The 57,671-nt window shown below is 37.9% G+C and carries 50 protein-coding genes (1 of these 50 running past the window's edge); 8 read left to right on the top strand and 42 right to left on the bottom strand.

Annotation, left to right across the window (positions count from 1 at the left end; all coding sequences use genetic code 11):
- On the top strand, positions 1 to 485 hold the final stretch of the coding sequence (locus AC13EX_RS04985; RefSeq protein WP_482891793.1) for a PhoH family protein. It extends 877 nt beyond the left edge of the window; the window shows 485 of its 1,362 coding nt (coding positions 878–1,362); its start codon lies beyond the left edge, outside the window; its stop codon occupies positions 483 to 485.
- Between the two features lie 5 nt (positions 486 to 490).
- Here AC13EX_RS04985 and AC13EX_RS04980 read toward each other — a convergent pair whose 3' ends face one another.
- The 8 genes from AC13EX_RS04980 to AC13EX_RS04945 all read right to left on the bottom strand — a co-directional run bounded on the left by AC13EX_RS04980 (position 491) and on the right by AC13EX_RS04945 (position 9,022).
- Positions 491 to 1,246, bottom strand: coding sequence for a LytR/AlgR family response regulator transcription factor (locus tag AC13EX_RS04980; protein WP_048641374.1), 756 nt, complete (start codon positions 1,244 to 1,246; stop codon positions 491 to 493).
- A gap of 127 nt (positions 1,247 to 1,373) precedes the next feature.
- Complete coding sequence (locus AC13EX_RS04975; protein WP_482891792.1) at positions 1,374 to 2,108, bottom strand: LytR/AlgR family response regulator transcription factor; 735 nt, start codon at positions 2,106 to 2,108, stop codon at positions 1,374 to 1,376.
- Positions 2,109 to 2,131: 23 nt separating this feature from the next.
- Complete coding sequence (locus tag AC13EX_RS04970; protein WP_048641372.1) at positions 2,132 to 3,172, bottom strand: sensor histidine kinase; 1,041 nt, start codon at positions 3,170 to 3,172, stop codon at positions 2,132 to 2,134.
- A gap of 31 nt (positions 3,173 to 3,203) precedes the next feature.
- Positions 3,204 to 4,175: an AAA family ATPase gene (locus AC13EX_RS04965; protein WP_339713367.1), complete on the bottom strand. Its 972-nt coding sequence runs from the start codon at positions 4,173 to 4,175 to the stop codon at positions 3,204 to 3,206.
- A gap of 76 nt (positions 4,176 to 4,251) precedes the next feature.
- Positions 4,252 to 4,908 (bottom strand): pseudouridine synthase, encoded by a 657-nt coding sequence (locus tag AC13EX_RS04960; RefSeq protein ID WP_048641370.1) that lies wholly within the window; start codon positions 4,906 to 4,908, stop codon positions 4,252 to 4,254.
- Between the two features lie 8 nt (positions 4,909 to 4,916).
- Positions 4,917 to 5,753 carry an OmpA/MotB family protein gene (locus tag AC13EX_RS04955; protein ID WP_048641369.1) on the bottom strand — a complete coding sequence of 279 codons (837 nt, stop codon included), beginning with the start codon at positions 5,751 to 5,753 and terminating at the stop codon, positions 4,917 to 4,919.
- A gap of 86 nt (positions 5,754 to 5,839) precedes the next feature.
- Complete coding sequence (gene recG / locus AC13EX_RS04950) at positions 5,840 to 7,933, bottom strand: ATP-dependent DNA helicase RecG (protein ID WP_482891791.1); 2,094 nt, start codon at positions 7,931 to 7,933, stop codon at positions 5,840 to 5,842.
- 18 nt (positions 7,934 to 7,951) lie between these two features.
- A complete protein-coding gene (locus AC13EX_RS04945) occupies positions 7,952 to 9,022 on the bottom strand; it encodes a phosphotransferase enzyme family protein (protein WP_482891790.1) in 1,071 nt (356 codons plus the stop codon).
- 298 nt (positions 9,023 to 9,320) lie between these two features.
- Here AC13EX_RS04945 and AC13EX_RS04940 point away from each other — a divergent pair, with 298 nt between their 5' ends.
- Together AC13EX_RS04940 and AC13EX_RS04935 are read left to right on the top strand one after the other, a co-directional pair.
- Positions 9,321 to 11,096 (top strand): sodium:solute symporter family protein, encoded by a 1,776-nt coding sequence (locus AC13EX_RS04940; protein ID WP_048641366.1) that lies wholly within the window; start codon positions 9,321 to 9,323, stop codon positions 11,094 to 11,096.
- 109 nt (positions 11,097 to 11,205) lie between these two features.
- The gene (locus AC13EX_RS04935; protein WP_048641365.1) at positions 11,206 to 11,625 is read left to right on the top strand and encodes a Fur family transcriptional regulator; all 420 of its coding nucleotides are present in this window, start codon (positions 11,206 to 11,208) and stop codon (positions 11,623 to 11,625) included.
- A 2-nt stretch (positions 11,626 to 11,627) separates the two neighbouring features.
- On the opposite strand, the gene AC13EX_RS04930 is transcribed toward AC13EX_RS04935, so the two are convergent.
- Positions 11,628 to 11,849 (bottom strand): hypothetical protein, encoded by a 222-nt coding sequence (locus AC13EX_RS04930; protein WP_048641364.1) that lies wholly within the window; start codon positions 11,847 to 11,849, stop codon positions 11,628 to 11,630.
- Between the two features lie 155 nt (positions 11,850 to 12,004).
- Here AC13EX_RS04930 and AC13EX_RS04925 point away from each other — a divergent pair, with 155 nt between their 5' ends.
- Together AC13EX_RS04925 and AC13EX_RS04920 are read left to right on the top strand one after the other, a co-directional pair.
- Complete coding sequence (locus AC13EX_RS04925) at positions 12,005 to 12,127, top strand: hypothetical protein (protein WP_482891789.1); 123 nt, start codon at positions 12,005 to 12,007, stop codon at positions 12,125 to 12,127.
- Between the two features lie 120 nt (positions 12,128 to 12,247).
- Positions 12,248 to 12,721, top strand: coding sequence for a YcxB family protein (locus AC13EX_RS04920; protein WP_048641363.1), 474 nt, complete (start codon positions 12,248 to 12,250; stop codon positions 12,719 to 12,721).
- Positions 12,722 to 12,798: 77 nt separating this feature from the next.
- Here the strand turns inward: AC13EX_RS04920 and AC13EX_RS04915 are convergent, their stop codons facing one another.
- The 8 genes from AC13EX_RS04915 to AC13EX_RS04880 all read right to left on the bottom strand — a co-directional run bounded on the left by AC13EX_RS04915 (position 12,799) and on the right by AC13EX_RS04880 (position 25,753).
- Positions 12,799 to 13,719 carry a TIM barrel protein gene (locus tag AC13EX_RS04915; RefSeq protein WP_482891788.1) on the bottom strand — a complete coding sequence of 307 codons (921 nt, stop codon included), beginning with the start codon at positions 13,717 to 13,719 and terminating at the stop codon, positions 12,799 to 12,801.
- Between the two features lie 4 nt (positions 13,720 to 13,723).
- Positions 13,724 to 15,043 carry a Gfo/Idh/MocA family protein gene (locus AC13EX_RS04910; RefSeq protein ID WP_048641361.1) on the bottom strand — a complete coding sequence of 440 codons (1,320 nt, stop codon included), beginning with the start codon at positions 15,041 to 15,043 and terminating at the stop codon, positions 13,724 to 13,726.
- Between the two features lie 18 nt (positions 15,044 to 15,061).
- The gene (locus AC13EX_RS04905; protein ID WP_482891787.1) at positions 15,062 to 16,042 is read right to left on the bottom strand and encodes a formylglycine-generating enzyme family protein; all 981 of its coding nucleotides are present in this window, start codon (positions 16,040 to 16,042) and stop codon (positions 15,062 to 15,064) included.
- 322 nt (positions 16,043 to 16,364) lie between these two features.
- Positions 16,365 to 17,297 carry a hypothetical protein gene (locus AC13EX_RS04900; RefSeq protein WP_482891786.1) on the bottom strand — a complete coding sequence of 311 codons (933 nt, stop codon included), beginning with the start codon at positions 17,295 to 17,297 and terminating at the stop codon, positions 16,365 to 16,367.
- A gap of 5 nt (positions 17,298 to 17,302) precedes the next feature.
- Positions 17,303 to 18,763: an MBOAT family O-acyltransferase gene (locus tag AC13EX_RS04895; protein ID WP_482891785.1), complete on the bottom strand. Its 1,461-nt coding sequence runs from the start codon at positions 18,761 to 18,763 to the stop codon at positions 17,303 to 17,305.
- A 166-nt stretch (positions 18,764 to 18,929) separates the two neighbouring features.
- Positions 18,930 to 21,749 carry an excinuclease ABC subunit UvrA gene (gene uvrA, locus AC13EX_RS04890; protein WP_482891784.1) on the bottom strand — a complete coding sequence of 940 codons (2,820 nt, stop codon included), beginning with the start codon at positions 21,747 to 21,749 and terminating at the stop codon, positions 18,930 to 18,932.
- Between the two features lie 146 nt (positions 21,750 to 21,895).
- A complete protein-coding gene (locus AC13EX_RS04885; RefSeq protein WP_482891783.1) occupies positions 21,896 to 24,043 on the bottom strand; it encodes a PA14 domain-containing protein in 2,148 nt (715 codons plus the stop codon).
- A gap of 132 nt (positions 24,044 to 24,175) precedes the next feature.
- Complete coding sequence (locus AC13EX_RS04880; protein WP_482891782.1) at positions 24,176 to 25,753, bottom strand: ATP-dependent DNA helicase; 1,578 nt, start codon at positions 25,751 to 25,753, stop codon at positions 24,176 to 24,178.
- Between the two features lie 123 nt (positions 25,754 to 25,876).
- Between AC13EX_RS04880 and AC13EX_RS04875 the strand changes: the two genes are divergently transcribed.
- The gene (locus tag AC13EX_RS04875) at positions 25,877 to 26,956 is read left to right on the top strand and encodes an endonuclease/exonuclease/phosphatase family protein (protein ID WP_482891781.1); all 1,080 of its coding nucleotides are present in this window, start codon (positions 25,877 to 25,879) and stop codon (positions 26,954 to 26,956) included.
- A gap of 168 nt (positions 26,957 to 27,124) precedes the next feature.
- On the opposite strand, the gene AC13EX_RS04870 is transcribed toward AC13EX_RS04875, so the two are convergent.
- The 3 genes from AC13EX_RS04870 to AC13EX_RS04860 are packed head-to-tail and all read right to left on the bottom strand — an operon-like array spanning position 27,125 to position 29,740.
- Positions 27,125 to 28,054, bottom strand: coding sequence for a sugar phosphate isomerase/epimerase family protein (locus AC13EX_RS04870; RefSeq protein WP_482891780.1), 930 nt, complete (start codon positions 28,052 to 28,054; stop codon positions 27,125 to 27,127).
- Between the two features lie 15 nt (positions 28,055 to 28,069).
- Positions 28,070 to 29,224 (bottom strand): methionine aminotransferase, encoded by a 1,155-nt coding sequence (locus AC13EX_RS04865; protein WP_482891779.1) that lies wholly within the window; start codon positions 29,222 to 29,224, stop codon positions 28,070 to 28,072.
- A 48-nt stretch (positions 29,225 to 29,272) separates the two neighbouring features.
- Positions 29,273 to 29,740: a GlcG/HbpS family heme-binding protein gene (locus tag AC13EX_RS04860; protein ID WP_048641351.1), complete on the bottom strand. Its 468-nt coding sequence runs from the start codon at positions 29,738 to 29,740 to the stop codon at positions 29,273 to 29,275.
- Between the two features lie 104 nt (positions 29,741 to 29,844).
- On the opposite strand from AC13EX_RS04860, the gene AC13EX_RS04855 reads away from it, so the two are divergent.
- Positions 29,845 to 30,267, top strand: a complete 423-nt coding sequence (locus AC13EX_RS04855; protein WP_048641350.1) for a secondary thiamine-phosphate synthase enzyme YjbQ — start codon at positions 29,845 to 29,847, stop codon at positions 30,265 to 30,267.
- 86 nt (positions 30,268 to 30,353) lie between these two features.
- Here the strand turns inward: AC13EX_RS04855 and AC13EX_RS04850 are convergent, their stop codons facing one another.
- From AC13EX_RS04850 to AC13EX_RS04755, 20 genes are all read right to left on the bottom strand, one after another.
- The gene (locus AC13EX_RS04850; RefSeq protein WP_482891778.1) at positions 30,354 to 31,661 is read right to left on the bottom strand and encodes a glycoside hydrolase family 140 protein; all 1,308 of its coding nucleotides are present in this window, start codon (positions 31,659 to 31,661) and stop codon (positions 30,354 to 30,356) included.
- Positions 31,658 to 32,542 (bottom strand): alpha/beta hydrolase, encoded by an 885-nt coding sequence (locus tag AC13EX_RS04845; protein WP_482891777.1) that lies wholly within the window; start codon positions 32,540 to 32,542, stop codon positions 31,658 to 31,660. Before AC13EX_RS04845 ends, AC13EX_RS04850 begins: the two co-directional genes overlap by 4 nt.
- A 58-nt stretch (positions 32,543 to 32,600) precedes the next feature.
- Positions 32,601 to 33,932 (bottom strand): FGGY-family carbohydrate kinase, encoded by a 1,332-nt coding sequence (locus AC13EX_RS04840; RefSeq protein ID WP_482891776.1) that lies wholly within the window; start codon positions 33,930 to 33,932, stop codon positions 32,601 to 32,603.
- Positions 33,933 to 33,968: 36 nt separating this feature from the next.
- Entirely contained in the window at positions 33,969 to 35,252 is a 1,284-nt protein-coding gene (locus AC13EX_RS04835; protein ID WP_482891775.1) for a sugar isomerase, read from the bottom strand.
- Between the two features lie 9 nt (positions 35,253 to 35,261).
- Positions 35,262 to 37,370 (bottom strand): bifunctional aldolase/short-chain dehydrogenase, encoded by a 2,109-nt coding sequence (locus AC13EX_RS04830; protein ID WP_482891774.1) that lies wholly within the window; start codon positions 37,368 to 37,370, stop codon positions 35,262 to 35,264.
- A 555-nt stretch (positions 37,371 to 37,925) separates the two neighbouring features.
- The gene (locus AC13EX_RS04825; protein WP_482891773.1) at positions 37,926 to 38,801 is read right to left on the bottom strand and encodes an alpha/beta hydrolase; all 876 of its coding nucleotides are present in this window, start codon (positions 38,799 to 38,801) and stop codon (positions 37,926 to 37,928) included.
- A 427-nt stretch (positions 38,802 to 39,228) separates the two neighbouring features.
- Positions 39,229 to 40,317: a restriction endonuclease subunit S gene (locus tag AC13EX_RS04820; RefSeq protein ID WP_482891772.1), complete on the bottom strand. Its 1,089-nt coding sequence runs from the start codon at positions 40,315 to 40,317 to the stop codon at positions 39,229 to 39,231.
- Positions 40,298 to 40,882: a hypothetical protein gene (locus AC13EX_RS04815; RefSeq protein ID WP_084011692.1), complete on the bottom strand. Its 585-nt coding sequence runs from the start codon at positions 40,880 to 40,882 to the stop codon at positions 40,298 to 40,300. The genes AC13EX_RS04820 and AC13EX_RS04815 overlap by 20 nt, the downstream gene beginning before the upstream one ends.
- Before the next feature lie 43 nt (positions 40,883 to 40,925).
- The gene (locus AC13EX_RS04810) at positions 40,926 to 42,344 is read right to left on the bottom strand and encodes a phytoene desaturase family protein (protein WP_482891771.1); all 1,419 of its coding nucleotides are present in this window, start codon (positions 42,342 to 42,344) and stop codon (positions 40,926 to 40,928) included.
- A 661-nt stretch (positions 42,345 to 43,005) separates the two neighbouring features.
- Positions 43,006 to 44,334: a hypothetical protein gene (locus tag AC13EX_RS04805; RefSeq protein ID WP_482891770.1), complete on the bottom strand. Its 1,329-nt coding sequence runs from the start codon at positions 44,332 to 44,334 to the stop codon at positions 43,006 to 43,008.
- Positions 44,335 to 44,369: 35 nt separating this feature from the next.
- Positions 44,370 to 45,086, bottom strand: a complete 717-nt coding sequence (locus tag AC13EX_RS04800; protein ID WP_482891769.1) for a hypothetical protein — start codon at positions 45,084 to 45,086, stop codon at positions 44,370 to 44,372.
- Positions 45,087 to 45,297: 211 nt separating this feature from the next.
- Complete coding sequence (locus tag AC13EX_RS04795) at positions 45,298 to 45,804, bottom strand: GNAT family N-acetyltransferase (protein WP_482891768.1); 507 nt, start codon at positions 45,802 to 45,804, stop codon at positions 45,298 to 45,300.
- Between the two features lie 16 nt (positions 45,805 to 45,820).
- Positions 45,821 to 47,353 carry a sulfatase gene (locus tag AC13EX_RS04790; RefSeq protein ID WP_482891767.1) on the bottom strand — a complete coding sequence of 511 codons (1,533 nt, stop codon included), beginning with the start codon at positions 47,351 to 47,353 and terminating at the stop codon, positions 45,821 to 45,823.
- Between the two features lie 470 nt (positions 47,354 to 47,823).
- Positions 47,824 to 48,840 (bottom strand): NAD-dependent epimerase/dehydratase family protein, encoded by a 1,017-nt coding sequence (locus tag AC13EX_RS04785; RefSeq protein ID WP_482891766.1) that lies wholly within the window; start codon positions 48,838 to 48,840, stop codon positions 47,824 to 47,826.
- A 61-nt stretch (positions 48,841 to 48,901) separates the two neighbouring features.
- A complete protein-coding gene (locus tag AC13EX_RS04780) occupies positions 48,902 to 49,471 on the bottom strand; it encodes a Crp/Fnr family transcriptional regulator (RefSeq protein WP_482891765.1) in 570 nt (189 codons plus the stop codon).
- Positions 49,472 to 49,554: 83 nt separating this feature from the next.
- Positions 49,555 to 50,688, bottom strand: a complete 1,134-nt coding sequence (locus tag AC13EX_RS04775; protein ID WP_482891764.1) for an FAD-dependent monooxygenase — start codon at positions 50,686 to 50,688, stop codon at positions 49,555 to 49,557.
- Positions 50,689 to 52,008 carry a tetratricopeptide repeat protein gene (locus tag AC13EX_RS04770; protein ID WP_482891763.1) on the bottom strand — a complete coding sequence of 440 codons (1,320 nt, stop codon included), beginning with the start codon at positions 52,006 to 52,008 and terminating at the stop codon, positions 50,689 to 50,691. It lies immediately after the preceding gene.
- Positions 52,009 to 52,461: 453 nt separating this feature from the next.
- A complete protein-coding gene (locus AC13EX_RS04765) occupies positions 52,462 to 52,887 on the bottom strand; it encodes a hypothetical protein (protein ID WP_339713455.1) in 426 nt (141 codons plus the stop codon).
- A 66-nt stretch (positions 52,888 to 52,953) separates the two neighbouring features.
- The gene (locus AC13EX_RS04760) at positions 52,954 to 53,235 is read right to left on the bottom strand and encodes an addiction module antidote protein (protein ID WP_482891762.1); all 282 of its coding nucleotides are present in this window, start codon (positions 53,233 to 53,235) and stop codon (positions 52,954 to 52,956) included.
- Between the two features lie 244 nt (positions 53,236 to 53,479).
- Positions 53,480 to 53,710 carry a type II toxin-antitoxin system RelE/ParE family toxin gene (locus AC13EX_RS04755; RefSeq protein ID WP_482891761.1) on the bottom strand — a complete coding sequence of 77 codons (231 nt, stop codon included), beginning with the start codon at positions 53,708 to 53,710 and terminating at the stop codon, positions 53,480 to 53,482.
- Between the two features lie 16 nt (positions 53,711 to 53,726).
- Here AC13EX_RS04755 and AC13EX_RS04750 point away from each other — a divergent pair, with 16 nt between their 5' ends.
- Entirely contained in the window at positions 53,727 to 53,867 is a 141-nt protein-coding gene (locus tag AC13EX_RS04750) for a hypothetical protein (RefSeq protein WP_339717214.1), read from the top strand.
- A 392-nt stretch (positions 53,868 to 54,259) separates the two neighbouring features.
- On the opposite strand, the gene AC13EX_RS04745 is transcribed toward AC13EX_RS04750, so the two are convergent.
- Together AC13EX_RS04745 and AC13EX_RS04740 are read right to left on the bottom strand one after the other, a co-directional pair.
- Positions 54,260 to 56,029 (bottom strand): DUF4209 domain-containing protein, encoded by a 1,770-nt coding sequence (locus AC13EX_RS04745; protein ID WP_482891760.1) that lies wholly within the window; start codon positions 56,027 to 56,029, stop codon positions 54,260 to 54,262.
- Between the two features lie 428 nt (positions 56,030 to 56,457).
- Positions 56,458 to 57,156 (bottom strand): hypothetical protein, encoded by a 699-nt coding sequence (locus AC13EX_RS04740; protein WP_482891759.1) that lies wholly within the window; start codon positions 57,154 to 57,156, stop codon positions 56,458 to 56,460.
- Positions 57,157 to 57,671 lie beyond the last annotated feature (515 nt).

Below are 57,671 nucleotides of genomic sequence, written 5' to 3'. Positions count from 1 at the left end.
TTTTGGCAAGACCAATTGTTCCTTTGAGCAATAAGGATATAGGCTATTTACCTGGAGATATCAAGTCGAAGTTAAATCCCTATATGGAACCGCTTTGGGACAATTTAAAATTTATCCAAAATCAATACCAAGAAAGTGATAAAGAGTACCAGCGAATTACGGACATGATCAACCAGGAAAAGCTGGTGATCCAGCCTTTGGCCTATATTAGAGGCCGTTCTTTATCGAATATTTTCTTTATTGTAGATGAAGCGCAGAACCTGACGCCCCATGAGGTGAAGACAATTATCACCAGAGCCGGTGAAAATACGAAGATTATTTTCACCGGTGATGTTTTTCAAATCGATACGCCTTATTTAGATAGTCAAAGTAATGGATTGTCCTACCTGATAGACAGGGCAAGAAACCATTCACTTTATGCGCACATTAAGTTGGAAAAAGGAGAAAGGTCTGAATTGGCCAATCTTGCCAATGAATTGCTTTGAGAAATTTAACTTTCAGTAATGGTGTTTAGTTTGGCCAAGAAGCTATTGTAATATTGGCGACCTACCTGCACCACATCTCCTGTTTTTAGGTTTATTTCCTTGGTGTTGAAACTTTCTATTTGTGCCAGTTGGACGATGTATGACTTTTGAACCCGTAAGAAAAGGTTGGAAGGCAATTTTTCCTCCATGTCCTTCATTGATTTACGAATTGTGAAGTTTCTGTTTTTTGAAAATATAGTTACCATGTTTCCATTGGCTTCTACATAATATATGTCACTGTAATCCACCCTTTCAAAACTATTGTCAGCTTTGATATAAACAGCATCAACTACTAAGTAAGGGCTTTCTGCAGCTTTAGAGGAGGATCCTTCGGAAAGGGTAGGTCTTGTTCTTTGGTTGTATAGAACAATTTCTACCATGGCATGGATATCGTTGCTATTGAAAGGCTTTACAATAAAACCTGCAGGGTGTGTTCTTTTTGCTCTTTCGATAATAGCAGGGTCACTATAAGAAGTAACATAGACAATAGGTGCGTCTACCATTTGTTGAATGATTTCGCCCAATTCAATTCCATCTTTATCGCCTTTAAGCTTGATGTCCATGAAAACCATGTCAGGACGATATTTTTTCACCACCTTAATGGCTTGATTTGCAGAATTGGCTATGTCAATATTCACATATCCTAAAAGTTGTAAAATTTCTTCGATGTTTTCAGAAATATTTACATCATCCTCAACGATCAGTATCCGTTCTTCTTTCATTTCTAAACTGTTTTAATTGAAAAATATAATTAATGATGCTGATACGAAATTTACAAATTAAAATGCAAATAAAAGCACGGAAGAATCAATTTACTGACCATTTAATTAAACTAATTGCTTTTTATGGTTATAAACTCATCAAATCTTTGAACCTTGCTGCTTGTCTTCTGCTGACTTCTATTCGTTCTCCACCCTTAAGAGTGACAACCAAACCACCATTAAACCAAGGTTCTATGGTCTCCACCCAGCTCAAGTTGATAATGTGTTTCCTACTTGCTCTAAAGAACGATTTTTCATCGAGTCTTTCGTCAAGCGCATTCAGCGACTTGTGAATCATTGGCTTGTTTTTTTCGAAATAGACTTTGATATAATTGCCATCAGACTCAAACAAGCGGACATTTGCTAATTTTACAAACCAACATTTATCCCCATCCTTTACAAAAACCTGGTCATTTAAAGCAAGCTTGTCTTTGGGAAGATCCGCAACTGAAGTCTCTTCTTTTTTTAACTCTTCGAGCTTTTTTTCTAATTTCTTTAAGGTTTCGGTTAGTCTTTCTGGTTCTATTGGTTTCAACAAATAGTCCAGGGCATTTACCTGAAATGCCTGTAAGGCAAATTCATCGTAGGCAGTAATAAATACTACCAAAGGAACATAATCAAGCTCTTCAAGAAGATCAAAGCCTGTCTTTTCAGGCATTTGGATATCTAAAAACACTACATCAGGTTGTAGGGATTCAATCTTCTCTTTGGCCTCATCTACATTTGGTGCCTCTCCTAAAATTTCTATGTTGTCATTTTGGCTTAGTAAGCTGATAAGCTCTTTCCTGGCCAACCTTTCGTCATCTACTACTAATACGCGCATAATATCTATATTTTCCTCTAAATTTAACCTTTTTGTTTCGGTATTTTTATTTCTGTCACCACAAATTCATTTCCGTAATTGAATATCTTGAATGAGGCCTTGTTCCCAAAAATCAGTTTTAGCCGTTGAACGGTATTGGCAATGCCATGTCCTTCCCCTTTTTTTCTGGGGGTTCCGGCAGGTTTTAACTGACCGCTATTCCTTACCCAGATGTATAAATCATCCAACAAGCCTACGGTACATTTAATCTCAATTAGGCCACCTTTCATCAAATTTGAAATCCCATGTTTGATGGCATTTTCTACGATGGTTTGTAGCATCATGGGTGGAATCCTATACTGATTTGTCTTAGGCTCAACTTCATAGATTACCTTCAATCTCTCCTCAAACCGTATGGACTCGAGGTTTAAATAATCTTTAACTGTTTTCATTTCATCCGATAAGGAGATGGTCTTGTGCTTATCTACCACTAGGGAATACCTCAATATATTGGACAATTGAGTAATGGCTGATTTTGCTTTTATAGGGTCTTCATCTACCAAAGCCCGAACACTATTTAGGGCATTGAAAATAAAATGTGGGTTTAATTGATTGCGAAGGTGAATAAGTTTGATTTCATTGATCCTTGCCTGGTACTGCAGACTGGAGTTGTAATTGTCTAGAAAATAGAATAGGAAATATAACAAGGACCACAGAGAATAAAAAAGAAAGCTGGTAAACAGGTTGACCATCAATACCAAAGGCCTAAAATCTTGAGGGTAATGTAAGGTGCCAAAAATCCAATTGATTAGGATTTGTGATAGGGTATTCACCAAGCTCAAAATCAAAACAGCTGTCAATACGTGGCTAATTAGCTTGGTGGTTGGGAATTCAAGCCAACTATTGTGTTTAATTTGATATCTAAAAAAATGTGTGGAGACGAAATAGACAATGGCCAAAGAAAAGTAAGCACCTATTTGAATGGGTGTTATACCTCGAGCCATGGATACAAAAAACAGGTTGACCAAAGCAAAGCTCAGCCAACCAAAAATTTGTAACAACCAATATAGCTTGTTTTTATTCATTCAAATCCCTACTTCCTCCGGCAAAATTATGCTACTGTATAGTAGCCGATTTGTTCAAAGGTATTTTATCGAGAATTTTATTAATCAAATCACGGGTACTTACACCGTCTGCCTCTGCCTCATAATTTAAAATTATCCTGTGGTTAAGCACGTCTTCAGCAATTTCTTTGATATCCTCTGGCAAAACATAATCCCTTCCCTGCATAAAAGCATTGGCTTTGGCCGCAAGATTAAGGTTGATAGATGCTCTTGGAGAAGCACCGAATTGAATGTATTTGGCCTCTTCGTGCATGCCGTATTTTTCAGGGAATCTGGTAGAAAAGACCATTTCTATGATATAATTTTCCAAAGCCTCTGCTATCTGTACCTCATTAATGGCACTTCTTATGGCAAAAATATCTTCCTTGTTCAGTATTGGATTTACTTCTGAAATAAATTTGGAGTTGGTCATTCTTCTCATGACTTCCAACTCATCTGATTTGGAAGGGTACTCTATATTTACCTTCATCATGAATCGATCGACCTGCGCTTCCGGTAAAGGATAAGTTCCCTCCTGATCTACAGGGTTTTGAGTAGCCAAAACCAAAAATGGCTTGTCTAACATAAATGTAGTTTCACCGATGGTCACTTGTTTTTCCTGCATGGCCTCAAGCAAGGCTGACTGTACTTTAGCTGGAGACCTATTGATCTCATCTGCTAAAATGATATTGGAAAAGATAGGCCCTTTTTTTACCTCAAAATTTGCATTCAATTGATTGTAAATCATTGTACCAATCAGATCAGCTGGCAATAAATCGGGGGTAAACTGTATCCGCTTAAAGTCAAGGTGAAGTACCTTTGATAAGGTGTTAACGGTTAGTGTTTTAGCTAGTCCGGGTACCCCCTCTAATAAAATATGTCCGTTGGTAAATAACCCAATTAAGAGTCTGTTGACCATTTTTTCCTGACCAACTACAACTTTTTTTACTTCATTAATGACTTCCTGTATCTTCTCCTGATGCATAATGGATATTTGAAATTTCTATTGATATTTTGCCTATAAGAAGCCTAAATTAGAACAATTCATTCTTTATCACAATTTAGTGCCTTTTCTTCTTTTTCGTTTTTTGATTTTTGGTGGTTTTAAAGCCCTGCTCGGTTTGTGCTTTACTCGAAATACCTAAAGTGGAATAAAGAGTGTCACCATCTAGGAGTCTAACTTCACCAGCCTCAAAACCATCTATGGTTAATTTCTCTACGGACCACCTGACCAAACGTAGCGTAGGAAAACCTACAGCCGCAGTCATTTTTCTTACCTGCCTGTTCTTACCTTCTTTCAGGGTTATAGCTATCCAAGAATCGGGAACATTTTTTCTATACCGGATAGGTGGATTTCTTTCAGGTAATAATTTTTCTACATCCTCTAGTAAAACGGCTTTTGCCTTTAAGGTATTGTGAATTTTTTTATTGACTGAAATTTTTACCCCTGATTCCAGTTCTTTCAAAGCGCTATCAGTTATTTGTCCTTCTACCTGAACCCAGTAGGTTCGCTCATGGGAATAGTTTGGATCAAGTAACAAATGATTCAGTCGCTTGTCATTGGTCAACAACAATAAACCTTCACTGTCTTTGTCCAATCTGCCCACAGGGTAAACGTCCGAAGGGAAATCACTAAGCATGCCTAACGTATCCCCTTCGCCACTGAATTGACTCAGAACACCAAAAGGCTTATAAATCATATAATATTCCAATGCCATATTATCAACTACCGCAACAATTGAAACAATTCATTTAATTGAGGGGTAAGAATAATTTCAGTCCTCCTGTTTTTTGCTCTTCCTTCAGCCGTTTCATTGGAGGCCTTGGGATAGTAGAAACTCCTTCCAGCAGCAGTTACCCGCTCTGGTACAACATCATAGGAATTGGTAAGAATTCGTACAATGGCTGTTGCTCTAGCTGTACTTAATGCCCAGTTGTCCTCAAATTTGCCACGGATAGGCACATTGTCAGTATGACCTTCTACTAGTATTTGGATTTCAGGACTATTGTTTATCACCACTGCTAATTTACTAAGTGCTTCTTTACCATCCTTATTAACTGTGGCGCTTCCTGAGGGAAACAATAACTTGTCCTGTAAGGAGACATATAACTTTCCATCCTGCTCATACACCTGCAATTCATCTGACCGGTATTGAACCAAAGCTTTGTCAATGGTGGTCTTGAGCCCTTCCATCACTGCTTTTTGTTCATCGAGTAGGTTTTGCAAGAGATCCAAACGCTCCTGTTGCTCTATCATTCGTTGCTCCTTGGCAGAAAGCTCCTGCTGTACTGAGGATGAAGCGGCAATGGCTCTTTCAAGTTTGGTTTCCAAAGCGTTGTTCTTTCTTTTGAAATCAGCTAACTCTTCTTCAAGCTGGCTCGCTTTTTTCCTAAATTGCTCCAAGCTGTTACTAGCACTGTCAAGGTTACCTTCCGTTTCCCTGAGTGAACGCATCATTTCTGCATTCCTTATATTTACTTCGTTGTATTTCTTTTGCGGCACACATGAATACCATAAAGGTATTAGCAATACCATACTTCGAAAAATTATCTTGTTCCACATAATTGTCTAGTTTTAAGAAACCTGTAACGAAAAACATACCAATTTAGGTGGTTCTGCCCAAAATCTGGCTTTTTTGGATAAATAGTTCAAGAAATCCGGCTCCAATTCATTTCATTCTTTTTTAGTCGTGACAACTGATCTGCTATCGGTTTATTTTCAATACTGTTAAGATGTGGATCTTTTTCCAAAATAGTTTGGGCTGAAGCGCGAGCCTGAACAAGTATTTCACTGTCTTTACCAATATCCGCGATTTTTAAATCTGTTATCCCCGACTGCTGTGTGCCTGCCAAATCACCAGGTCCTCTCAACTTGAGGTCAACATCTGCAATCTCAAAACCGTCATTTGTTCTAACCATTGTATCTAATCGTACCCTGCTGTCTTTGCTTAGTTCATATTTGCTCATTAGTATGCAGTAGGATTGGTCTGATCCTCTACCTACCCGTCCTCTAAGCTGGTGTAGCTGGGAGAGACCAAATCTTTCGGCATTTTCGATCACCATCACTGAGGCATTAGGGACATTTACCCCTACTTCAATAACGGTTGTGGCTACCATAATTTTGGTTTCATTTTTAACAAATCGATTCATCTCAAAATCCTTATCTGCAGGTTTCATATTGCCATGCAATATGCCTATAGGCAAATCTGGGAAGGCCCTACAAATACTTTCGTATCCATCCATAAGGCTTTTTAGGTCACTTTTTTCAGACTCTTCGATTAAGGGGTAAACTATATAAACCTGTCGGCCTTTTTGGAGTTCTTTTTTCAAAAAGCCAAATACTCTTAATCGGTCTTTGTCATACCTATGAACAGTTTGTATAGCTTTTCTTCCTGCCGGTAATTCATCTATCACAGAGATATCCAGGTCACCATATACGGTCATCGCAAGAGTTCTGGGAATGGGTGTTGCGGTCATTACCAGTACATGAGGGTAAAAGTCGCTGTTCTTCCCCCATAGCTTAGCCCTTTGTGCTACTCCAAATCGATGTTGCTCATCGATAATCGCAAGACCTAATTGTTTAAAGACCACCACATCTTCCAGTAGGGCATGTGTTCCTACCAGCAAATTCAATTCCCCTGACTTTAAGGCTTCATGAATAATTGCTCGTTTTTTTTTGCTGGTAGATCCTGTAAGCAATGCGATGTTGAGTCCCATCTTAGCGGAAAAATCTTTTAGCCCTTCGTAATGCTGAGTGGCAAGGATTTCAGTTGGAGCCATAAGGCAGGTCTGAAAGCCCGAATCAACGGCCACTAAAAGACATATGAAAGCGACAATGGTTTTTCCTGAACCCACATCTCCCTGTACCAGCCGATTCATTTGTAAGCCGGATTTCAGGTTATTGTATATTTCCCTGATTACCCTTTTTTGGGCATTGGTAAGGTCAAAAGGTAAAAATTCCTTGTAAAATTTTGTCAATAGACCTGTCTTGTCCAATACCTTTCCTCTATACTGTTCAGTTCTGGTAAGGTTCATTTTTAACAACCGAAGTTGTAAGAAGAAGAATTCCTCAAATTTCAGTCTATAGAGGGCCTTTTTTAAGGTTTGGTGACCAGAGGGAAAGTGAATCTCTTTTAATGCTATAGGTTTAGGTTCTAGTTTTAATGCTTGGCAGAGAGTTAAGGGCAGGGTTTCAGGAACCTTGGGAAGGACCAAAGGGAGCAAGGTCTCCAGTATTTTGGAGATGCCTTTACTGTCGAGGTACCTGCTTCGTAACTTTTCAGTAGTAGGATAGACCGGATGAAAACTAACCTCTTTTTGCTGCTTGTTGGTAAGAGGTTCTAGTTCTGGGTGGGCAATACTGATTTTTCTTCCATACTGCTGTGGTTTACCAAAGACCACCATTGGAGCGCCTTTTACTAGTCTTTTTGCAACCCATTGTATGCCTTTGAACCAGGTTAGTTCAATCCCACCGGTTTCATCTCTAAATTGGGCTACCAACCGTTTCTTTCTACCATCTCCGATAGTCTCAAATGAATAGATCGAGCCGACCAATTGCACTTGTTGCATATCTGATCGGATGTCGCTAATCTTATAGAATTTTGTCCTGTCCTCATACCTGAAAGGATAATGTTGCAACATTTCACCGAAGGTAAAAATATCCAACTCCTTATTAATCAGAGCGGCTTTCTGAGGTCCTACTCCTTTTAGGTATTCAATTTTAGTATCAAAGAATCCGGACAAATCTTCCAATTTAAAGCTTCACAGAAATTTTTTCTTGAGATCGGCTTCAAGCGCGTTGATTTCCTGTCTTTTTGCCATAAAAGCTGTCAGTAATTCCGCCTGATTTTTTGCTCGATGAAGATTCTGTTCAGGATATTCTACCTGGTAATAAATGTTTCCATTGAGGTGGTCTGTTAAAAACCGAAGTCCCATAATAAGGGTCATCATTTCTGCCCCAAATGGAAGGGAACTTAACTCCTGATCAGTAATATTGCCAGCCAATACCGAATAGAAGCCTTCGAGTAGGCCTTCATATTTAACCAAATCTATATTTATATTTCCCCAGTCCAAGGAAGACTCATCTCTTGTACAAGCTACCGTTCGGGCTAGGTCACCAAAATCATAAAATACGAAACCGGCCATAATGGTATCGAGATCTATTACCGCATTGACTTTCTTTAGGTCTTCACTGAAAATCAAATTGTTTATTTTGGTGTCATTGTGCGTTGCTCGAAGTGGTAACTGCTTGCGGTAAATGCCATATTGCTCAAGCAAATCCTTTCGCAATTCATAATAGGCAATCATCTCCCTGGTTTCGTCATTTATTTCAATGGCGGGGTTTTTAAGTGCCTCATCAAATTGACTGTAACGCCATTCTAGGTGATGAAAGTCCTGTATGGTGTCCTGAAGTTTACTTGAGTCAGTATTTGAAAATACTTTTACGAAGTAAGCGAAGGCTTCAGCAGCTTTGCTGGCTTGCTCTTTATGGTCTATATCATCTCGGGTTATTCCATTGACAAATGGAAAAAGCCTGTAAAGTCCACCATCCAACTCAGTAAAAAGTTCGCCTTGTTTATTAGGAATAGGTAATGGCAAGACAAAATGTAGGTCGGTTGGGTCAAAATTATCAAGAAGGTAGCCGAGATTATTTGAAATCCTTTCAGGATGCTTAAAAACAGCATCATTGAATTCTTGTAAGATGTAGGACTGCGTGCTGCTGTCCACCTTATATGTCTTATGGATGTGTCCTGAACCAAATCGATTGGCAACCAAGTCGTCTGCATCTAAGGTATAGGCAGCTTTAAGCGCGTCCAATATTGTGTCTTTCATAGTAATAAATCCAAATACCTAATTGGCTAAAGAAATTAATTTGTCACTTTTAACATTTCCAATTGGTAAATTTACAATACTTTTAAATATATATTATTGAAAGGGTTTATATTTACCTTTGTAGTCTATTGAAACACTTTGGAGGGGTAAATGCATCCCGTCCCGCAAATATTTAAAGGAATTATTTAAAATAATTGAAAAAGTTTTATTTATTTAGAAAAATTTTCTTCTTTCTCAAGGAGTAAAACGATCAACGCTTAACCATTATTCGAAAAAATTATACTATAAATACGTCATCATGAATATTTCAATCCTTGATTGGGCAATAATCATTTCATTTTTTGTTATTTCCATGTTAATAGGGGTTTATGCCTCTAAATCAGCGGGTAAAAACGCTAAAGAATTCTTCCTTTCCGGAAGAAATATGCCCTGGTGGTTATTGGGGGTGAGTATGGTAGCCACTACATTCTCCGCAGATACACCAAACCTAGTAACTGACATTGTAAGGAAAAATGGAGTTTCAGGAAACTGGGTATGGTGGGCATTTTTACTAACAGGTATGCTGACCGTATTTGTTTATGCAAAACTATGGAGAAGGTCTGAAGTCACCACCGATTTGGAATTTTATGAATTGAGGTACGGTGGAAAAGGGGCTGCTTTTTTAAGGGCCTTTAGAGCATTGTATTTAGGGGTGTTTTTCAACGTGGTTATTATGGCCACTGTTTCCCTAGCCGCAATTAAGATATTTGGTGTGATGCTTGGGCTTAGTTCTTGGGAGACGCTTTTGATTGTTTCTGTTGTCACAGTGTTTTATAGTTCTTTGGGAGGTCTTAAAGGGGTTTTGCTTACTGACTTTTTCCAATTTTTCATCGCCATGGCTGGAGCATTCGGTGCAGCTATCTATATAGTTACCTTGCCTGAAATCGGTAGTCTTGATGCCTTGTTGACACACCCTAATGTTGTAGGTAAACTTAATATAATACCAGATTTTACTGATTGGAACTTACTTATACCTTTGTTTATTATGCCTTTGGCCATTCAGTGGTGGGCCACTTGGTACCCTGGAGCAGAGCCAGGTGGAGGAGGGTACATCGCCCAAAGAATGTTGTCAGCTAAAGATGAGAAAAATGCCATTGGTGCAACATTGTTGTTTAATATTACTCATTATGCTATTCGTCCTTGGCCTTGGATCATAATTGCTTTGTCTTCCTTAATTCTATTTCCGCAGTTAAGTGACATGCAAGAGGCTTTCCCAAATATAGAAGCCAGCAAACTAGGAGATGATTTGGCTTATTCTGCCATGCTTACTTTTCTTCCAAAAGGTCTGATTGGGATTGTGCTAGCCTCTTTGATAGCAGCTGTAATGTCAACCTTGTCAACTCACCTTAACTGGGGTTCATCTTATGTAGTTAATGATTTTTACTCTAGATTTATTAAGCCTGAGGCAACTGACAAAGAATTGGTAGCTGTTGGAAGAATCTCTACGGTTGGTCTTATGGTGCTTGCAGCCTTACTGGCAACGGTACTTTCCAATGCCTTGGAAGCTTTCAATATATTGTTACAAATAGGAGCAGGTACTGGTTTAATCTTTATTTTACGTTGGTTCTGGTGGAGGATTAATGCTTATACAGAAATCTCTGCTATGATCGTTTCCTTTATTGTGGCAATCTATTTTGAATCAATTCACAATAAATTGGGTTTCTTACCTATACCGGAAGAAATGAGTTACCTGAAATTGCTTTTCGGTGTTTCTATCACTACCATAACTTGGGTAACTGTTACATTATTGACCAAACCTGAAGATGATAAAGTGTTGCTTGCCTTCTATAAAAAAGTAAGACCGGCATCTCATGGCTGGAAAAAATTATTGGCAAAATACCCTGAGGTGAAAGAAGAGACAGGTCAACTTCCAATGGAAATTGGTTTGATGTTGATCGCTTCTATAATGGTTTATGCAGCTTTATTTGGGGTGGGATTTTGGATTTATGGGCAAATTTTGCCAGCGACCATTGCTACCATTATTTCATTGGCAGGAGGAATAATTGTTTTTAGGGCATGGAAGAAAATGAGATAATCTATTAGGATAGATTTCTTTGATAGGGACAAAAACTAGCTGTTAGGTTTTCTTCTAATTTGAGGAAAACCTAACAGCTAATTAATAATGTCGTACAAACGGAAAAATTATGGCTAATAAAACGGCTGAAATATTAAAAGACAATAACCTAAGAGTAACCAGTTGTAGGAGAGAAGTGCTTATTACCTTTCTAAATAGAAAGATAGCACTATCTCATTCTGACCTTGAAGATGCGTTGAAAGAAAATTTTGATAGGGTTACTATATATAGAACCCTAAAAACATTTTTGGAGAATGACCTTGTTCATAAGGTGCTTGACGATACTGGGGCTGCCAAATATGCCTTGTGTAATCATGGTTCCGCTGAAACCCGACATGATCACGAACATGTACATTTCAAATGTGAGAAGTGCGGAAATACCAGATGTTTGGAGGAAATTTCACTCCCTAAGGTTTCACTTCCTAAAGGATATGAACTAAGGGAAATGAGTTTATTGATTCAGGGGGTTTGTAATAAGTGCAAAAAGTGAAATTAAAAGGCAATTGGGTTTTTGTCCTTTTCATCTGAAGGCCAAACTATACCTGGCGGTAAATCGATTACTGGTGGTGTATTGTCTTCTACGCCTCCATCACCATCTTCGTCATTGTTCTTCCGGTTTCTTTTGATTTTAGACTTAGTAAGTGTGGCTACAAAATAAATTAATACCACGTAGGCTACACCACATAAAATCAAATCTATCACCAGGCTATTCATCATATCGAATCTTTAACCAATAAGTTACAATAATAATTTGAATAAATCAACTTGTTGGTCTCAGGATTACCTGTAAGTATTTTATTTTCTTACAGGTAAATGCATGTCTGTAAAGAACTTATGTTTTTTGGTTCAGGAGCAAAATCCAAGCTAATATGAAAACATATTTAGTTTTTATACCCCTTGTTGATTTTAATTTTGAAGAGCTGAATGGAAGGAAATCAAGGAAGGCTTACTTACAAATTAGTATTCCTACCATGAGGGAAAAAAGGCTTTAGAATACCACATTGGCCATAAATTGGTATATAAAAAAGTAAAAAAATAGAAAGGGATAAGAAATAAACTTGCTATCTAATGGATAAGGTAGGATATTTGCCCAGCAAAATGAATATTTTATAATGATCGTAAAAACAAAAAAATACAAACTGGAGACAGGTACCTATATCAAACAGGGGTTAAAAAACATATTAAAGGAGCAATGGTGGGTGGTATTGATCGCTGTGGCCATCGCTTGTGGTTATTTTTGGATTCCTTCTTGGTGGTGGATTAGCATGGCATTACTTGCTTATGCATTGTATTGGCTTTTTTGGGTAATACAGTTTGCTGGAGTCACTCAAATGGAGCAAAATAAGGTGATGTTTGAGAAACTCTCTTATGAAATAGATAGCCGCCAGGTGCTTATGAAAATCAATAGTAAGCAGGGTATGCCCATCAAGTGGGAAATGATAAAGGATGCCCAAATCAAGGAGGATGCTTATATTCTAGTTTTGTCTAAGGCTCAGTTTATTCACCTTCCTTTTAGAATTTTCAATTCTCAAAACGAGATTAAATTTGTGGAGACCATCTTGAAACGAAAAGGGTTTTTGGCTTAGTTACAAATAAAGGATAAATATAAAAGGGCTGATATCTTGAATATCAGCCCTTTTTATTATTAGATGTTTTTCTCTCTTTAGAGGAAACTATCAGCTTTTCTATAGGCTTGAATTACGGCTTCTTCACCTTCTTTTCCAGGCTTAGAATTCCCATGCTCCATACCACATATACCTTTGAAACCTTTTTCGTATATGTATTTAAAAACATTTTGGAAATTGATTTCACCTGTACCGGGTTCTTTACGCCCAGGATTGTCTCCTATTTGTATATAGGCGATTTCATCCCAACAGGTCTCCATTAACGTAATGAGATGTCCTTCATTTTTTTGCTGGTGATAGATATCGTATAATATCTTACAGCTAGGACTATCCACTCCTTTACAGACAAGGTAAGTTTGCGGAGAGTAGCGTAAATATAGGTTTGGGTTGTCACTGAGAGGCTCAAGCACCATGGTTAGACCATGAGGCTCCAGTATTTCAGCACCTTTGCGAAGAGCTTCTATAACATTTGCATTTTGAATGTCAAGAGGTAAGCTTCTATGATAATCTCCAGGAACAACAGTGGTCCATTTTGCATTTACCCTTTTGGATACTTCAACGGCTTTTTTACATCCTGAAAGAAATATATCCACATATTCCTGATTTCCAGCAGCAAGGGTATTTGCTCCATTGCCACCTTTGTCCAAAACAAAGACACCCATGGTCATGCCTAGCTTCGCGAGGTGATTACCTATTTTCTCCTGCATCTCAGGAGTCCTACGCATCATACCATTGTCTTCAAGGCTTCTAAAACCACGCTCATGCATGTAGGTAATCTGATCCAGAAGATCATCACCTGCTAGATTTTTAAACATGCCAAAGTGAGGAGCATAGTCTAAATTAAATGTAGCATCTGCTTTATCAGCATTCAACTGAGTAGCTTGACTGGTCCTTACTCCGGCTATTCCTGCCGCTGCGGTTCCCAAAGAAACGTTTTTTATAAATTTTCTTCTTTCCATGAGCTTATACTACTTTAGTTTGACCAGGTATTGCATAAGGATAAAAACCATCTTCATTAGGAAGTACTTTTGGCAATGCATCCCATGCTAGCTTATCAGGTCTTAGGTTTACATTTGAATTTATTCCTTCATCCCAGGTAACAGGTTTGCCGGAATAAGTTGCATAACGTCCTAAAATAGAGGTCATGGTACTTTTTGCCGCGTTTTCAGCATCAGCGTATTTGTATTCGCCTTTCACTACTGCATCAAATAATTTATCATGCTCCACTTGATATGGGTTGGCATTGCCCGCGCCATCATGGTCATAAAGGCTATTCCCTTTCAAATCTGTTAGTTTACCCACATGTCCGGCATTCATATAGGCCTTACCTTTTGTTCCTTGGAAGCTTTCATCCACTCGGTTGTGGGCACCGGGGAAATGACGACATTCACTGTGGATGACAGTGCCATCTTCGTAAGTAAAAAGAACGACGTGATGGTCAAATATTTCACCATTCTCTTTCCCTCTTCTTACAGTTCTTCCTCCTGTTCCTTCTGCTTTAACAGGGTAACTATTCTTCACCCAGTTGGCTACATCTAGGTTGTGAACGTGCTGTTCTGTGATATGATCGCCACATAGCCAATTGAAATAGTACCAGTTTCTCATTTGGTATTCCATTTCTGTCTGGCCTGGTTGACGTTCTCTTACCCAAACTCCACCATCATTCCAAAAAACCTGGCCACCTATAATGTCACCAATTTCGCCATTGTGAATTCTGTCAATTGTTTGGATATAATTGTCTTGATAATGTCTTTGTAAGCCTACAACTACGTTTAGTTTTTTGGCCTTTGCGGTTTTGGCTGCGGCCAAAATTCTTCGGATACCAATTGCATCAGTAGCTACTGGTTTTTCCATGAAAATCTGCTTTTCAAGACGAACAGCCTCTTCAAAATGATCAGGACGGAAACCTGGTGGGGTAGCTATTATCACCACGTCAGCCTCTTTCATGGCATGTTTGTAACCATCAAAGCCTACAAATTTCTGCTCTTCAGAAACAACTACTTTATCTTTACCGTATTTTTTTAATATACGTTCATAACTTTGGTCTAGACGATCTTTGAAAGCATCTGCCATAGCCACCAATTTAATGTTTTGACCGGTTTCAAATGCTTGGAACACTGCTCCTGTCCCTCTACCTCCACAGCCAATAACGGCAATTTTTATGGCATCATCTCCCGCTGCATAAGCTCCGGATAATGTAAGTGGGCTTAACATGGCACCTCCAGTTATAATTGCTGAAGTTTTGATGAAATTTCTTCTTTCATTACTATTATTTACCTTCATTATTATTTTGAGTTTATTTTAATAATCTTCCATCGGCGCAGTGCCGTAATATTTTTCAATGAATTCAGGATCTGGGCTAGTAAGAGGCCTTACTACTCTCATTCCCAAAAATGGTGCTTCTGGAAACCACCATTGGCTTTTTGGTATTTGAGGATCTATTCTCTTCCATTCAGGGGTGCTTGCACCACGCTTGGTACTGGTCAATTCTTCAGGGCTGTCATCATAGCTTCCTCCTCTTATCACTTTAGGATATAGTTCTTCAGATAAGTGGATTGGATTGTCTGCTTTAGCTCCTCGTTTAGAGTAGGTATTGGCATCGTAATGATCCATGGTCCATTCATTGACATTACCTAAAATGTCATACAGTCCCCAAGGATTTGGTTTCTTTTGTCCAATTTTATGCGTGGTGCCTTCACTATTGTCTTTGTACCAGGCAAACTCACCCAATTGAGAGGGGTCGTCTCCAAAAAAGTATTTGGTCTTGGTGCCGGCACGGGCGGCATATTCCCACTCTGCCTCTGTAGGTAGACGGAAAAACACACCAGTTTTGAGGTACAACCATCTACAGAATTGAATGGCACCATATTGAGTCATGGCTATTGCCGGTTTATGCTCTTTACCCATTCCGAAGGTCATGTCCAAATAGGGTATAGAAGGTCTTGTCAACCCATCAATTTCTGGTGTCAACGGACCTTCACTTGAAGAAGCCTCAAAGCTCTTGTCTAAAAATAATTCGTAAAGATCCCAAGTGGTCTCATGAGACGCCATCCAAAATGGATCTATTTTTACCTCGTGAACAGGGGCTTCATCTGATGCCCCATCACTACTTCCCATTTTGAAGCTCCCTTCAGGGATAGGTACCATATCAAATGAGATTCCTGTTCCGGGAATTTTTTGTGAGTAGGGTTCAAAGTTTTCAATGGATTGATATGCACTTGCGAGAAACAAGACCGATGAAATAGAACCCAAAAATAAAGTTCTTTTTAATAATTTTAACATGGATTAGGCTTAGGTATTCTTTAAGTTAACTACTTGTAATGTACTTCAATTTTTAATAAAAATTAATTGAATGCTTAAATTACCTTAATTTTTTAAATATTGAAAATTTCACGCATTTAGACAGCATTATCCTTTTAAAAAAAGGATAAACGGTATATAAACTTATAAGAAGATTTTCGGACTAGATAGTTTAATATTGTAAGATGGTTTGCTGTTATAAGTTTATTTATGCAGCCTAAAAATTAGTTTTAAATCAGTGAGTTATCCCTTATTCAAGTAAATATCATTTGATATAGATTTTCCACTTACTTAATTATTCAATTTAGTCCAACAATTTCTTTTTATATAGAGTAGAGTGGTGTGGGGAATAACTTCGTATTTCTTCCTCAATTAGCTTGGCCACCCGTGCATTAAAATGGACAGGGTCCCTAAAATTGTTTTCATCTAATGTTAAATTAGAAGAATAATTGAAATCAAAAACATCCCCTAAGCTAAACAAATCATGTTTGAATTTGGCTTCGAATTCCTCCAATTCATATTTTGTCAATACTTCATGGTAATCTTTATGAAGGGGTGGGATCCAGAAAATCAACTTAATACCCTCTTTTTTACAATGGTCTGCAATTTCTTTTAGTTGCTTGTGGTATTCGTCCGGGTAAGTAATGTTTTTATAAAACTTGTCAGTACCATTCAATTTTTTCTTCCAAAACTGTTCTTTTGCTCCCGGTAATTCTACTTGTGACTCGCTCTCTTCTTCGCCTTGATTATTGATAGCCAATATTGCAAAAGTTGCATTGAAAGTATATTTATTGAAGGCATAAGTGAAAAAATTACTTTTTCTGTTGATGGTCTCTTCTACCCAAAAACGACGATTGAATTTATTGTATAAATTTAGGTTGATCCCAATCAAAACGGTGTCAGGTTTTTCTATTTCCCTGGCCCACCAAAACGATTGAATTACTTCTTTTAAACTTGCACCTCCATAAGCCAAATTAGACCAGGCAGAACTGTCCATGGCAATGTATAATCCATTGCTTCTTGAGTCACCCAATACCCAGTTTTTCTTTGGATTGTTTTTAAAGTCAATCATTTTATAAAGGTGAGGCTCAATGTCCAAGGCAATGGCTTTTTTCTTCTCTTCACTGGTAACTCCAAAGCCATTTAGATAATTGAATGGATCAATTAAAGCAATTAAACAGCTATATAGCACAAAAGGAATTACAAAATATAGGCTATTTTTTATAAATCTTTTCATGGTACTTAAAATTGAAAATAAATGAATTCTTGTTGTACCCCATTCATAATGAAGCAAAAGATAATTACCACGTAGTAAAATGCCCACCTTACCGTTTTAGGTAACTTTTGGGAATCTAGTTCGAGCCCGTGATTCTTTTCTCGTTGGAACCATTCTACAAGAATGAAGCCTATTAGTAAAAAGAACAGGTATATTAAATGATTGCCGGTATTCATACTCCAAAAATCCTGGATGGGCAGGACAAAGAATTTTGGCGAAAAGATGATGGATATATAGTCAAATGCCATGTATAAGCTGTCTGCCCTAAAAAATATCCATGCAATGACAATCAGAAAAAAAGTGATACCCATTTGAAGAGTTTCTCTAATACTTGGCAGGTATTTGCCTGCGGCTACTGTGTCAGATGTATGCACTCTGTTCTTTTTGGACAACAGTAATGGGAGATAAAAGGTGGCATTTAATAAACCCCAAAAAAGAAATGTCCAATTGGCTCCATGCCAAAAACCACTGACAATAAATATGATAAAGATATTTCTAATAGCATGGCCATCCCTGCTTCCTCCAAGAGGTATATAAAGATAATCCCTAAACCAGGTGGAAAGGGAAATGTGCCACCTTCGCCAGAATTCAGCAATGTCACGCGAGAAATACGGGAAAGCAAAATTCTTTTTTAAATCAAACCCGAATAGGCGAGATGTTCCGATTGCTATATCTGAGTAACCTGAAAAATCTCCGTAAATCTGAAAGGCGAACAATACCCCACCTAATAATAAGGTGAAACCTGAAAAGGATTGGTAATCATTGAAAATGTCATTTACATAGATCGCACAATTATCTGCAATAACGATCTTTTTGAATAAGCCCCAGAGTATTTGTCGCAAACCATCGCTGGCTTTTGTGTAGTTAAAATCTCTGTTTTTAAAGAATTGTGGCAAAAGGTTCGTTGCTCTTTCAATAGGGCCTGCTACAAGCTGGGGGAAAAAGCTTACATAAGCAAAAAATGCAACGGGTTCTGAAACGGGAGCCATCTTTTTCCGGTACACATCAATGGTGTAACTCATTGTCTGGAAGGTATAAAAACTGATGCCTACCGGTAAAATAATGTTTAGCCGAGAAGGATCCATGGTATTGCCTAATAAAGTAAAAGCATCGGCAAAACTTTCTGCGAAAAAATTATAGTATTTAAAAAAGCCCAAAAAACCGAGGTTAACTGCCAAACTTATAAACAGTAGAAACTTTCTTTGGTTAATTTTTTGACGTTTGTTTAGCTGTATCCCTATCAAAAAATCTACTAACGAACTGAAAAAAATCAGGGATAAAAAACGGTAATCCCACCAGCCATAGAAGACATAACTGGCTATCAAAATCCATAGGTTTTGAAGCTTTAAATTCTTAGGGAATAGAAACCAATAAATGAAAAATACTAGTGGTAAAAAAATTAGGAATTCAATTGAATTGAATAACATGGCAATATAAATAATTAGGTAGAAACAAAATATTTGATTTAGGCTCCTCTTAGATTGTATTCAAAAGAAGGCTAAATTTTATATATAGCACAAAACTATATATAAAATTCATTTAAATCACTTTTTGTCTAGAAAATTAATTAAATTCCTATTTATATTTATATTATTATTCCTTGTTGAGCTCTACGAGGTATTTTCCGGTATAATTATTTTCTTCCTTCATTAAATCTTCCGGTATCCCTTCGAAAATAACATTGCCCCCTTTTTCTCCTCCTTCCGGCCCTAAATCGATGACCCAATCCGCTGCCATTATTACCTCTGTATTGTGCTCAATTATGAGTACAGTGTGCCCTTGGTCGATCAAAGAGTTGATGGAAAACAGTAATTTTTTTATGTCATGGAAATGTAAGCCAGTAGTAGGTTCATCAAATATGAACAATATTTTTTCGTGATTTCTGGAATCATTTTTACCTAAAAAGGAAGCCAATTTTACTCTTTGTGCTTCTCCACCACTCAAGGTATTGGAGGATTGACCTAATCCAATATAGCCAAGACCTACTTCCTGAAGGGGGCTTAATTTCTGGATAATGGCTGATTTTTCACTAAAAAAATCCATGGCCTCATCTATGGTCAAGCCCAATACTTCTGAAATGTCTTTCCCCTTGTATTTGGCATCCAATATTTCATTTTTGAAACGCTTTCCTTTACAGGATTCACAGGTAAGGTAAATGTCTGCCATAAACTGCATTTCGATCTTTTGGGTGCCTTCTCCCTGACAAGCTTCGCATCGGCCTCCGTCTACATTGAAACTAAAAAAAGCAGGTTTATAGCCTCTTTGCTTGGAGATGGGAAGATCCGCATACAAAGCCCTGATTCCGTCATAGGCCTTAACATAAGTAACCGGGTTTGATCTTGAGGATTTTCCGATTGGGTTTTGATCTACAAACTCTACCCTATTGATGTTCCTGTAATGACCATCAAGTCTGTCGAACCGGCCTGTTTCATCATTTACGGAGCCTAGGATTTTACCTATAGCCGGGTACAATACTTTCTTTACCAAAGTAGATTTCCCTGAACCACTCACTCCCGTCACTACGGTCAAGACTTCTAATGGAATTTTAACGGTGATGTTTTTCAGGTTATTCTCTGTGGCACCTTTAATTAAAATGTATTCATCCCATTTCCTATTGTGGATTTTGGCACTTATTGACTCTTCTCCACTTAGGTACCTGGCGGTATGTGTATTTCCTGCCGCCATTAATTCTTTCAGGGTACCTTGAAAAACCAGTTCCCCACCATGAACACCCGCATCAGGCCCGATGTCTATTACCTGGTCTGCTGTAAGTATGATTTTTTCTTCATGCTCCACTACGATGACTGTATTGCCCAAGTCTCTTAGGGCTTTCAATACGGTAATGAGCCGTTCGGTATCTCTTGGATGTAGGCCAATGCTTGGCTCATCGAGGATGTACATAGAGCCCACCAAAGCACTGCCTAGAGAAGTGGCGAGTTTTATCCTTTGGAATTCCCCTCCAGAGAGAGATGAAGTAAGCCTGTTGAGCGTTAAATAACCAAGTCCTACCTGATCGAGGTACTCCAGTCGGTTGATGATCTCTTTTAGGAGTCTCTGGGATACGCTCTTTTCCGTTTCTGTAAGTTCTAGCGTTTCAAAGAATGGTAAGGCTTTGTCTATTGGTAAAAGCACGAGATCGGTTATGGATTTCTCTGCTATTTTTACATAGGAAGCATCTTTCCTGATCCTTGTGCCTTTACAATCAGGACATGAAGTTCTTCCCCTAAATCTGGAAAGCATTACCCTATACTGTATCTTATGCAACTTGCTTTGTAGGAAAGCAAAAAAGTCATTCAGGCCTTTGAAATATTTGTTACCTGTCCATAAAATGGCTTTGTCTTTTTCGTCAAGGTCCTCATAGGGTCTATGGATGGGAAAATCAAATTTTATTCCATCCTTTAATAGTGGTTGCAACCATTTTTTGGTGGTCTCTCCCCTCCATGGTGCAATAGCTCCCTCAAAGATAGAAAGCGATTTGTCAGGGATTACCAAGTCAGGGTCTATTCCCAGAACTGAGCCGAATCCTTCACAAGTCCTACATGCCCCATAAGGGTTGTTAAAACTAAAAAAGTTCACTGTAGGCAATTCGAATTGAATGCCGTCTAATTCAAATTTATCACTAAAGCTTCTGATGGCTTTGTCTGGAATCACAACTTTGCATTCTCCCAATCCCTCAAAAAAAGATGTTTGAACACTGTCTGCGATTCTGAATTGATTTCCTTCGTCCTCTTTTTTTACTGATACCCTGTCTATTAATATCTCGAAGTTCCCTTCAGGTAACTTTTCTGATTCCAGCAGTTCCTCTACAAATGACACTTCGCCATCTACCAAAACCCTGGTGAAACCTTTTTGCAATAGGATTTCCAGTTCTTTCTCTTTGGACCTTTCAGGGCTGAAATGCAAAGGGCAACTTATCATTACCTTATCACCTTCATCGAAGCTGTGGATATAAGCAACCACATCAGTTACGGTATGGTGTTTTACTTCCTCACCACTAATTGGAGAAATGGTTCTGCCAATTCTACTAAAAAGAAGCTTTAAATAATCGTAGATCTCTGTGGTAGTGCCCACTGTTGATCTTGGGTTTTTGGTGTTTACACCTTGTTGTATGGCTATGGCTGGTGAAACTCCTTTGATGTATTCTACTTCAGGCTTTTCCATCCTTCCTAAAAATTGCCTAGCATAAGAGCTTAAGCTCTCTACATACATCCGCTGACCTTCTGCAAAAAGCGTGTCGAAAGCCAAGGAAGATTTCCCTGAACCCGATAAGCCTGTAACTATTATCAACTTATTTCTAGGAATGGCTATGCTTAGGTTTTTTAGATTATTGACCCGGGCATTCTTTATAATTATAAAGGATTTAGGATCTAGATTCTCGAGTGAAGTATTTGTATTGACAGTAGTTGTACCCATAATGTGCAAAGATACCAAGCCAACCCTACAAATGATAAAATGTTATTAAAAAATTAAAAGCCGACATCCTTTGTAAGAATGTCGGCTAAGTAGAAATGATGCTATTGGTACTAATAGGTTTTTAATACTGTAATTTATATTTAAACTTATCGTTTCATGATTTTGTAAGTTTTCCTTGACTTCTCTGTATGAATGGTTACCAAATAATGGTTGCTTGGGAATTGTCGCATATCTATTTGATACCTGTTGTCACTAATTTTTTCAAGGAGTGGTTGCGCTCTTACTCTCTGATCTTGGCTGGTTAGCTCCACACTTAATATACCCTCTTGAGAATCTACGAAAAGTAAATCAGTGGTAGGGTTAGGGAAAGGCATAAGCTTATTTCTATTTGAATTATTTTCTACCCTGATTACGTCTGAATAACTGAAAGTATCATCCAAATCCACCTGCTTGATTCTGTAAAAGGTAACATCGTTTGCAACTGAATGATCGGCATAATCATAAAAGACCTCTTGGTTACTATTGCCTTGCGCTTCAAGAGTTTCTCCAAATTCCTCCCAAGAAAAACCATTATTGGATTTTTCCATAATAAAATGGCTGGTGTTTTTTTCTTGTAAAGTGCTCCAATTCAAGCAATTATTCTCACCGCAGGATTGTCCAAGAAAATCTCCCCACTCAAGTGGAAGTATAAGTAAATTTTCAACGTAGTTAAAAGATATGGATTGGTCACCTCCAATTTCATAATAATCTAATATCAATTCTAATACGCCATCTTCTGTGATTTCCATTCGATAGGTGTCATCTGTGACTTTTTTACCACCGACTTTGGCCCATTCGTCAATCACGGTAGTTCCATTGATTGATAATCTGTACCCATCATCACCATTGACATTAAAGTCATAAGTACCAGGTTGGACATCTAAACGCATTCTGTACTGAACGGTAAAGTTGTTTTTTTGAGAATTACACCCTACTCCAGAAGGGAAGTTTTCAGTGAAGTTAGGCGTCTCAGTAACTCTTCCTGAATAATTTGATGCAGCAAAATTTCTAGGGGAATCATAAGTATGTCCTATCCATGCATTGGTACCATATTCAGTACGGTCCAAATCAGGAATTGGATTCATGATTACTTCCAGCACATTGGAAAATACATCAACATCGGTACTTGTAGAGTCATTTACTGCAATTGTATTGGTTGCCCCTCTTCTATAATACCTAGACCCGGTCCAATTATCGTCCTCATAAGCTGGGATTTTATAATCTTTTTCAGTAGCTCCGGAAATGGTGTTCCAAGTGGCAGACTCATCATTCGAAGTGGCATATTGCCAAAAATAATTAGTCACTTCTCCATCTTCAAATACCGCAGGACCTATTGAACTGATGATGGTAGGGTCAGGATTGATTCCACAAAAAGCAACTGATCCTGAGGCATCAGCTCCCATTTTTATCTCCCCAGGGCCGAAATACAATTCAATTTCAAAAGCAAGTCTATTGGCACCGTCTTTTTCATAATAGTTCAATGTCATGAACCATTCCTGAGCAGCTTCTAATTCAACATAGTAATTTCTGATGTTGTTCTCATACACGAAGTTATCGACGCCGTCATACAATAAGGTGTCCGATTCATTCTTTACCCAGTTGTTATGTATGAGGTTATTGCCGTTCACATCAACAGCCCCACTTGAACTAGGGTTATTAATGTCTGAAAACATACTGAAATAGGAGCCATCATCACTTCCTATGCGTATACGGTAAATACCATTTTGGGTAGGAACATACCTGCCCCGCATATGTACACCGAATTGGTTTAATTGGGTATCACATCCGCCTGAAGTTGTAGGGTTAATACCGGTTTGAAAAAAAAGGTTGTCAGAAAGATAGCCATTACCAGGATTTGGATCACTAAAATGCGTGTCAAAATTTACTCCTGAAACAGGAAGGAAATTTGCACCATCTCTCAAAAGCATCCCCTTATATTGTCCGGAAAAATAAATTCCGTTTTCATCAGGTTGTGGTTTTTTAAATTCTGATGGCTCATTATGACCAGCATTTGCTCCGTTTGGGTTGTAATAATCAGTTAACTGATAAACATAGGCATTCCAAACATTGGTTGGATAACCATTCTGCCAAGAACTTCCATCTCGCCATGGTTTCGTAAGTGTTTCTGGTTCAGTATTACTACAAGCCAATTGACCATAGCTTTGTGCTGTAAAAGCTAAAAATAATACGATGGATAAAACTACGCTGTTAAAATAGTTTCTGTCCTTATTTACTCCTCTCAAAATCCCCTTCATTTCTAAAAATATTTGATGATGATAGATTTTTAATCTGCTGTTAAAATACAAATTTATGCATTTGAGATTAAAAGACAAGGGAATCAGGCATTTATTTTTGATAAACGACTAAAAAAGATATTTAAAATTCATTTATCTGCATTTATTTTTGTAGTCTAGCCATGGTTTTAGCATTAAAAATTGTCTGAACTTTGCATAAGTAGTGATGTCATGAATGCGCTGAACTTCATCAAAAATGGCCTTGGCTTTGTTTAAATCGCCTTTTCGATAGGCGTCGAAGGCATAAGGCAATGAGGCAAAGGCTCTTTGAACCCTTAAATTTTCTTCTACCTGTGATTCTTCCTGACGTTGTAAACTAAAATTCAAACTGTCCTGACTTACCAGTACACTTTGCATACCTATGGCCTTTTTTAATACCAAACCATTCAAATCCGTGCATCGGCTAAGGGCCACATATACCTGACCGGCTTCAAAAGACCTGTCTATTTCCACGATACATTTTTCAAAAGTAAGTCCTTGACTCTTATGTACAGTAATGGCCCAAGCAAGTTTCAATGGAAATTGGGTAAATCTACCAATAACTTTTGCATCTACTTTTTTCTCTTGCTCATTGTACTGAAAATCCACATTCTCCCATACCTCTCTTTCTACTTCATAGAAAGTACCATTATTTGCCTCTACCAGAATTTTGTTCTCATGCATTTCTACTACTTTTCCAATCATTCCATTGTAGTAGTTTTTTTCAGGATTGTTGCGCATGAAGATGACTTGCGCTCCGACTTTGAGCGTGATGTCTATGGGTTCGAAGGGGGCCATATTTGTAGGGAAATCATCCTCGATGGCTGCCTTGTAAACCTTCTCTTCGCTTTTAATTAGCTCTAACTTCTGCTTGTTAATTTGATGAATATTGTTGTTGTGGGTTCCTAATATGATATATCCTTGGTCCAGTAAGTCAAAGTGATAAGCCTCAGCTCGTTGGTTTAAAAAATCAATGTCCTCATAGGTATGTTTGCTTTCTCTAATTCTGTTTAGGAGGTCTTTAAAAATACTGTCTTTCTGTCGGTATATTTTTTTTAACTCAATATGAAAAGGCATTAGTTCTTTAAAGCCAAAAGCGCTAAAGAAAAATCGGGTCTCATACTTGCTTGACAGTAAAGCCCAGTCTTTGTCTTTGACAACAGGTGGTAATTGAAATGGATCGCCAATCAATATAAGCTGTACGCCTCCGAAAGGAAGGTGCATTTTTTTCCTAAATACACGCAATATCTGATCCAAAATATCGAGTATCTCTACCCGTACCATTGAAATCTCATCGATGACCAATAGATCCAGATTTCTGATGACAGACAAGCGGCTTTTGGTGTATTTAAAAGTGTCAAAAATGTTTTGCTTGGAACCTTTGGCCTGTAGTCTGGGGTCTCCTGGTAGAAAAAGTTGCCTGGGATCAATTTTAAAAAAACTATGAATGGTTTTGCCTTTTGCATTTATGGCCGCGACTCCGGTAGGAGCTACTACTACCATGTTCTTAGAAGGGTTGAATTTTCTTAGGGTATGCAGAAACGTTGTTTTACCAGTACCAGCCCGACCAGTCAGGAATAGGGATTTGTTGGTATGCAAGGCGATTTCAAGTGCTTGGATAAAGGGTTCATTGGCCATGTCCAAGCCTTTGGCTTCAAATTCTTGACGAAAAAACGATTTTAAATAGGACATGAAGTGAAATGTTTGTTAAATAGATGCATAAAATTATTAATAATTTTATCGCTTTCGTATATATTGTAAATTATTGACAAAACTAAAATACTTGGTAAGTATCAAATTTAACCTCACGTAGCAATGGATCTGGTATTAAATATTTTTAAAATAATATTAGGTGTCATCAGTGTCTTGGCCGTAATAGCTTCAAAGCTAAAGGTCAGCAACTGGTGGGTCCGTGTATTTGACTTTCCCAGAATTCAGTTGTTAGTTATGGCCACTCTGGCGATAGTTCTTTTTCTTATGCCTTTTTCCTCATTCAATACCTTTAACCTTGGTTTTTTCGCTTTGGTGGTATTTACTTGGTTTTACCAGGCGAGAAAAATTTTCCCTTATACCATAGTGGCCGGGAAGGAAGTCAATCACGATAAGACTAGTAACCCTGAAAATGAAATTGGCATATTGGTAAGTAATGTGCTCACTCCTAACCGACATGTTGAAAAGTTAATCAACCTGGTAAACAAACACCATCCCAATCTGGTACTTACCTTAGAATCAGATAAGTGGTGGGAAGATCAGATGTCCGTATTGGAGGAGGAATACAAGTATCAGGTCAAAATACCTTTAGATAATCTTTACGGAATGCATTTGTATTCCAATTTGGAATTGAAGGATACTAAAGTACATTTTTTAGTAGAAGATGACATCCCTTCCATTCACTCTACCGTAGTTCTTCCTTCAGGAAAACCTATACAGATTCATTGTATTCATCCCGAACCTCCTAGTCCTACAGAAAGTGATACCTCTCTTTCTCGTGATGCTGAACTTCTTATAGTGGGTAAGAATGTGAAAGATGCTGACCTACCAACCTTGGTTTTTGGTGACCTCAATGATGTGGCTTGGTCTAGAACAACACGGCTTTTTCAAAAAATTAGTGGGCTTTTGGACCCAAGAAAAGGAAGAGGTTTTTTTAATACCTACAATGCAAAGTACCTGCCTTTTCGATGGCCTTTGGACCATATCTTTCATTCAGATGATTTTGTACTTAGGAAAATAAGAAGGCTACCTTCCATTTCCTCTGACCACTTTCCTATTTATATTAAACTGAAGCTTAAGCCGGAAAATGAACAAGAAGACAAGAAAGAGGCACTTGATACAGAGGAAAAAAATTGGACGGAAGAGACGATAGGCAAAGCCAATCCAAATATTTTGACGATCTAATCCGACTAGCAGATTACGGGGAAAGTAAAATTGTGTTGGGTTCATTGTTTTTCCCAAGGGCTTTCTCTTTTGGATACAAAAAAATCATAGTGAACATCTACAAAAAAGAAAGGTAAAGTTATAAATGGTAGCCCTTGCAGGTTTGAAAACCTGCAAGGGCTACGAAAGTTATTCTTCTCTAAATGGAATGTACTGCCTCAAATAATTCCTGGAAGTTAAAATGGCCATATTGACATCCGCCTCAGATTTTTCGAAAGCTTTGTCTTCTACTTCTATGCAGCAGGGACCTCTGTAACCTACGTCGGTAAGGGCAGCAAAAAAACGACCCCAAGGAACATCTCCTAGGCCCGGTATTTTTGGTGAATGGTACTCCAATGGATTGGCAAGGATACCTACCCTGTTTAATTTTTCCTGGTAAACCTTTACATCCTTAAGGTGGATATGATGAAGTCGATCTTTGTAATCGTAGATGGGTTGAACGGGATCCATTTGCATCCATACTAAATGGGAAGGATCGTAATTCAGTCCGAAATTGGCGTCAGGTATAATGGTAAACATCTTGTCCCAAATAGCCGGAGAAATGGCAAGGTTTTTCCCTCCAGGCCATTCGTCATCTGTAAAAAGCATGGGGCAATTTTCAATTGCTATTTTGATGCCTTTTTCTGAAGCATGGCGTACGATCTGAGGAAATCGTTCTTCGAAAAGTCTTAAATTGTCTGAGACATTCAAAGAGGGGTTTCTTCCAATGAAAGTATTGACCACAGGTATGCCTAATTTTTCCGCACCATCAATTACCTCCATAATATGGGAAAGCGCATTTTCTGCTACTTTTTCATCCGGATCCATAGGGTTGGGGTAAAAACCCAAACCTGATACATATACCTTCTTTTTTTTCTGGTAATCTTTGATATGCTGGATTTCTTTTTCATCCATATTGGACACATCAATATGTGTAACCCCAGCATAACGCCGTTCCGCTTTTCCTTTTGGCCAGCACATTATTTCCACACAGGAAAATTGTTCCTTAGCAGCGAAATCGATTACTTCTTCAAAACTTTTTTCAGCCAATATGGCACTTACAAAACCTAGTTCTAGCATTCGTATTTAAATGATTTATAATTTACATAATAAGGCTGCGGCTTTGTCCAGGATGTCATCGTCCTTCGCAAAACAAAACCTTAACAATTTATCATCTCTCTTTTCTTTGTAAAAAACAGAAACGGGAACAGAGGCGACCTTGATTTCTTTGGTCAATCTGAAAGCCAAATCGTAATCGTATTCGTCTGTGATTTTTTCATAAGATACGATTTGAAAAAAACTTCCTTTAGAGGGTTTCAATGTAAACCTGGATCCGCTCAAAGCATCATTGAACCGGTCTCTTTTACGCTGATAAAATTCAGACAACTGCTCGTAGTGTTCTGGTAGCTTAAGAAAGTCCGCCAGCGCAAATTGCATTGGAGACACCGTGCAGAAAGTGATGTATTGATGTATGCGTTGGAATTCCTTGGTCAGGGCAGCAGGGGCTAGGCAATAACCGATTTTCCATCCCGTGACATGATAGGTTTTTCCTACAGAATTACAAATAAAAGCTTTCTCTTTTAACTCCGGATGACACATCATGGAATGATGTATTTCTCCATCATAAACGATGTGCTCGTAAACTTCATCGCTAATAATATAGATGTCCTTGTCACGAATAATTTCTGCCAGGTTATTGAGGTCTTCTTTGCTAAATACGGTCCCTACAGGATTGTGGGGTGTATTGACAATAATGGCCTTTGTCTTGGGAGATATTTTGGCTTTTACTTTTTCCCAATCGATTTTAAAATCTGGCGCATCCAAGGTTACAAATATTGGAATGCCGCCATTAAGGTCGATGGCCGGAACATAGCTGTCATAGGCCGGTTCGAGTACGATCACCTCATCCCCTGGGTAAACAACTGCAGTGACCGCACAAAATATGGCCTCGGTGGCTCCTGATGTAACGGTCACTTCTGTTTCAGGATCATAAGAAACCCCGTAGACTCTGGCAGTTTTTTCAGCTATGCTTTCCCTGAAAACAGGTGCGCCAGACATAGGTGCATATTGGTTATAACCATTTTTCAAATAGTGGCATACCAATTCACTAAGTTTCGGAGAACAATCGAAACTTGGAAAGCCCTGAGATAAATTGTATGCGCCCTCATCCGTAGCAAGTTTGGACATTACCGTAAAAATGGTAGTGCCAACATAAGGTAATTTTGAGGGTAAATTTTTTCCTTTTGTCATAATTAATAAAAGTCCATCAGAAAATATTTTGGACCGGAAATACAAAGTTTATTTAAAAGCAGCAACTCCAGCTCCAGCTATAATTCCATCTTCTGGAGGGGCTGCTCCACTCACGCCAATGGCGCCTATGAACTGATCTCCTGAAATTATAGGAAGTCCGCCCTCCATGGCCAATACACCTGGCAGACTTAAAATATTTAATCTACCCTCTGCTACCATGTCTTCAAATTCCTTGGTTGATCTCTTAAATTTTATTGCGGTTTCACTTTTTTCTAGTGCCACATCTATGCTTCCGGCTTGGGTACCATCCATTCTTTTTAGTAGCACTAAATCTCCACCAGCGTCAACTATGGAAATAACGACAGTCCAATTGTTGGCCTTGGCTTTTGCTTCTGCAGCATTGGCGATTGTTTGGGCATCTTTTAGCGATAGGACTCTGGTGGTTTGTTGCGCGTTCGCAGAATAACTTACTACGGTGAATAACAATATTAAAAATGATAATGTTAGCTTCTGCATCGTTGAGAGATTAGGTTCTAAAATGTTTAATCTTAAATATAATTAATAAACTGCAATTCTTAAATTTTTTATATTTGAGGATGGATTTTAAGCTGATTTAATTTATGAAAACCTATCAAAAAGAAATCAATTTGCCCGCCTATAGAAGGGGTTTTCACCTCATAACCAGACATATTGTGGATAACTTTCAGGATTTAAAAAAAATCGAAAAAGGATGGCTTCAGGTGTGGATAAAGCATACTTCTGCAGGATTAACGATCAATGAGAATGCGGATCCTTCTGTAAGAGTGGACTTTGAAACCTTTACTAACTACCTGATTCCTGAGGATTATCCCCACTTTGTTCATACTATGGAAGGGCCAGATGATATGCCAGCGCACCTAAAATCAAGCATTTTTGGCGTTTCAGTGCAAATTCCTATCACAAGAGGGAGGTTGAACCTTGGCACATGGCAAGGGATTTACCTTGGAGAATTTCGAAACTATGGTGGTGAGAGGAGTCTAGTGCTTACTGCGATGGGAGAATGAAGTTTTTAATAAAATGTTCTATAAAAACGGCATTTTATTACTTTATCCACAATTTTATCCACTTAAAATTGACAACTGATTAAAATTCAAGAGCTTGTATAGTGCCATTGGTCCCTTTGCTTGTTTGATAGAATTAAAAGTAACCAATCCTGAAGCCTGTTTGGGGAATAAAAGGTGTTTGAACCTTTTGCTTTAGTGGGAGTAACTCTACCGTTTTGGGGATTAATCCAATAGACAGCACTATTGTTTAAAATTCCTTTTTTTATTTTCAGTTTTATTTTGCTGCCTGTAGATTGGTAAATCAATAAGCAACTTTGGTCTGAGGTACTCAGTGCCAATTTTGGAGGACTGAATGGCCAATTTATTCCAGCGAATATTTGCCTGGTAGCATGCATTTGTTGCCAAGGTAAGCTTTCGAAAATACTTCTTAAAATTCCCATCTGTCTGGCACCAGGGAGATCTAAAGCTTCCTGCCAAGAAAGGTGGGCGCCAAATAATGGAGTTGATTCCGCAGTGTTCATTTGCCAGACTTCATTGCAGCCATAAGTGTACCCGGCAGCGCCAGACAGCATGCTCCAATAGGCGGACAACCTGACATCGGCAGCATCCAGCCGTTGGAAATTCCATTTGTTTAAAAGGTTGGGGATGTTTTCATAACCTGGTTCACCATTGATAACCGGTCTCACTGGCTGCCTGTTTCTGGCCTTTTTCACGAAGGTGTATTCCCGGAAATTTTTCTGGTGCCTGGACTGGAACATGTCTACTTGTAGCCATGTGGATTTACCAAAAATATCACTGGCTATCACACCACCGTTGGGATGGTAAGTGATCAGGCTATCCTTGTCAAATTCACGGATTCCCATAGCCATTTGTTCAATAATGGCCTCATCTTCTTTGTCCTGAGGTACCCTGTCTCCACCCAAAACCCAGACGATATGTTGGTGCTTGGCATATCGCTTAGCCAAACTAGCACCGAAGGCTCTGGCGTTTTCAGGTGTGAAAACTTCAGGACCAGTGCCCCATTTTTTATTGAACTTATCCCCCCAGGTAGGAAGTAGGGCAAGGTAAAGTCCCATTTCATTAGCCAACTCTATTATCTTATCTACATGGCTGAAATAAGCTTCATTTGGTTGGGAGGGGTCTAAGTCTTTTAATGGGAGATCTCCATTGGCATTGGGTACCGTGAGGCCATCCAATTCAGCTAATATTACAGTCTGAATTATAGTAAAACCTTTCTCTATCCGGTTTTGAAAATACAATTGTGTTTCCGCTAAGGATAACTTATGGATAAGCTCCCAAGCGGTATCTCCCAGCCAGAAGAATGGTTCTCCATTTTGATTGACCAAGAAACGGCTATTTTCGCCAACTTTAAGTGCTGGCAAATTCATTTTCATTGTAAATGTTTCATCCAGTTAATACAGCTATTTGGCCAATCTTTTTGTGTGCCTTCTTTGTTGAGAGAGAGTGAGTATCCATGCTGTCCTAAAGGGTACAAGTGCATCTCAACTGGGATTTTTTTAGCCACAAGACCTTCATAAAACATTAGGCTGTGTTTAACAGGTACCCCCGTATCATCCTGTGAATGAAAAATAAAGGTAGGGGGGGTGTCTGATCTAATTTGTTCTTCGTTGCTGAAATAATTTACCCATTTGGCTTCAGGGCTTTTGCCTATGAGGCTATTTCTTGAACCAATATGTGTGAATTTTTCATTAAAGGATATTACCGGATAGCCCAATATCATAAAATCTGGTCGGCAAGATTGCTGCAAAATAGGATCATCTGATCCAGGGTTACCAGAATCAAAGTGAGTACCTAACGTTGATGCCAGATGTCCTCCAGCCGAAAAGCCCATAATGCCAATCTCGTCAGGGTCTATGTTCCATTCTTCAGCATGATGCCTTACCAATCTAATGGCCTGTTGTCCGTCAGACATAGGTACAAGGTGGGGACTCGTTTGTGTTATAGCTGAAGGCAGCCTGTATTTCAAAACGATTCCAGCTATGCCATGACTGTTTAACCATTTGGCTATATCAGTCCCTTCCCAATCATAGGCCAAAATACCATATCCTCCACCAGGACAGATGATTACTGCTTGCCCGTTTGCTGAGCTTTTTGATGGTAAAAAGACTTGTATCTGAGGGGTTTGAACATTACTGATTCGGACAATTCCTTCACTCTTACTTACTTCTTTTACTTGGGTAACCTTTTGAAATGGAATTTCCCCAGGATATAGGTCCATAATGAGCGATTGATTTTGGGCACTTACTGATCCCATTATTAAAACGAAACAAAAAACAAGAAAAAACTGGTTCATTGATATTGGTTTGTTTAGATTATTTAAAAGCATTCAACATCAGAGCTGCCCCATAAGCTGATCCTAAAGGGAAATCTGAAACTTCAAGTTCATATCCTTCTAGTAGAGCATTTAAAAAACGGATAAATACCTTATTGTGGACAAAACCACCATCAATATACACTTTTTTTGTAGTTGTTGCACCTTTAGCAAGCATCAAAGAGGCTACTTGCATCCGGACTAGCCCAAAAATTAAATGGTGAAAAGCTTCCTCATAATTTGAAAAGGCCGCGATGTCCCAATTGTTTTCGGGGAATATCTCTGCCACCATCGGTGTTCTAGCAATTGTTTCAGGATAAAATGTTCCTGCAAGCTCCCCATTAAGCAATTGGCTTACTAATTTTTCATCAGGACTGATGCCTTTGTAAAATTTGGGCTCTTTACCAAAGACATTGTTCATTTTGGCCAGCTGATGATCCAATTCATAACCAAGGAAAAACCTACTGGCTTTAACCGTTTTGCCATGAATAGACAAGAAATTCAAGCAGTCATTTTGTAATTCTTGATAAGTCAGCTCTCGTTTAGGGAAAGGGTTGAGCGAAATGCTCCAGGTACCTGTAGAAATAAGCAGAAAAGGTTCCTTTATTTTTATAAGGTAAGAGGCCAAAGCAGATGAGCTGTCATGAATCCCTACGCCTATTTGTACTTTTTGGCCACAAATTTCTTTCTCAAAGCTATGCGTGGTGGGTACTTGTCGGGGTAATTTCTCAGCAATTCCTTCATCATATACCCATTGGTGGTAGTCTCCTTTGGGGAAATCCCACAACTTGGTGTGGCAGCCAATTGAGGTAGGTTCAGTTACTATTTCTCCGGTAAAGAGATAGGAGATGTACTGAGGAAGGTGTAAGGAGTATTTAATTTTTTTGAATACCTCAGGTTTTTTTCTCTTAAGCCAATACAACTGTAAACCAGAATTCAGCATCCCAAGTGTGGGGGAAGCGGTGGTTTGATTGATGCTCTCTTCAGGGTATTTGGCATAAAACTCCTGATGAACATCCTCAGGAAAATCCTTAAGGTAATTGTAAATTGGGGTTACGGGTTTGCCATCTTCACCTATAGAAACGAAGGTGGCGCCATAAGTAGAGAAATTTAATGCCTTGATCTCATATTGAGGATCCTTGCACAATTTCTCTACATTTTCTTTGGCCCATTTTGTGATTTTTTCTAAATCATCACACTCAAATCCGTCGTCATCTTTAATCGTCGGAAATTGTACATATTCTTCTTTAATCTCATTCAGATTTTCATCAAAGAGAAAAAATTTCTTATTTGTTTTTCCTATATCAAAGATGGCGGTTACCGGAATGGGCATTGTATTTTAGTATTTTATTGAATGGATTGATTTAACTTATAGACCGGTAGCAAGTGATTTGGCACCTCTTTCTTTGATCAGGGTTTTTCTCACAGCCAGGTCTCGGTATACTTCTACAGGATAGATGGCCGCCTCGGCTTGAAGCCTTGCTTCTGCGATTAAAGGCCTTAAATCTGTTCTAAAGGAATTTTGCAAGATTTCCTGTGCCAGCACAGCATCATTTTCCGCTCTTGCATTTTCCAATGCAACTCTATCTACCGTCAATGCCTGTGCATAAGCCAATTGTATGGCTTCAACTGATTGAAGCAAATCTTCCATTGGGTCTTTTAGGTTATGACTGGCATCTATCATCCATGCAGGAGAAGGATTTTTGGATGTTTTATCTTCCATTCCCTCAACCAATTCGTTGAATATTAGAAACAATTGGTAAGGTTTCATGGCGCCTACCGTCAGGTCGTCATCACCAAATTTGGAATCATTAAAATGGAACCCACCTAATTTTCCTTGCATCATTAGGGTCGCTACTATTTGCTCAATATTTGTGTTGGGCAGATGGTGACCTAAATCTACCAAGGTAAATGCCTTTTCTCCCAATTGGGAAGCCAATAAATGCGAGGTTCCCCAATCCTGAATTACCGTATGGTAAAAGTTTGGCTCGTAAGGCTTGTACTCCACAAACATTTTCCAATCTGATGGAAGCCCCTGATAAATGGCTTTTAGGGAATCCAGTGTGTTTTGAAGGGCTTTCCGGAAATTCATTTGTCCTGGAAAGGAAGATCCATCTGCTAGCCAAACTGTTAAAGCTTTAGAACCGAGCTGGTCCCCATATTTAATTACCTCAAGGTTATGGTCAACAGCCTGTTGCCTTACTTTAGCATCTGCATGACACAAAGAGCCAAACTTGTAAGAGTGCTCCTGATCAGGTTGATCCTGAAAGGTGTTGGAATTGACCGCGTCGAAAAGTAAGTTGTGAGAGGTGGCATGGGCCTTTACAGCATCAATATCGCCAGGGATGTCCCAAGGAATGTGTAGGGAAATAGCATCAGATCCTGCATTTAACGCATGGATTAGGCCTACATCATCTATTTTTTCTTCAAGCGACCTTGGTTCTCCTCCTCCAGGGAATCTACCAAATCGAGTTCCTCCAGTGCCAAGGGCCCAGCTAGGAATGGCGATTTGAAAATCCTGGATCTTTTTAATTAAAAGACTAGTGTCAAGACCTTTGGTACTTAATTTATTGCTTAGATACTCAAAACTCTCCCGGTGATCCGGGAGAGCTCTGTTATTTATTGTATTGATTTGATTTTTATCAATTCTCATGGTAATACATTATCTGACAAAGGCAGCAGCAACTCCTCCATCTACGTTTAAGATATTTCCGGTACTCTTGCTCAAATGACCTCCAACGAAAGCAAAAACGCCATTGGCAATGTCATCTACCGATATGATTTCATTCATGATCGTGCGCTTGGCATAGAATGCAGGAAGTTCTTCAACGGTGATTCCGTAAGCTTTGGCTCTGCCTTTGGCCCATTCGCCTTCCCATATTTTACTACCTTCAATCACTGCGTCAGGGTTGACTACATTCACTCGGATCTTGTCTGGGCCAAGCTCAGCTGCAAGCAATCTGCTCATGTGTACCTGAGCTGCTTTGGCAGTACCATACCCTACGTTATTAGGTCCTGAAACCAAGGCATTTTTACTGGCAATATTAACGATGTCTCCACCTTTATCCTGAGCTCTTAATATCGCAACAGCTGCCTTAGATACAGCAAATTGTCCTTTTACCAATACAGATTGAAGAATATCCCAATCTTTTTCAGTGGTTTGTGCAATTGGTTTAGAGATGGCCAAACCAGCACAGTTTACGATGATGTCAACACCACCAAATTTAAGACAAGCAGCTTTAAGGGCTTTTTCTATGTCTTCCATATTGGTTACATCCATCAAGGCTCCTGAACCAGTATCTTTGCCATAAGTAGCAAGGGCTTTGTCAAGGTTGTCTTTGTTGATGTCTGTGATAAATACACAGGCACCTTCTTCAGCCATTTTATCAGCAATGGCTTTACCGATTCCACCAGCACCACCGGTTACGAATGCTACTTTTCTGGAAAGAGGTTGTTCTTTAGGCATTCTTTGAAGTTTGGCTTCTTCCAATAACCAGTACTCAATGTCAAATGCTTCTTGCAATGGCAAAGAAACGTAGGAAGAAACAGCTTCGGCACCCTTCATTACATTGATGGCATTCGTGTAAAATTCACTTGCCACCCTTGCAGTTTGTTTGTTCTTAGCGTAGGAGAACATACCTACTCCTGGCCATAAAATAACTACTGGATTAGAATCCCTTATACTAGGACTGTTGTCACGTTTGTGGTCATTGTAATATTTGGTATAATATTGTCTGTAGGCTTCAAATTCTTTTTCAAGATAAGCCTTAATCTCTGTCATGTCAGAAAGGTCCGTATCAGGAGCAATTTCCAATACTAGAGGTCTGATTTTGGTTCTTAGGAAGTGATCAGGACAGCTTGTTCCTAGTGGAGCAAGTTTTTCAAGGTCATTGCTATTGATGAATTCCAATACTCTTTCATCATCTGAGAAGTGACCTACCATGCGGTTAAAACCTGATGCAAGACCTCTTAAGTGAGGAGCAATGATAGAAGCTTGTTCTCTTCTTTCTTCCGCTGGCAAAGAACTGACTTTCTGTCCACCAAATACGGGACGATCTTTACCATAGTTGTCTTCAAGGTATTGAGAAGCTTTGTCAATTACTTCAAGGCTATTGATATAGCAATCGTAAGCAGTATCTCCCCAAGTGAAAAGACCATGTCCTCCAAGCATAATTCCTCTGATACCAGGATTCGCTTTTAACGCCTTGTCTAATTGAAGCGCAAGGTCGAATCCAGGTCTTTGCCACGGAACCCAGGCAATTTGACCTTCAAATAACTCATTGGTGATCTTTTCTCCGTCTTTGGCTGCTGCTATTGCAATGGCCGCATCAGGGTGAAGGTGATCGATGTGCTTGAAAGGCAAGACAGCATGCAAAGGGGTATCTATGGAAGGCGCTTTAGAATCCAAGTCATAGATGCAATGGTTGAATAAGGCCACCATTTCATCTTCAAATTCCAAACCTCTGTATACATTTTTAAGAGCAAGTAACTTGTCCATGTACAATCCAGCAAGTCCGCTCCTTTTCAATGTTCCAATGTCTCCACCTGAACCTTTGATCCACATTATTTCGGTATCCTCTTTTGTAAGCGGATCTTTTTCAATGGTTTTACAGCTTGTGTTTCCACCACCATAATTGGTGATTCTAAGATCTGCTCCCAAAATATTAGAGCGATAAAGCAATAGAGCTACTTGATCGTCTCCTAGAGCTTTTGCTTTTTCATCATCCCATAGATAATCTACGTGCTTAAAAGTGTCTTTTGTAATTGCCATATTGTTATTTAATAAATTTAAATTCAATTATTTTATTTAGCGAATATACTTCATTCACTATAATTAACTGTCCTGTTCTATGCTGTTTGGAGAAGAAATTGACCGAATTGGAATGGGTATTAAAGCAAAAAACTATGTTTTTCCCATTAAAAAACAATCGATTTAAATAATTTACTCTTAAAATCAGACAATGATAAGAAATTATTGTTTTTTATTAATTATAATTTTACATGGATTTAGAAAACATGATGATTAACGTCAGAAGATTAGGCCTAGTCTGTTAATGGTTGCATTATCTCCCAAAGGGATGCAAAATTAGTGGCAAAGCTACCTTTTACGATTTTGGCTTGTTTGTCAATGAAAACAATACTCAAAATTAAAAAACGCAAGATGTTCAACACATATCTCACCCTTGTTCTTCGAGTTATCTGATTCCATTACAATACAGCGTAAATAAAAGGCCCTATAAATCAAGTACAGGTCTAGCCATTCCAAGCTTCTGATAATCTTGAAAATTTAGCATTGGGCATTTAATTTCTCCAGAGTAGTTACTTATCAATTGACTATTCCGCTTTTATCCATCCAATCAAACAAAGGTTGCATCCACTCTTCGGTAGGTAAACTCAATACAAACCCATGATTCCCTTTTGGGTAGAGGTGCATTTCTGAAAGAATTTCGTTTCGAATTAATGCCTGGTAAAATTGAATACTGTTTTCAACACTAACCACATTGTCATCGCCAGTGTGAGTTAACCATGTTAGTGGAGTATTGGGACCAACTTGCAACTCATTAGAGAACAATAATTTTTGTTCTTCAGAAGGAGCATTTCCAAGTAAATTTTGTTGGGAACCGGGATGGGTTAGCTCGTCTTTCATGCTGATTACAGGATAAATCAAAACCATGAAATCAGGTCTTAAATTAATGTTCTCATCATTTGGTATGTAAGATTTATCAAAGTGGGTTCCGGCCGTAGAAGCCAAGTGTCCACCCGCGGAAAATCCCATAATGCCAATTTTTTCGGGGTCCAATTCCCATTTTGAAGCATTTTGGCGTACCGTTTTAATTGCCTGTTGGGCATCTTGTAAGGGGCCTATTGATTTATCCACCATGATTGAATCACTGGGTAAACGGTATTTCAGTATAAATGCGGCAATTCCCTTGCGTACAAAAGTTTCTGCAATTATGGTTCCTTCTTTAAGATAGCTTTCTCCAGAGTAACCACCACCTGGGCATATAATTACTGCTGCGCCAGTGGCTATTTCTTTATCCGGTTGATAGATGGTCAATGTTGGCTTTGAAACCTTCTGAATCCAAGCAATTTGTCCGTTTTTCTCAGTGACTATTTCTTTCATTGGATACGGCTTGCTGTTGGGAATAGCATCCTGATAGAGGTCTATGATTTGTTGTGCTTCCAAATGTATGGAAACCATTAAAAATAAGATTAAAGCAATTGGTCTCATTTGTTGCTGATAAATATTTAGTCAAGAAGGATTGTTTTTAAAAGTTCAATGTAAAAATAAAAACCATAAAATCTCAAATTGCCTATGTATCAAAATTATTCTTCAGTTTAACTCAGCGCTATTCTTTCAGGAATTGAACTAAGTAAAGCCTATCGCTATTTTCGTTAAACCCGGATTATGTAATAGGATTCGTTATGAGTGGTGTAATCACAATAAAATCAGGCTATTTGGAGACTGAGTCATAGCACCGCTATGGTGAAGTCGAAAATAGCAACGAAGTAACTGATTTTAAAGTGATTCCATCACGTAATAGAAGGTCTATTGCATATTTCGGGTTTAATCTTTAGCTTGTTAAATTCCAAGATAGGGATAGCTCTAATTTCAGATATAGATTCAATTATTTTTTAGTAAAGAGTCGGCTTGTCTTTTTATTAAAATACAGACGCGCTGATTCTGGTAAAATCATAAATATCGAAGGAATACAAACCACAAATAAGATAGTATGGCGGTGAATTGGGAATGGTCTAGGGTAATAGCCGGAGATTATTATTACAGCTAATAATAGAAAGGCCGTTAAAAAAACCTTTTTATTTCGAATAAAATAGAGTTGAGCTGTTTCTGAAAGCTGTGATTTATTTTCGAAATAAAAATAAATAATATAGGGAAGTAGAACCAAGACGTGTAGTGTAAAGGGTATGTTAACTGTTAATAACACTCCAAGATGAAAAAGAGCTGCCATTCCCACTGCTCTCAAAAACAAGGCTGACCAAAATATCGTAATTATAAATCCTAATTCAAACAGTAAGGTGCTGTAGTCCAGTGATTTGTAAATAAATAAATTGTTTATTTTTACAAACATTTCATTTAAGTACAAGGGCTCTGCTCCTGAATAAAATCTTCTTAAAATAAAGCCTGCAGTGGTTGAATACGAAAGGTCTAACCATCCTCCAATCAATTTTGGCAAGCCTGCGGTAAAATAACCCCATCCAAGCAAAAATGAAAGATAGGTTAATGGCCAGCCTTTAGGCTCAATTTTCGTATTTTTATTTTTAAGTGAATCTATAGACAATGCCCCTCCCCAGTTGGTGAAAGCCATAATCAAAGGAAAAATCACAGGGAAAATGTTATGGTCAATTTTTCCGTAACTGTAGCTATAGGTAAAACCAAATAGTAAAAGCAATCCGAAAATTATGGAGGATTCCTTGGTTCTAAAACCTACCAACATTGAGACAAAAATAATTCTCAAAACCAAATCGAAAGTCCACCAAAAATTACTTGAAGTAATAGGGCCTATCAATTGAGAAACCCCTGGAGGTGGATCAAAAAATGCTAATTCAAGACTTGAAATCCCAATGAATTGAGGAATCCCAAAAATAAAAAATCCAAGGCAAAACAAAATCCTGGCCAAGCCTAATTGGAAAAAAGTTGGCTTCCATGTATTTAAAAGCCAATTGGTAATTTTTTGGTTAATTAATTGTATGGTCATCAAATTTAAATTCTTTGTGTCTAACAATTTCTCTATTCTGAAACCCATCCACTAAGTGGTAATATTCTTTGTACTCATTAATAATAAAGCCAGTTACCTTATCAGATTCAAATGGTTTTTTTCTAAACATGAGTTCAGGTGCTATTTTGTCTGCTCCTCCTATTACATCGTGTGTTGTCCATTTTTCAAGTGCTTCATGCATTTTAACTCCTCCAGGGATTAAAGAAATTATCCTTCGCTTTTGTTTTTTGGATTCTTCCATTTTTGCTCCTGCATTATTGAAGAAAATAAAGCGCATATTATTTCGAAATTCAACTAAGTTTTCTGGGTCGAAAATATCCTGTAAATTCCCTTTCCATACTTCTTCGTCATTGTTCATGTAAATGACTTCAAAATATGTGGCAGGTAAAATGTCATTATTAATGCCACTTCTTGTAAAAGCGGGCATGTTTAGACTTGGGTATGGCTCTCTGACTAGTCTTGCAAATACCATCGATACGAAGAGTAAAATGACGGTAAGGTAGAAGACCAAAGTAATTTTATATTTCTTCAGGAAGTTATTCATCTTGTATTCCTTTATAAAAAATTTAAAAATTGTACATGGTAACTTAGAATAAATCTTTAATAGCTCTTTTTGCGGCATAATAGCCACCCATTCCATGAACGCCGCCACCCGGTGGGGTGGATGCTGAGCAGATATAATAGTTTTTGAAGGAGGTTCTATAAGGAGATGTCCTTAGTGCGGGTCTCGTAAATATTTGTGACCAGTCCTGCACCCCGGAATTGATATCTCCTCCAATATAGTTTGGGTTATAATTTTCAATCTCCTTGCTATTGAAAGTATGCTTTCCAATTATCGTGTCCTTAAAACCAGGCGCATGTTTCTCTATTTGATCTTCAATAGTGGATGTCATGTTGCGTTCGGACCCTGCAGGTACATGGCAATATGCCCATGCTGTATGATAACCTTCTGGGGAACGTGTATTGTCAAATAGGCTTTGTTGGGAAAGAAGGACATAGGGGTTTTCACTGTATTTACCTTCCCAAACTAATTTTTCGGATTTTGTAATGTCTTCTAGCGTACCTCCTAGGTGTACTGTGCCAGCACCCTTAAGCGCTTCGGATTTCCATGGAATAGGTTGTGAAAGTGCGAAATCCATTTTATAAATCCCCATTCCATACCTATATCTACTCAATTGCCACCGATACAATTTGGAGAACTTGTCCCCGGCTATCTTTAATAAATTTTTAGGACTCAGGTCAAACATTACCAATTTTGCATTAGGTAGTTGACTGTGGTGAGTTATCATTTTCCCTTTTTCAATTTTACCTCCTATGGATAGAAAATAATTAGCTAAAGCATCAGCGAGGGATTGCGAGCCTCCTTTTATCATTGGCCAGCCACTATGATGGCCAGCAGCCATCAATACCATGCCTATAGCCGAAGTAGCTATATTGGTTAGGGGTTGGATACCATGCGCTGCCATCCCCGCCCAAAGTGCCCTGGTATTGGTTTCTTTGAATTTATGAGCAAGTAGCGTCGAGGGTTTAAGTGCATTAATTCCAAATAAACCCAGTTTTATCGGATTTTTTGGAAATTTTAATGGGGATAAAATGTCTGGAGAAAGCGTGTCCCAATGATCGCAAAGGGGTTTTAATAAATCAATATAGGCTTTTTTGTCCTTGCCCAAATGATCTGCAGTTTCAAATAGGGAGCGGTGCAAGGAAACTACGGACCCATCTGGTAGCGGATGTCCTGCCAAGGTTTTAGCATGAATAAATTCAAGGCCATATTGATCAAGTGGCAATGTCTTAAAAAAAGGGCCTGCAGCTGCCATGGGATGGATGGCTGAACAAACGTCATGTTTAAAACCAGGAAGGGTAAGTTCCATTGTTCGCATGCCACCACCAATTGTATCCTTACCCTCGATTAGTAGGACATTTAGTCCATGCTTTTGTAAAACAATTGCCGCTGAAAGACCGTTTGGTCCAGATCCTACGACAACGGCATCAAAAGTTGCGTCCATAGTTAAGTATTTATTGCAAAGTTATTGCTTTTTTTAGTTCATTAAAGAAAACATAAGATTATAAGCAGTTGATACAATATTTTTTCATCAGTCAAATTATCTTTTTATGGTTTTAAAATTGAATGTTTTCTTGAAGTCCTGATTTTTTCCTTTAGATCCTATTTTAATTGAGGAAAGAGGTTTTTAAATACCTTTTCTGATGGTAAGTCAGTTGTTTAATATCCTATTTCATCTTTGTTTCTACTATTTTTCCTAATTGATTGGCTGAAATTTCCAAGCCACATTTCTGGCGGTTACTTCCCTCTAGTGGAGAGTTACTGGAATACGGTCAATAAGATGTGCCACCGTACAAATATCAATGTGGGCTTGGGTCTGGATGGAATCTTTTCGCAGTCCATTGACTATTAGCTTTTTGAACCTCTGCCAAACTCGTAATATACCTAAGCATTTATTCTAGATGATTTTCTTGAATTAAAACCTGTATTTTGAGAACGGTTGGTTGCCGCTATTATGAATTTCCACTGGCGTTGTTCTTTCAGGAATTAGGGTGACAAGTATGCTATAGGTAATCTCCCTTCAGGCGAAAGGTGCCAAATCCATATTGATTAAGACCTTACTCATTAAGTGACCTTAAAAGTAAAAGAAAATAAAAAATAGCTTCTTACTTTAAATCAATGGCTAGCCTCATTTCTTTAGGTTGAATAGATAGACTTTCCTGCGTGTACTCAACTTGAAAGCTCGGACCATTTCCTGGAAGTGTAAATTGCCTGAACTTCGTTAAATCGTAAGATCCGCTACCACTTAGCTGGAGGGGAAACTGCATTGATAATGGGGTGAACCCCGCGTAATTCACTGAATTTGCAGCAATAGAAAGTTGAAGGCCACTCTGTTGCCAATTTGTAGTAAAAGGTAAAAACTGATTAAGCACAATATTAATAAGGAATGACATGGAGATGGTCAATGACATTAAAACGGGAGCAAACAAGATGACCCCCAATACGACTAGCATTCCAGATGTTGATATTTGTGTATTTATATCGGCATCATATGTAAAGTCTAATGCAGGCTGATTGGGTGTCCCTGTAATCTTTGGTGTAACTGCAGCACGAAAGGAAATTTTTGCTTTTACTCTGCACCAACATTTTCCACGCTTTGCTTTTAATGACCCTGTAGCTACAATTTTATCTTGTTCAAAAGCTACATGAATGGAGTTCAAGTAGATTTTCCAACGTGAAACACGGAATTGTGAGGGTACCCATCCCTTTGCAAATGCGATTTGAACAGCTGCGCTTATGACCTTCTCGTTCACTACGGCTCCTATACTGGTGTTTGGTGGATTGAAATGTTTCAACTGCTGACCAAAACCCATAGCGGGAGCGGTCAAGTTAAAATCTGAAGCTAGAAGAAGAGAAGAAGGAGTAACAGTTTTCTGGGCAGTTAGTAAAGGACTGTTAGGTGTATATCGAAGTCCTAAAACACCGAATATATCAATGAGATCCCAAACCAGAATTTCTACACTTCTGATAAGTCTAAAAGCAATCCATATCCCAAAGGATACAAGCGGGGCAATGATCCCGTTCAGGATCCATTTGGCTAGGAAGTGACCCCCTGTAAAAGTAATTTTTATGGATAATGTAGGAGTTATTTTAATGACAATTCCTTTGGGTTGGCCAGCGGAAGTCTTTGAAAGTTGAAGTTCAACATTGTTGATTGTGAATTTCATGGTTGTATTGACAAGCTGAATTCCAAAAAGCTTTAATTTGAAATCTGCCAGCGCTTGTAAATCTGTTACTACGCCACCAAGTGGGGCTGGATCTACCAGGTCCAGAATTTCCAAACCTTTAACTTTAGCTTCAAAGGAACCAATGCTTCCTAGATTTGCTTGGTAAAGCAATTGGGGCTGTAAAGTTTGTAAAAACTTATCTAGCACAAGATTGATAACGGGTTGATTTATTTCGAGTGCTAATGTAAAGCCTGCTGCCCACGACATATCGTTTTGCCTTTAAGGTTTGTCTTAAATTTCCTCTATATAGGATTTAATGGTACTTCTCGAGCATCATCGGTGTCGAAATTGTCATCACTTTCATTACAATATTCTTCATAGATCAACTCCAGTTTTTCCATTCCATAAAATTGAGTTTGCCCTGTGACAATTGCATAGAAAATTTCTTCATTTACTGGCAAGCCTTCTTCTTCAAGAAGCAACTCATCGGTTAAAATGGCTGCGATTTCAGCAGTTACTTCAACGTTGAGGAATTCAGAGAAAAAACGCACATGATCCGCCATAAAGATATGCCCATTTCTTGTTCTGGCGTTGACTACATTTACTAGCCTTTTTCTTAAATCGTCTTCCAATGCATTTTTATTGTTTGCGAGGACTCTCTTAAATATAGAAATCCATAAGTCCCAGCTAAAAGCTTTTTCTAAACCATCTACAGTGGAGAAATCCAAAGTCATATTTATTTCTCCATAGCCCTCTTTACCAACTTCGGTAGAAAATATCAATTCGTGGTCAAGTGATTTTCCCTCCAACAAATCCTGATTTAGCCCTAAGTTTGCAATGTCTATTTTGACTGTTTTATTGGTAATTCCATCTAGATTCCATGTAACTTTTTTAAGTTCACAAGTTTTTATAGCCGTGATGTTCAATGAAATTTTTAGTTCTTCACCCGGTTGTATAACGGATGGGTATGCACATGATATTTGGAAAGAATCGTTTGTATGGTAGGTTGTGAGAAGCATGACATTGGACGTATGGTTCACAGGAAGCTTACTTCAAAGTAAAAAAAAATATTAGAATTTGCAAATGAAAAGTCAATTAATTCGCTCATGTAGAGGGGTTTAAATGGATATTTGAAAAAAATGATATTGATTAAAAAAATAAGAAAGAAAGTTCTCACGGATCTATTTTAATGCATTTGTCTTTTAAGAGTTCTTATTATTGATCATAGGCTCATTGTACTTTTCTTTCATATAAATTGTAGCGAGATAAAGGCAAGTCTATAACCTCTACTTTCATAAAACCTAGATTTTCGTAGTACTTGCAAAGTTTAGGGTTTTTTGAATCTGAATCTAATCGCAAGTATTGGCAATCCTTATTTTTGGCTTTATGTGCAATTTCTTCTAAGATCCTTTGTCCAATTCCTTTACCATTATAAGCTTCCTTAACAATTAATGAGTGCACATAGATGGCTTTATCTTTTTGCTTACCCCAATAGAGTAGGTCTTCATTTAACATTCTCACCATACCGATATTGTTATTAGCATGGTCATCAACGAAAAAGAATTCACCGTTTTTAATACCCTCTTCAATCCATAGCACTTTTTCTTGTGGAGGGTTCTTCCAATATTGCCAATGGTCAATCTGCATCCTATGTATTTTTTCGGCTGCTTCCCTCAGTAAACTTAAAACCAGTGGTAGGTCTTTTACTCCTATTTGTCTAAACGTGATATCCGTCATTATTCGTGTCTAATGGCTACTCTCCAGGATAGGCTACGGGTTTTCCACTTTTTTTGTGAATGGGCATCTGTGCATTTACCTCTTTAAGGTGGGCTGATAAAATACTAGCCAACTCTTTTACTTTTTCCGGTTTTGTAGCTGCCAAATTGTTTTGCTCTCCAATATCTTCTCGGATATTGAACAATTCAAAACTTTCATCGATATGATAATAAATCAATTTAAAATCTCCTTTACGAATAGCACTGAAAGCACCTATTCCCGGGCCTTTTGGTCCCCATTCATTGGGGTAATGCCAGAACAAAGGCCGGTTATTTGACTTTTGGGAATTATTGCTTTCCAACATGCCAACGAAACTTTTTCCATCTACTGTCTGGACAGTGGGTTGGTCTTCTACTCCTGCCATTTCCAAAATGCTGGGATAAAAATCTTCAATGATCAGATAGTTGTCATTAGTTGATCCGGGAATCGTTACGCCGGGCCACTTTACGATCATTGGTACCCTGATACCACCTTCGTGGATGGACCCTTTGCCGCTGGATAGGGGTTTGTTATGGGTATGTGCTTCTCCGCCTCTGCTATGTACACTCAATCCCCCGTTGTCTGACATGAAAAGGATGATGGTGTTTTCTATCAATTTTTTTTCTTTGAGATGTTGCATGATGTCTCCCAGGCTTTTGTCCATGCCCTCTATAAGGGCGGCATAGCTGGCTTCTTTTTCATCAAGACCTTTATCCAGGTATTTTTGATAATAGCGCTCGTCTTTCTCTATGGGGGCATGTACCGCATAATGCGACATATACATAAAAAATGGCTTGTCTTCATTCTGTGCCTTGTCCATAGCGATTATTGCCTCCCTTGTCAGTGCTTCAGTTAGGAATATTTCCTGACCATGGTATTTTTCAAGGCCCGGTATATCCCATACAGCACTGCCTCCTCGCCAATTTGCACTAAAATTGTTTGCTCCCAAATAGCTACCGGGACCTCCGGCAGCATGTCCGGCTATATTGACATCAAAACCGATGGCTTCCGGATTTTCTGCCGGGGTATCGATGGCTCCAAAATGTGCTTTTCCGGCATGAATGGTGTAGTAGCCGGCTTTTTGGAGCAGAGAAGGAAGGGCGTCTGCATGTACGGCAAGATCCAAAGGTTCCGGACTCATCCCATTTACATTCCAAGCAGGAAAAGACAACGCTTTATGGTTGGTTTCCATAGGTTGTAGGGCATCCTTGTGTAGGGTCCAATTGGTTACACGATGACGGGCAGCATTCATGCCGGTCATTAGACTTATACGAGTGGGAGAACATACAGGTGTGGCATAAGCTTGGGTAAACATCATGCCCTCCGAAGCTAGCTTTTCCATATTTGGTGTATGGTAGCGCTCATTGAGAGGAGTTTTTTTGTGCCAGAAAGGAACTGATGTGTCCTGCCAACCCATGTCATCAACAAAAAATAAAACAATGTTTGGTTGATTTGAAGCTTCTAGACTTGCTTGATTTTTGCAGCTTCCAAAGACCATACATAAGATGGTTAGGAAAAAAAGAATTTTCATAGGTTAGTTTTTCTTGAATTCGACCTCGGTTTTAAATAACCATCAGGCCTTGTTGGGATCACCGTTTTTAATATAAACGGTGAAGATAAATCTAAATGCTGAACCGTCAAAAGGGACTTGCCGCATTATTGACCATACTTTGATAAAGCTCGAAATAATTTGGTTGGCTAGTTCCAATTTAGTTGATCTATTTCCTAATGTGTTTGTTGAAGAACTCAAGTTCATCTTCTACATCAGAAAAGAGACCCAAATCTATATTTTCAACTTTGGTAAGTGCTTTTTAAAGCGATTTCAGCACGTAATAGAATGTCTATTGCATATTTCGGGTTTAACTAAATCATTGAATTGGATGCTTAGCTTAACGAAGGGTGTCAGAATGGTAGTAAGGATCCAAAATGCAATTTGAGAAAACAATCACTGTCCCAAGAAAAGATTTTAAATTCAGTTAGCACAATGGTTCTATAATCCATTTATTCACTTAGTTTTCCCTTATCCCAATCATTTTTCAGGTATTCCAAAGCTTCTTCTAATGCTTTTATTGATGATTTAGGCTTGAAATCCAGTTCTTCTATTGATTTACTAATATTGTAATCCTGTTTTAGCCCATAAAACATGTCTAAATAATGCCGCTGTAATTGTGGCTCTTTTCCTGTTAATTTACTGCTAAATTCCATTAGTCCAGCAACAGTATACAATAAGCATTTAGGTACTTTTTTTGGGATTTTTAATTTTAATTCAGGATATAGGTTGGCTGCTATTCTCACACTTTCTTGTAAGGTGGTATGGGATTCATTGGATAAAATGTAACGTGCTCCATCTCTGCCTTTTTTCATTGCGTTATAGGCGCCTAAAGCCACATCTTTTACATCTACCCAATTTAAAGTCACATTTGTATCTACAGGAATTTCCCCATTTAAAACTTGCAAGACAAGATTGTTAGAATAACTAAGGTTATGAGCCATAGAACCAATCATGGCAGAAGGGAGAATTAGGACAGTTCTTATTCCATATTTTTTTCCTAATTCTAAGGCCAATTTATCCGAATCATTTTTAGAGTTGTAATACCAATTTCTTCTGTCCTTATTGTATCCATTATCTACATTGGCTGGTAGTTTTGTGAAATTTAAACTGGCGACAGAACTCACATATACAATATTCTTTATGCCACATTCTTTTGCAATGTCGAATACATTTTGAGTGCCTTGCATATTGTTGTCATAAATTTCAGTTTTTGGATTTTTAGCCCACATACTAAAATTTGCTGCTACAGCATATAGGTTTTTAACTCCTTGAAATGCTTTTTTTAAAGATTTTTTATCAGTAAGATCAGCTTGAACAACTTCGCAATTTAGCCCTTTAAAAGGTCCTTGGTTATTGATGTTTCTTATTGTTGTTCTAACTTTTTGGTTTTTAGATAGTAATGTTCTAACCAGGTTGTTCCCTAAATGTCCGTTTCCCCCTGTAACTAATGAAATTTCTTCGCTCATCTTTTATGTTTTATGTTTGAGCAAATGTCGATGTCTTTTAGTAAACCAAAAATAACATTTGTTAGGAAGAAATTTGTTTGCGTATTCTACTTAAAGACTGGGGTTCTATACCTAAAAAGGAAGCAATGTTATCCACGGAAACGTTTAAGGCCAGCTTGGGGTGTTGATTTACAAACTTTAGGTAACGTTCTTTTGCTGTCAAGATTTGAAAATCTTTAACACGTTCCAATTTACAGCTCAAGTGTTCATTGGTTACGGTTTTTACAAAATCCTTCCAAAAAAGGGTGTTTTCTTGTAAAAGATCAAAATCAGGTTTCGCTATTTTTACCAATTCACAATCCGTAACCGTTTCATAATAATCCAAAGAGGGTGTTTCACTCATAAAGCTATCTAAAGATGTGAAAAAATCTTGTTCTGAGACCAAATGTTGGATTACTAATTTACCATCAATGTTTTGATACCCTTTAACAATCCCTTTACTTAAAAAGTAAATATAGCGTTCAATTTTCCCTGACTCTAATAGCTTAGTTTGGGCAGGGACATTGGCTGAAATAAAACTTTTTTTAAGTAAACCAATATCATTATCAGTTAATGAGAATTGTGAGTTGATATGATTTATAAGATTTTTCATTTGTATAGTTATTCAAATGGTAATGAACACTCCTACGCAAAAGTAGATGTTTTTGGCATATAGGTTTTATTGGCAGCTGGCCTTTATATTTTTAATTCGGTTACTCTATAGGAAAAGTATTTTGCTATCATTTTCATTGCCACACTTGATGGGGTTATTTTGAAAAGAAAGTTCCTTAAAGCTATTAAGATGGGGTTTGAAATTTGCCCTATTATTCCAAGTGTCAAACTCTCATTTACGATTTCTTTGGATCGTGGAAATTGATGTTTTTCGTAAAGGGCATATGCTTTAGGAGAAAGTCCATATTTGTTTACGCATTGGGCCAAAAGATATGCTCCTTCAATTGCCATACATCCTCCTTGCCCTAAGTTTGGAGTGGTTGGATGGGCTGCATCTCCGATTAAGGTAATATTGCCCTTGGTCCAGCCTTTATGCGGCACTCGATCAGACAAACTGTTTTTTAAAATTTTTTCCGTGTTTTCCATTAACTCTGGAATGGGCTGATGCCAATCTCCAAAAAGCCGTTTCAGCTTGCTTTTTGTTCCTTCTGGAATATCATCTTGCAAAAATGCTTCATTGCAAGTTGCCCACCAACCATATACCCCATCTTTAATAGGTACAATACCCACTCGCTGACCTTCTCCATAGGTTTCACTTGCATAACCAATGTCAAAATTGGTTTCAACCACACCACGCCAAACGTTGTAACCTCTAAATATAGGATCTCCGTCCTTGATGATGTGTTTTCGAACGACAGAATGTATGCCATCTGCTCCGATTACTGCATCAAAATTTGAGCACTCACCATTTTCAAAAGTCACTTCCACCTGACCATTATCTAAATTCGCTAATTGCTTTACACTTTTACCCTTATGCAGTTGAGCATTAATGCCGGTTAGTAAAATTCTGTGTAAGTCGGCTCGGTGTATACAAACGACAGGATAATCACTCTTGGGTGAAGACTTACTAAGGATATTTCCTTTTTTCGTTTTGAGGTAGACATTTTCAAATTTTCCGCTTGTTTTCAGTATTGGATCAAGTAGTCCAATTTCATCCATCACAGATAGAGCGTTTGGAAAGACACTGATAGCAGCGCCCACTTCTCCGAATTCTTGTTTTTGTTCAAAAATGTGGACTTCATACTGATTCGTAGAAAGGCAACGTGCAAAGGTAAGTCCCGCTATGCCTCCTCCGATTACTGCGACTTTTTGTTTCATTTAGTTTTTTGTTATTTCATTCATTCTTCTCCTTGCCTCCGGCTCACCTTTTTTAACGGCTTTTCTCAAGTATTCCATCCCTTTTTCTGTTTTACCCTGTTTGATAAGGAAATTAGCGTAATGTAATTCTAGGAGGTCCACTGGTTCGGTTTCGGATTCAAAAGCTAATTGAAAATTGGTTTCTGCTTTTGCTATTTCATTTTTAGCAGAGTAATATAAAGCTAGGTTTCTATAGGAGTAAGCAATGTCATGGTTGCCTGTTTCCAAAGCCTGAACAAGTTGTTTTTTACCTTCTTCGATTTTACCTGTTTGGATCAAGGCATAGCCTAAATTGTCATAAGTAAAGCCATTACTACTGTCTATGTTAAGTGCCTTTTGAAAATTAGAAATACTCTTTTCATAATCTTCACATCTGAGCTGGTGGTAACCAATATTGTTAAAAACTTCCGCTTTTAACATTTCATCTTCAGTTAAAAATAAGATTTTTTGTAGCGTAGTAGTTGCAGATTCAAAATCTCCGTTTTGGTATTCTTTGGTTGCTTGATTGAATAAGTCATTTGCATCTAATTCAGCTTTACTGAAAGCTTTAGAGGGAGAATTATTTAGAAAAGCAATAGCACGTTCAAATTGTACTCGATGTTCTTGATGCAATTCATTTTTCCAGTCCGGATTATCCTGTTCTATTAGCTTTGAATAGGTTGCTAATCCAAATGCCATGACTTCGGTTGGCATTTCAGAGACATAGTCCCATTTGGTTTCCCAAAACCCGTCATCAATTCTTCCTCTATCGGTTAAGTTTTGACAGAGTGGAATCCCAAAGCCGAAATAGATTCCTGCTATAAAAATGAACAGGGAAGTGTCATCTCCTGTGTCAAATTGTAGTTTGTTTTCAGTTAACCGAATTTTAATGAATTCATTAATCAGGCTATAAATGAGGCGATTTGGTCGATCGGCAATTGTTTTAGCAATGTGGATAGTATAATTGTCATCTGTAAATTCTGTTTCTGTTTCAAATGGCTTTCCCTGCATTTCAAATGGCATCCCATAAACATCTCGTAAATCTTCGTGGATTTCAAATTTGATTTTGCTAGAATGCAGACCTAACAAGTTGCTCAAGTCTTTTATAACGTTTTGGATTAATAACCCCCTATTAGAAAAGGCATTTGGAAAGAATTTCTCTGTAATAATAATTTGCTCACTTTGTCTATTAGGATACCCACAAAACTTGATCAACCATTTAAAATTATCCTCAACCCATTCTCTATCAAGGTCGGTTATTCGAAACGTATTTTCTTTTTTATTGAACCCGAATAATTTCATTTTTCTAATTAGCCAAAATGTTTTGTAGTTATATGCCTATAGAATTGCATATGACTTACTTAGCAGAGGCTTAGCGCTTATTTCTACATGTCAAAATAAGGATTTTGGACAAGAAATCTAGTGCAGGAACTACATTATTTAAAGGTTAGGGTTAAAATACTGTATCCTGATACCGATTACTCTATTCATTCATTAAAGTGGACCCTGAGCACGGTCCCTGAGCCTGTGGAAGAGCGCCGACGGGCCTGTTGTCAGAAGGTTTAGTTTTTGTGGACAGGTTTTTATTTCAGTTGGTTTAAATTTCCATTCTTAGCTGAGGAATTCTGACAATTTGCACAATGTTATTTTCATCCCTTCTGTAAAAGGTAAGATTTGATTGACATTATTCGAAATTTGCTTTTACTCCTAGTTTTTTTATTCATTAAAAGCCAAATAAATGTTTCTGCGAACTTGTTAGGAGAACCAAGTTTTCAATTTATGTATGACCCGGTTATTGGGGGGAGCTATAGTTGTAGGTTGTTTATTTTTATTCTTTAAGCTATTTATTGCTTGAGATGAAAAGTCAACATATTTAAAAAAATCTTTTTCGGAAAGCTTCTCTCGTGATTTCCCACTATTATGAAACATACAATCAAGCTGAAATAGAATGTTCAAATGTCCTAATTCCCCATTTTGACTACTCCACACAATATTGTCATAGTTCGCTTCTTGAAATAAACTTGGTATTAAGGATAACTTATGTATTGACAGTTCCTTAGGGTAGCCATTGTCTTTATAATAAGATTTTATTTCTTGAAGGATGTTTAAGCGTAACCTTTCAATGCCTATTGGATTTGAGTATCCGCTTATCAAACTTTGTATTTCTTTTTCAAAATCCATTTTAATCGTCTGGAACGCTCAGGGTTTGTAGTATATGAGATGTTGTGGTGTGGTATTTCTTCTTTTTTAACTGGATGGTTTTATGTTTATCTGTCCACCGACCGCTTTTAAAACTTTCATGATGGTCTCGAATTGAGGTTTGGCCCCGTCGGCTAAAGCCTTGTACAGACTTGGCCTGCTCATTCCCGTTTTCTCAGCGATTTTTGTCATTCCGATAGCTTTCGCGATATGTCCGATAGCTACAATAAGGTCAGAGCTGTCCCCGTCTTCGAGAACAGTGTTAAGATACTCTGCAATCATTTCTTCGTTGTCGAGATAGTCTGCAAGGTCAAATTTTGTTATTGCCATGTTACTCATTCTTTAGTTTATTCCAGATTTCTTGTGCCTTCTTAATGTCCTTCTGTTGACTTGATTTCTCACCGCCGATTAATAGTATGATGATCTTGTCTTCCTTCTCTTTAACCCGGATTATGTAATAGAATTCGTGATGAGGGTTGCAATCGCAAGAAAATCAGGCTGTTTGGAGATTTTAGCATAGCACCGCTATGGTGAAATTGAAAACAGCAACGAAGTGGCTGGTTTTAAAGCGATTTCAGCACGTAATAGAATGTCTATTGCATATTTCGGGTTTAAAATAGAGTCTATAACCTTTCGCATAATTTATCCGCATTTCGCTAATGCCATCGCTTACAGGTTTACAGTCTCCAAAATGTTCATCAGTCTCCAACTTTTGAATCCTGAATAGAATTTTTGCTTTAGCTCGAATATCCTTGAGCTTTCTAATCCATTTATCGAATTCAGCTGTTTTTTCTGTTCTGATCATGAATTTTTGTATCCTAATGGATACAAAAATAAACTATTCTCTTGAGATTTCAAAGTGTCTGGTATCGGTCAACCGGAAGAAAAAGCCCGAGTGGAAGTATAAAAACCTGATCAGATTGGGAGTGGACCAAGACCATGCTTACGCATGGAAGGACTGAGCGTAAAGAAATGACCTCTTTAGGTCATTATAGTGAGGGGCCAGATGGCGGGAGGGTAGATAAGGGGGATGGGCTGCAGTTTAGAGTCCGATTCTGATCACTACTATCACATTGTCTCGCCTAAGAAGAAAAGGTTATGAATCCATGCTTTCCTATTACCTCAAATCACAACCTACAATCCGGTGAACCGCCGTATACGAGACCCGCACTACGGTGGTGTGAGAGGCGCACCGTGAGCTTATGGCTCACGGCCGTCTACTCGATTGGGCAATCGTACTTTTTCTCGTCAGTCAATCAGCGTTGGCAAAGGCATACTCTTTTGCAATTTTTGGCTTGAGTATTGGCTGGTGCGAATTGCAAATGTGTATGGCTTTATGCGTTGGCTTTTTCATTTAAGATTCTTTTTCTTTTGTTTTAAGTTCATAGTTACCAAGTCTTAATAATGCAACAATTAGCAATAGGATGACTGCTGATGTGTAATTCTTAGTCGTAAAAAAGCAATGAGCAACGTTGTTTCTCAGATTCATTCCATTTAATGTGAAAAGAAATTTAAAAAAGGCAATGTCATCTTCAGGAATCAATGCCTTTAGTTTTTCATTATCCAATAATTTATCGAAACCAATCCTTTCTTCTGTGCCATTTTCTTTAATTTCTATTGTCTGTGCACCAATCATTCTTGAGAATTCACGTAATAAACCTTCAAATTTTAACACCAAACTGTCTATTGCTAATATGTAGCCTTGTGGATTATGACTGTTTGTTTTTAAATCGATTTCTGTTTGAACGAAAAAGCTTTGTAGAGATGGTGAAAGTAGCTCAATCCAATTAAACCCTTGAGACTCGTTGTTTGAATCTATGTAAGTGAAATCTTGACCATACCAAGAATTGATATTTAAATAATCAATTAAACTTTCGTAGGAAATTTTGCCACTTTTAATTCCTCTTGAAACAACGAGCCAAATATGGTTGATAGAAAAATTATTTATGTGTATTGAATAAGAGTTAATTACACCTGATCTATTCTTGCTAACGTTTTTGTTGATGTCAAATGTTATTGTGGAAACCAAATCAAGCATAACAGGTTTTATTTCTTCATTCAATACAGAAGCTTTAGGTAATAAATTTTCTAAAATCAGATAGCCGTAAATATCCTTGGCATTACCGTGTTCGATTAATTGTGTCGCTTTTTCCTTAGTAGAATCCCACCATTGGTTTAAAAGCTTATTATATTTCTCATCTTCCAATTCAAATGAAACTTTTTTAAGGTCAATAGTCTTTTTTGCTTGCTCCAATAAAACAGCAGTTTGCTCAATTTTTTCTTTATTATTTGCCTTTTTATATTCTTCTAGAGCGTTTGTGTAATAATGATGAGCAATAAAACCTTTGTTTTTTTCATTTTCGAGTTGTGATATATGATAGTCGCCTAACTTTTCGTGAAATTCACTTGGTGATGTATTAAGTTTTCGACTAAGAATCACGAGTAATTTTAGATAGCTTTCTAAAACCCTTTCATCTAAATCGGAAATCTTGTCTTTTGAGTAATCGAAGAATTTTTGAGTGATTGATGAATCTATTTTTTTGCCATTCTCAATGAGAAAATCCATTAATGAATACTTTGTAAAAGCGTTTAGCTTATCACTTTCTAAAAGCGAAACCAAATAATTTATAATGTCATCTTTTTTGTGATTTACAGTTTGGCTAAGGATAAAAAGATTTTTGAAGTACTTGCCAAATGATAAGCATTGCAAATTATCTTCAACGTCAAACGAAGAATTTTTTAAAAGTAATAAATAACTTTCAATTGCTTCTTTAGCAAAATCAATGTGTTTCTGTGGACTTAACCAAAGTAGATGGTTGTACTTTGCTTTGTATTTGGGGTTTTGTACGTTATTTGCACGAGTCTTGATGTAATCAAAATTATCGTCAAATAGCTCTAATGTTGGATAAGCATTTGCACCGCTTTGGAATTTTGGAATATGTTTACCTTCTTCAATGGAAAATTCAGCAAAAAATAACTCATACGAACATAACTTTTTTGTGCCTTCATCTTCAATCTTATCACGTAAAGCAGTTATGTATTTGTACGTGTTTAAATCCAGATATTGGAAGTTGGTATCATTTTCAAGGTATTCGTAATATTCATCTAAATTCTGAAAATCCATTAGTTATAGTGTTTAGATGATTTCAATGGTTGTTCTAGTGTCATATAATCAATTTTTGTTAGAGCGTTGACAAAAAACAGCTCTTTTGGTTTTTTCAGCGTTGGCTTTCTTGTTGGGAAAAACCAAATGTGCTGTTTGTGCGGTGAATTTTTCTGTATGTTGCCCAACAATTGTGTATTTGTGTTTTTTTCCTGGAGTTACGTATACATCAACTATGTACACGGCTCCTTTGCTTTGTTATTCCCTTTCAAATTAATGATTTAGAACAAGAAATCTAGTCTGGAAACTATATTTTTAAAGATTAGGATTAAAAATACTGTATGCTGATACCGATTACCCTGTTAATAATTCATTAAAGAGGCCCCTGAGCCTGTTAAAGGGGTTTGATTGGCTGACACAGCATTCTTCAGGTTCCCTCCAGGCTTTATTTAACAGATTAATAATAACCTTTTCTGTCCATTTTTTTCCTGTGGGGCACGATGAATACAAGGGGGAACTTTACTATTAGGGTGATCCGTGGCCAACCTGCATAAATGCCCCAGGCCTAAGCTTATTGGTTGTGCATTGGCTTTGGCTAGGTAATGAAGGTCAAAGAACTGTTCACTCAAAAAGGATTCAAAAGAATCCTCTGCGCCGTCATGTAATTTTTTAAGTTCATCTCTTATTTCATGAACAAGCACTTTTTGTTCGGCTTGTGAATTGGGCAATATTTCACTTGACTCCCCATAGTAAGTGCATAAAAAAGTATCGACAGGTATAGGGGCGCGATCTACATGAAAGGAATAAACATCGGTGGGAAAAAAGGGGTAACTATCATCCCTTTCATAGCACTGAATCACATTAAGTGTGGGAGAGGCACCATGCGCTTTCAAGACCTTCAAATCATGTAAAAGAATTTCCCGCGCAAGCTGCCCTTGCTTACTCAACTGAAACTCAAGAAGTTGATCAGGAAGAAGTTCGGCCATATTTTCTTTAAGTATTACCTGATTAACAATCTCAGAAAAATCCCCTATAAGCTTACGTGTCCAACAAATCGCATTGCTATTTCCATGAAAAGGCGTGGAAAGAAAGTCTTGAAAATTAGTCACGTATTGAATTTGCTGCGCAACAGGAGATTTACTGATCATAATAGGTAGTAACTAAATCTTGATTCTTCGTAGAAAGTAATATCACCTTCCAAATTTCGAGAATTTATTTTTCTAAACAGTTGTTTCTTCATTTCATTTGGCTCAAGTAAGACTAATTCTCAAAACGCTGTCAATAATTCGTTGGCGTTCTCGTACCATGAGCCTGTCGAAGGGTGTCGAAGGGAATTTATTTTACAATTCCGATCTCTTTTCCCTTCAAATCATAAATGGAGTAAATAAAGCGGTCGGCTTCTGCTTCGGGTTTAATATTCCCATTTTTCGAGAAGCTCCGCAGTGGTGGAGGTATGAAAATTAGCATATTCTTTTGCTCCCCCAAACCAACTTATTACTTCCTTTCTTGCGAGCAATGAAGGTTTTTCTGAAAGATGAGACCAGTAAGAACTGTAACTCCAATCTTGTAAATCTATGTTTTACGGGATTTTGGTGAATGTAATTAATCAGGCTGTTTGGAGATTTTAGCATAGCACCGCTATGGTGAAATTGAAAACAGCAAC

It is taken from the genome of Cyclobacterium sp. L-R (assembly GCF_056859355.1).
This window is presented reverse-complemented; position numbering and strand designations above follow the sequence as displayed.

What these genes read in the sequence shown, in the direction of transcription:
- AC13EX_RS04980 (WP_048641374.1), bottom strand. Translation starts at nt 1,246, where the DNA reads ATGAAAGAAGAACGGATACTGATCGTTGAGGATGATGTAAATATTTCT.
- AC13EX_RS04975 (WP_482891792.1), bottom strand. Translation starts at nt 2,108, where the DNA reads ATGCGCGTATTAGTAGTAGATGACGAAAGGTTGGCCAGGAAAGAGCTT.
- AC13EX_RS04970 (WP_048641372.1), bottom strand. Translation starts at nt 3,172, where the DNA reads ATGAATAAAAACAAGCTATATTGGTTGTTACAAATTTTTGGTTGGCTG.
- AC13EX_RS04965 (WP_339713367.1), bottom strand. Translation starts at nt 4,175, where the DNA reads ATGCATCAGGAGAAGATACAGGAAGTCATTAATGAAGTAAAAAAAGTT.
- AC13EX_RS04960 (WP_048641370.1), bottom strand. Translation starts at nt 4,908, where the DNA reads ATGGCATTGGAATATTATATGATTTATAAGCCTTTTGGTGTTCTGAGT.
- AC13EX_RS04955 (WP_048641369.1), bottom strand. Translation starts at nt 5,753, where the DNA reads ATGTGGAACAAGATAATTTTTCGAAGTATGGTATTGCTAATACCTTTA.
- AC13EX_RS04945 (WP_482891790.1), bottom strand. Translation starts at nt 9,022, where the DNA reads ATGAAAGACACAATATTGGACGCGCTTAAAGCTGCCTATACCTTAGAT.
- AC13EX_RS04940 (WP_048641366.1), top strand. Translation starts at nt 9,321, where the DNA reads ATGAATATTTCAATCCTTGATTGGGCAATAATCATTTCATTTTTTGTT.
- AC13EX_RS04935 (WP_048641365.1), top strand. Translation starts at nt 11,206, where the DNA reads ATGGCTAATAAAACGGCTGAAATATTAAAAGACAATAACCTAAGAGTA.
- AC13EX_RS04930 (WP_048641364.1), bottom strand. Translation starts at nt 11,849, where the DNA reads ATGAATAGCCTGGTGATAGATTTGATTTTATGTGGTGTAGCCTACGTG.
- AC13EX_RS04925 (WP_482891789.1), top strand. Translation starts at nt 12,005, where the DNA reads ATGAAAACATATTTAGTTTTTATACCCCTTGTTGATTTTAATTTTGAA.
- AC13EX_RS04920 (WP_048641363.1), top strand. Translation starts at nt 12,248, where the DNA reads ATGATCGTAAAAACAAAAAAATACAAACTGGAGACAGGTACCTATATC.
- AC13EX_RS04915 (WP_482891788.1), bottom strand. Translation starts at nt 13,719, where the DNA reads ATGGAAAGAAGAAAATTTATAAAAAACGTTTCTTTGGGAACCGCAGCG.
- AC13EX_RS04910 (WP_048641361.1), bottom strand. Translation starts at nt 15,043, where the DNA reads ATGAAGGTAAATAATAGTAATGAAAGAAGAAATTTCATCAAAACTTCA.
- AC13EX_RS04905 (WP_482891787.1), bottom strand. Translation starts at nt 16,042, where the DNA reads ATGTTAAAATTATTAAAAAGAACTTTATTTTTGGGTTCTATTTCATCG.
- AC13EX_RS04900 (WP_482891786.1), bottom strand. Translation starts at nt 17,297, where the DNA reads ATGAAAAGATTTATAAAAAATAGCCTATATTTTGTAATTCCTTTTGTG.
- AC13EX_RS04895 (WP_482891785.1), bottom strand. Translation starts at nt 18,763, where the DNA reads ATGTTATTCAATTCAATTGAATTCCTAATTTTTTTACCACTAGTATTT.
- uvrA (WP_482891784.1), bottom strand. Translation starts at nt 21,749, where the DNA reads ATGGGTACAACTACTGTCAATACAAATACTTCACTCGAGAATCTAGAT.
- AC13EX_RS04885 (WP_482891783.1), bottom strand. Translation starts at nt 24,043, where the DNA reads ATGAAGGGGATTTTGAGAGGAGTAAATAAGGACAGAAACTATTTTAAC.
- AC13EX_RS04880 (WP_482891782.1), bottom strand. Translation starts at nt 25,753, where the DNA reads ATGTCCTATTTAAAATCGTTTTTTCGTCAAGAATTTGAAGCCAAAGGC.
- AC13EX_RS04875 (WP_482891781.1), top strand. Translation starts at nt 25,877, where the DNA reads ATGGATCTGGTATTAAATATTTTTAAAATAATATTAGGTGTCATCAGT.
- AC13EX_RS04870 (WP_482891780.1), bottom strand. Translation starts at nt 28,054, where the DNA reads ATGCTAGAACTAGGTTTTGTAAGTGCCATATTGGCTGAAAAAAGTTTT.
- AC13EX_RS04865 (WP_482891779.1), bottom strand. Translation starts at nt 29,224, where the DNA reads ATGACAAAAGGAAAAAATTTACCCTCAAAATTACCTTATGTTGGCACT.
- AC13EX_RS04860 (WP_048641351.1), bottom strand. Translation starts at nt 29,740, where the DNA reads ATGCAGAAGCTAACATTATCATTTTTAATATTGTTATTCACCGTAGTA.
- AC13EX_RS04855 (WP_048641350.1), top strand. Translation starts at nt 29,845, where the DNA reads ATGAAAACCTATCAAAAAGAAATCAATTTGCCCGCCTATAGAAGGGGT.
- AC13EX_RS04850 (WP_482891778.1), bottom strand. Translation starts at nt 31,661, where the DNA reads ATGAAAATGAATTTGCCAGCACTTAAAGTTGGCGAAAATAGCCGTTTC.
- AC13EX_RS04845 (WP_482891777.1), bottom strand. Translation starts at nt 32,542, where the DNA reads ATGGGATCAGTAAGTGCCCAAAATCAATCGCTCATTATGGACCTATAT.
- AC13EX_RS04840 (WP_482891776.1), bottom strand. Translation starts at nt 33,932, where the DNA reads ATGCCCATTCCGGTAACCGCCATCTTTGATATAGGAAAAACAAATAAG.
- AC13EX_RS04835 (WP_482891775.1), bottom strand. Translation starts at nt 35,252, where the DNA reads ATGAGAATTGATAAAAATCAAATCAATACAATAAATAACAGAGCTCTC.
- AC13EX_RS04830 (WP_482891774.1), bottom strand. Translation starts at nt 37,370, where the DNA reads ATGGCAATTACAAAAGACACTTTTAAGCACGTAGATTATCTATGGGAT.
- AC13EX_RS04825 (WP_482891773.1), bottom strand. Translation starts at nt 38,801, where the DNA reads ATGGTTTCCATACATTTGGAAGCACAACAAATCATAGACCTCTATCAG.
- AC13EX_RS04820 (WP_482891772.1), bottom strand. Translation starts at nt 40,317, where the DNA reads ATGACCATACAATTAATTAACCAAAAAATTACCAATTGGCTTTTAAAT.
- AC13EX_RS04815 (WP_084011692.1), bottom strand. Translation starts at nt 40,882, where the DNA reads ATGAATAACTTCCTGAAGAAATATAAAATTACTTTGGTCTTCTACCTT.
- AC13EX_RS04810 (WP_482891771.1), bottom strand. Translation starts at nt 42,344, where the DNA reads ATGGACGCAACTTTTGATGCCGTTGTCGTAGGATCTGGACCAAACGGT.
- AC13EX_RS04805 (WP_482891770.1), bottom strand. Translation starts at nt 44,334, where the DNA reads ATGTCGTGGGCAGCAGGCTTTACATTAGCACTCGAAATAAATCAACCC.
- AC13EX_RS04800 (WP_482891769.1), bottom strand. Translation starts at nt 45,086, where the DNA reads ATGCTTCTCACAACCTACCATACAAACGATTCTTTCCAAATATCATGT.
- AC13EX_RS04795 (WP_482891768.1), bottom strand. Translation starts at nt 45,804, where the DNA reads ATGACGGATATCACGTTTAGACAAATAGGAGTAAAAGACCTACCACTG.
- AC13EX_RS04790 (WP_482891767.1), bottom strand. Translation starts at nt 47,353, where the DNA reads ATGAAAATTCTTTTTTTCCTAACCATCTTATGTATGGTCTTTGGAAGC.
- AC13EX_RS04785 (WP_482891766.1), bottom strand. Translation starts at nt 48,840, where the DNA reads ATGAGCGAAGAAATTTCATTAGTTACAGGGGGAAACGGACATTTAGGG.
- AC13EX_RS04780 (WP_482891765.1), bottom strand. Translation starts at nt 49,471, where the DNA reads ATGAAAAATCTTATAAATCATATCAACTCACAATTCTCATTAACTGAT.
- AC13EX_RS04775 (WP_482891764.1), bottom strand. Translation starts at nt 50,688, where the DNA reads ATGAAACAAAAAGTCGCAGTAATCGGAGGAGGCATAGCGGGACTTACC.
- AC13EX_RS04770 (WP_482891763.1), bottom strand. Translation starts at nt 52,008, where the DNA reads ATGAAATTATTCGGGTTCAATAAAAAAGAAAATACGTTTCGAATAACC.
- AC13EX_RS04765 (WP_339713455.1), bottom strand. Translation starts at nt 52,887, where the DNA reads ATGGATTTTGAAAAAGAAATACAAAGTTTGATAAGCGGATACTCAAAT.
- AC13EX_RS04760 (WP_482891762.1), bottom strand. Translation starts at nt 53,235, where the DNA reads ATGGCAATAACAAAATTTGACCTTGCAGACTATCTCGACAACGAAGAA.
- AC13EX_RS04755 (WP_482891761.1), bottom strand. Translation starts at nt 53,710, where the DNA reads ATGATCAGAACAGAAAAAACAGCTGAATTCGATAAATGGATTAGAAAG.
- AC13EX_RS04750 (WP_339717214.1), top strand. Translation starts at nt 53,727, where the DNA reads ATGGATACAAAAATAAACTATTCTCTTGAGATTTCAAAGTGTCTGGTA.
- AC13EX_RS04745 (WP_482891760.1), bottom strand. Translation starts at nt 56,029, where the DNA reads ATGGATTTTCAGAATTTAGATGAATATTACGAATACCTTGAAAATGAT.
- AC13EX_RS04740 (WP_482891759.1), bottom strand. Translation starts at nt 57,156, where the DNA reads ATGATCAGTAAATCTCCTGTTGCGCAGCAAATTCAATACGTGACTAAT.